The sequence below is a fragment of the Nostoc paludosum FACHB-159 genome (assembly GCF_014698835.1).
Taxonomy (GTDB): Bacteria; Cyanobacteriota; Cyanobacteriia; order Cyanobacteriales; family Nostocaceae; genus Nostoc; species Nostoc paludosum.
The window spans coordinates 519,045-576,715 of the sequence record NZ_JACJTU010000001.1 but is presented as its reverse complement, the minus strand read 5'-3'; the positions used below and the strand labels follow the sequence as shown (position 1 = coordinate 576,715).

The 57,671-nt window shown below is 41.8% G+C and carries 47 protein-coding genes, 2 pseudogenes and 2 riboswitches (2 of these 51 cut by a window edge); of the genes and pseudogenes, 23 read left to right on the top strand and 26 right to left on the bottom strand.

Translation table 11 applies throughout. The features are described 5' to 3' along the window. The 5 genes from H6H03_RS02445 to gvpN all read right to left on the bottom strand — a co-directional run. Window positions 1–1,758: the 5' portion of an AAA family ATPase gene (locus H6H03_RS02445; RefSeq protein WP_190953533.1), read on the bottom strand. It extends 66 nt beyond the left edge of the window; the window shows 1,758 of its 1,824 coding nt (coding positions 1–1,758); its start codon is at window positions 1,756–1,758; its stop codon lies off the left edge, out of view. A 274-nt stretch (window positions 1,759–2,032) separates the two neighbouring features. Next, complete coding sequence (gvpF, locus tag H6H03_RS02440; RefSeq protein WP_190953532.1) at window positions 2,033–2,803, bottom strand: gas vesicle protein GvpF; 771 nt, start codon at window positions 2,801–2,803, stop codon at window positions 2,033–2,035. A 36-nt stretch (window positions 2,804–2,839) separates the two neighbouring features. Beyond that, window positions 2,840–3,274 (bottom strand): gas vesicle protein K, encoded by a 435-nt coding sequence (locus tag H6H03_RS02435; RefSeq protein WP_190953531.1) that lies wholly within the window; start codon window positions 3,272–3,274, stop codon window positions 2,840–2,842. After that, on the bottom strand, window positions 3,261–3,608 hold the full coding sequence (locus H6H03_RS02430; RefSeq protein ID WP_190709662.1) for a gas vesicle protein: 348 nt from the start codon (window positions 3,606–3,608) through the stop codon (window positions 3,261–3,263). Before H6H03_RS02430 ends, H6H03_RS02435 begins: the two co-directional genes overlap by 14 nt. Further along, window positions 3,605–4,780, bottom strand: a complete 1,176-nt coding sequence (gene gvpN, locus H6H03_RS02425) for a gas vesicle protein GvpN (protein ID WP_190953530.1) — start codon at window positions 4,778–4,780, stop codon at window positions 3,605–3,607. Before gvpN ends, H6H03_RS02430 begins: the two co-directional genes overlap by 4 nt. Window positions 4,781–4,992: 212 nt before the next feature. Between gvpN and H6H03_RS02420 the strand changes: the two genes are divergently transcribed. The 7 genes and pseudogenes from H6H03_RS02420 to H6H03_RS39735 form a co-directional block, all read left to right on the top strand. Beyond that, window positions 4,993–5,241, top strand: a complete 249-nt coding sequence (locus H6H03_RS02420) for a gas vesicle protein GvpG (protein ID WP_190953529.1) — start codon at window positions 4,993–4,995, stop codon at window positions 5,239–5,241. A 306-nt stretch (window positions 5,242–5,547) separates the two neighbouring features. Next, on the top strand, window positions 5,548–5,838 hold the full coding sequence (locus H6H03_RS02415; RefSeq protein WP_190953528.1) for a type II toxin-antitoxin system TacA family antitoxin: 291 nt from the start codon (window positions 5,548–5,550) through the stop codon (window positions 5,836–5,838). Further along, the gene (locus H6H03_RS02410) at window positions 5,838–6,347 is read left to right on the top strand and encodes a GNAT family N-acetyltransferase (RefSeq protein WP_190953527.1); all 510 of its coding nucleotides are present in this window, start codon (window positions 5,838–5,840) and stop codon (window positions 6,345–6,347) included. The genes H6H03_RS02415 and H6H03_RS02410 overlap by 1 nt, the downstream gene beginning before the upstream one ends. 107 nt (window positions 6,348–6,454) lie before the next feature. Next, a complete protein-coding gene (locus H6H03_RS02405) occupies window positions 6,455–6,763 on the top strand; it encodes a hypothetical protein (RefSeq protein WP_190953526.1) in 309 nt (102 codons plus the stop codon). Between the two features lie 12 nt (window positions 6,764–6,775). Beyond that, a complete protein-coding gene (locus H6H03_RS02400; protein WP_190953525.1) occupies window positions 6,776–7,168 on the top strand; it encodes a hypothetical protein in 393 nt (130 codons plus the stop codon). 367 nt (window positions 7,169–7,535) lie between these two features. Beyond that, window positions 7,536–7,784, top strand: coding sequence for a hypothetical protein (locus tag H6H03_RS39740; RefSeq protein WP_199338650.1), 249 nt, complete (start codon window positions 7,536–7,538; stop codon window positions 7,782–7,784). Beyond that, window positions 7,750–8,058: pseudogene (locus H6H03_RS39735) on the top strand (DUF6745 domain-containing protein); the annotation flags it as partial. The gene H6H03_RS39740 and the pseudogene H6H03_RS39735, both read left to right, overlap by 35 nt. A 191-nt stretch (window positions 8,059–8,249) precedes the next feature. Here the strand turns inward: H6H03_RS39735 and H6H03_RS02390 are convergent. Then, entirely contained in the window at window positions 8,250–8,534 is a 285-nt protein-coding gene (locus H6H03_RS02390; protein WP_190953524.1) for a sugar ABC transporter ATP-binding protein, read from the bottom strand. A 45-nt stretch (window positions 8,535–8,579) separates the two neighbouring features. Then, window positions 8,580–10,463 (bottom strand): ArsA family ATPase, encoded by a 1,884-nt coding sequence (locus H6H03_RS02385; protein WP_242057688.1) that lies wholly within the window; start codon window positions 10,461–10,463, stop codon window positions 8,580–8,582. 345 nt (window positions 10,464–10,808) lie between these two features. Between H6H03_RS02385 and H6H03_RS02380 the strand changes: the two genes are divergently transcribed. Next, the gene (locus H6H03_RS02380) at window positions 10,809–14,045 is read left to right on the top strand and encodes a WD40 repeat domain-containing protein (RefSeq protein ID WP_190953523.1); all 3,237 of its coding nucleotides are present in this window, start codon (window positions 10,809–10,811) and stop codon (window positions 14,043–14,045) included. Between the two features lie 172 nt (window positions 14,046–14,217). After that, entirely contained in the window at window positions 14,218–15,294 is a 1,077-nt protein-coding gene (gene ada, locus H6H03_RS02375; protein ID WP_190953522.1) for a bifunctional DNA-binding transcriptional regulator/O6-methylguanine-DNA methyltransferase Ada, read from the top strand. Between the two features lie 276 nt (window positions 15,295–15,570). Here ada and H6H03_RS02370 read toward each other — a convergent pair whose 3' ends face one another. Both H6H03_RS02370 and H6H03_RS02365 read right to left on the bottom strand, forming a co-directional pair. After that, on the bottom strand, window positions 15,571–16,452 hold the full coding sequence (locus H6H03_RS02370) for a succinate--CoA ligase subunit alpha (protein ID WP_190953521.1): 882 nt from the start codon (window positions 16,450–16,452) through the stop codon (window positions 15,571–15,573). 137 nt (window positions 16,453–16,589) lie between these two features. Then, a complete protein-coding gene (locus tag H6H03_RS02365) occupies window positions 16,590–17,816 on the bottom strand; it encodes a succinate--CoA ligase subunit beta (RefSeq protein WP_190953520.1) in 1,227 nt (408 codons plus the stop codon). A gap of 621 nt (window positions 17,817–18,437) precedes the next feature. Between H6H03_RS02365 and H6H03_RS02360 the strand changes: the two genes are divergently transcribed. The 3 genes from H6H03_RS02360 (at window position 18,438) to H6H03_RS02350 (ending at window position 21,287) form a co-directional block, all read left to right on the top strand. Next, a complete protein-coding gene (locus H6H03_RS02360) occupies window positions 18,438–20,237 on the top strand; it encodes a hypothetical protein (RefSeq protein WP_190953519.1) in 1,800 nt (599 codons plus the stop codon). A gap of 406 nt (window positions 20,238–20,643) precedes the next feature. Then, window positions 20,644–20,919: a CopG family ribbon-helix-helix protein gene (locus H6H03_RS02355; protein ID WP_190953518.1), complete on the top strand. Its 276-nt coding sequence runs from the start codon at window positions 20,644–20,646 to the stop codon at window positions 20,917–20,919. Then, window positions 20,916–21,287 carry a type II toxin-antitoxin system PemK/MazF family toxin gene (locus H6H03_RS02350; RefSeq protein WP_190953517.1) on the top strand — a complete coding sequence of 124 codons (372 nt, stop codon included), beginning with the start codon at window positions 20,916–20,918 and terminating at the stop codon, window positions 21,285–21,287. The genes H6H03_RS02355 and H6H03_RS02350 overlap by 4 nt, the downstream gene beginning before the upstream one ends. A 98-nt stretch (window positions 21,288–21,385) precedes the next feature. On the opposite strand, the gene H6H03_RS02345 is transcribed toward H6H03_RS02350, so the two are convergent. Further along, on the bottom strand, window positions 21,386–22,162 hold the full coding sequence (locus H6H03_RS02345; RefSeq protein ID WP_190953516.1) for an ABC transporter permease: 777 nt from the start codon (window positions 22,160–22,162) through the stop codon (window positions 21,386–21,388). Window positions 22,163–22,586: 424 nt separating this feature from the next. Between H6H03_RS02345 and H6H03_RS02340 the strand changes: the two genes are divergently transcribed. Then, window positions 22,587–23,735, top strand: coding sequence for a DegT/DnrJ/EryC1/StrS family aminotransferase (locus H6H03_RS02340; RefSeq protein ID WP_190953515.1), 1,149 nt, complete (start codon window positions 22,587–22,589; stop codon window positions 23,733–23,735). 239 nt (window positions 23,736–23,974) lie between these two features. Here H6H03_RS02340 and H6H03_RS02335 read toward each other — a convergent pair whose 3' ends face one another. Beyond that, window positions 23,975–25,105 carry a universal stress protein gene (locus H6H03_RS02335; RefSeq protein ID WP_190953514.1) on the bottom strand — a complete coding sequence of 377 codons (1,131 nt, stop codon included), beginning with the start codon at window positions 25,103–25,105 and terminating at the stop codon, window positions 23,975–23,977. A gap of 575 nt (window positions 25,106–25,680) precedes the next feature. Between H6H03_RS02335 and H6H03_RS02330 the strand changes: the two genes are divergently transcribed. Further along, the gene (locus H6H03_RS02330) at window positions 25,681–28,245 is read left to right on the top strand and encodes a beta strand repeat-containing protein (RefSeq protein WP_190953513.1); all 2,565 of its coding nucleotides are present in this window, start codon (window positions 25,681–25,683) and stop codon (window positions 28,243–28,245) included. A 248-nt stretch (window positions 28,246–28,493) separates the two neighbouring features. On the opposite strand, the gene kdpC is transcribed toward H6H03_RS02330, so the two are convergent. From kdpC to kdpA, 4 genes are all read right to left on the bottom strand, one after another. Further along, window positions 28,494–29,096 (bottom strand): K(+)-transporting ATPase subunit C, encoded by a 603-nt coding sequence (gene kdpC, locus H6H03_RS02325; protein WP_190953512.1) that lies wholly within the window; start codon window positions 29,094–29,096, stop codon window positions 28,494–28,496. A 123-nt stretch (window positions 29,097–29,219) separates the two neighbouring features. Then, entirely contained in the window at window positions 29,220–29,384 is a 165-nt protein-coding gene (locus tag H6H03_RS02320; protein WP_190953511.1) for a hypothetical protein, read from the bottom strand. Window positions 29,385–29,564: 180 nt separating this feature from the next. Next, complete coding sequence (kdpB, locus tag H6H03_RS02315) at window positions 29,565–31,670, bottom strand: potassium-transporting ATPase subunit KdpB (RefSeq protein ID WP_190953510.1); 2,106 nt, start codon at window positions 31,668–31,670, stop codon at window positions 29,565–29,567. A gap of 149 nt (window positions 31,671–31,819) precedes the next feature. Then, complete coding sequence (gene kdpA, locus H6H03_RS02310) at window positions 31,820–33,505, bottom strand: potassium-transporting ATPase subunit KdpA (protein WP_190953509.1); 1,686 nt, start codon at window positions 33,503–33,505, stop codon at window positions 31,820–31,822. A gap of 1,000 nt (window positions 33,506–34,505) precedes the next feature. Here kdpA and H6H03_RS02305 point away from each other — a divergent pair. Both H6H03_RS02305 and H6H03_RS02300 read left to right on the top strand, forming a co-directional pair. Beyond that, the gene (locus tag H6H03_RS02305) at window positions 34,506–35,027 is read left to right on the top strand and encodes a DUF29 family protein (protein ID WP_190953508.1); all 522 of its coding nucleotides are present in this window, start codon (window positions 34,506–34,508) and stop codon (window positions 35,025–35,027) included. Window positions 35,028–35,185: 158 nt separating this feature from the next. Then, window positions 35,186–36,016: a dienelactone hydrolase family protein gene (locus H6H03_RS02300; RefSeq protein ID WP_190953566.1), complete on the top strand. Its 831-nt coding sequence runs from the start codon at window positions 35,186–35,188 to the stop codon at window positions 36,014–36,016. Between the two features lie 341 nt (window positions 36,017–36,357). On the opposite strand, the gene H6H03_RS02295 is transcribed toward H6H03_RS02300, so the two are convergent. Together H6H03_RS02295 and H6H03_RS02290 are read right to left on the bottom strand one after the other, a co-directional pair. After that, window positions 36,358–36,648 carry a hypothetical protein gene (locus H6H03_RS02295; protein ID WP_190953507.1) on the bottom strand — a complete coding sequence of 97 codons (291 nt, stop codon included), beginning with the start codon at window positions 36,646–36,648 and terminating at the stop codon, window positions 36,358–36,360. 401 nt (window positions 36,649–37,049) lie between these two features. Further along, a complete protein-coding gene (locus H6H03_RS02290) occupies window positions 37,050–40,148 on the bottom strand; it encodes an MFS transporter (protein ID WP_190953506.1) in 3,099 nt (1,032 codons plus the stop codon). 672 nt (window positions 40,149–40,820) lie between these two features. Here H6H03_RS02290 and H6H03_RS02285 point away from each other — a divergent pair. Both H6H03_RS02285 and H6H03_RS02280 read left to right on the top strand, forming a co-directional pair. Next, complete coding sequence (locus H6H03_RS02285) at window positions 40,821–41,024, top strand: chlorophyll a/b-binding protein (protein WP_190953505.1); 204 nt, start codon at window positions 40,821–40,823, stop codon at window positions 41,022–41,024. Window positions 41,025–41,065: 41 nt separating this feature from the next. Further along, window positions 41,066–41,278, top strand: coding sequence for a chlorophyll a/b-binding protein (locus H6H03_RS02280; RefSeq protein ID WP_190953504.1), 213 nt, complete (start codon window positions 41,066–41,068; stop codon window positions 41,276–41,278). A 79-nt stretch (window positions 41,279–41,357) separates the two neighbouring features. Here H6H03_RS02280 and H6H03_RS02275 read toward each other — a convergent pair whose 3' ends face one another. From H6H03_RS02275 to ntrB, 5 genes are all read right to left on the bottom strand, one after another. After that, window positions 41,358–42,695: an ArsB/NhaD family transporter gene (locus H6H03_RS02275; protein ID WP_190953503.1), complete on the bottom strand. Its 1,338-nt coding sequence runs from the start codon at window positions 42,693–42,695 to the stop codon at window positions 41,358–41,360. A 111-nt stretch (window positions 42,696–42,806) separates the two neighbouring features. Further along, window positions 42,807–43,427, bottom strand: a complete 621-nt coding sequence (locus H6H03_RS02270) for a universal stress protein (RefSeq protein ID WP_190953565.1) — start codon at window positions 43,425–43,427, stop codon at window positions 42,807–42,809. Between the two features lie 237 nt (window positions 43,428–43,664). Continuing rightward, window positions 43,665–43,912: riboswitch (cyclic di-AMP (ydaO/yuaA leader) on the bottom strand. A 16-nt stretch (window positions 43,913–43,928) separates the two neighbouring features. Beyond that, window positions 43,929–44,765: an ABC transporter ATP-binding protein gene (locus tag H6H03_RS02265; protein ID WP_190953564.1), complete on the bottom strand. Its 837-nt coding sequence runs from the start codon at window positions 44,763–44,765 to the stop codon at window positions 43,929–43,931. 193 nt (window positions 44,766–44,958) lie between these two features. Then, a complete protein-coding gene (locus H6H03_RS02260; protein ID WP_190953502.1) occupies window positions 44,959–46,401 on the bottom strand; it encodes an ABC transporter substrate-binding protein in 1,443 nt (480 codons plus the stop codon). Window positions 46,402–46,587: 186 nt separating this feature from the next. Continuing rightward, a complete protein-coding gene (ntrB, locus tag H6H03_RS02255) occupies window positions 46,588–47,439 on the bottom strand; it encodes a nitrate ABC transporter permease (RefSeq protein WP_190953501.1) in 852 nt (283 codons plus the stop codon). A gap of 97 nt (window positions 47,440–47,536) precedes the next feature. Next, a riboswitch (cyclic di-AMP (ydaO/yuaA leader) is annotated at window positions 47,537–47,805 on the bottom strand. Window positions 47,806–48,271: 466 nt separating this feature from the next. Here ntrB and H6H03_RS02250 point away from each other — a divergent pair. The 3 genes from H6H03_RS02250 (at window position 48,272) to H6H03_RS02240 (ending at window position 50,300) form a co-directional block, all read left to right on the top strand. Further along, entirely contained in the window at window positions 48,272–49,462 is a 1,191-nt protein-coding gene (locus tag H6H03_RS02250) for a sensor histidine kinase (RefSeq protein WP_190953500.1), read from the top strand. An 86-nt stretch (window positions 49,463–49,548) separates the two neighbouring features. After that, entirely contained in the window at window positions 49,549–49,929 is a 381-nt protein-coding gene (locus H6H03_RS02245) for a hypothetical protein (RefSeq protein ID WP_190953499.1), read from the top strand. A 5-nt stretch (window positions 49,930–49,934) separates the two neighbouring features. Then, window positions 49,935–50,300 carry an aspartyl protease gene (locus H6H03_RS02240; protein WP_190953498.1) on the top strand — a complete coding sequence of 122 codons (366 nt, stop codon included), beginning with the start codon at window positions 49,935–49,937 and terminating at the stop codon, window positions 50,298–50,300. 48 nt (window positions 50,301–50,348) lie between these two features. Here the strand turns inward: H6H03_RS02240 and rnc are convergent, their stop codons facing one another. From rnc to H6H03_RS02225, 4 genes and pseudogenes are all read right to left on the bottom strand, one after another. Beyond that, window positions 50,349–51,032, bottom strand: a complete 684-nt coding sequence (gene rnc / locus H6H03_RS40055) for a ribonuclease III (RefSeq protein WP_313931774.1) — start codon at window positions 51,030–51,032, stop codon at window positions 50,349–50,351. Between the two features lie 114 nt (window positions 51,033–51,146). Continuing rightward, window positions 51,147–51,509: pseudogene (locus H6H03_RS41110) on the bottom strand (Swt1 family HEPN domain-containing protein); the annotation flags it as partial. A gap of 310 nt (window positions 51,510–51,819) precedes the next feature. Further along, the gene (locus H6H03_RS02230; RefSeq protein WP_190953496.1) at window positions 51,820–54,522 is read right to left on the bottom strand and encodes an MGH1-like glycoside hydrolase domain-containing protein; all 2,703 of its coding nucleotides are present in this window, start codon (window positions 54,520–54,522) and stop codon (window positions 51,820–51,822) included. A gap of 463 nt (window positions 54,523–54,985) precedes the next feature. After that, window positions 54,986–55,702: a YdcF family protein gene (locus H6H03_RS02225; protein ID WP_190953495.1), complete on the bottom strand. Its 717-nt coding sequence runs from the start codon at window positions 55,700–55,702 to the stop codon at window positions 54,986–54,988. A gap of 310 nt (window positions 55,703–56,012) precedes the next feature. On the opposite strand from H6H03_RS02225, the gene ctpB reads away from it, so the two are divergent. Together ctpB and H6H03_RS02215 are read left to right on the top strand one after the other, a co-directional pair. Continuing rightward, a complete protein-coding gene (gene ctpB / locus H6H03_RS02220) occupies window positions 56,013–57,356 on the top strand; it encodes a carboxyl-terminal processing protease CtpB (protein ID WP_190953494.1) in 1,344 nt (447 codons plus the stop codon). 173 nt (window positions 57,357–57,529) lie between these two features. Beyond that, window positions 57,530–57,671 carry the 5' portion of a glycosyltransferase gene (locus tag H6H03_RS02215; RefSeq protein ID WP_190953493.1) on the top strand. It continues 827 nt past the right edge of the window, so only the first 142 of its 969 coding nucleotides appear in the window; its start codon is at window positions 57,530–57,532; its stop codon lies beyond the right edge, outside the window.

Here is a 57,671-nt window from a genome sequence, read left to right as displayed (position 1 = left end):
AATTAGGCTAGAGTCGCTTAATCCTTGAGCGCGATATCGACGAATTGCGCTTAAAGCAGCTTGATTGCTCAACAAAGCCAAGTCTGCCCCATTCCAACCCTCGGTAACTGTCGCCCAGGTTTCTAAATCGACATCAACCAAGGGACGATCTAGATTGTGAACTCGTAAAATCGCTAATCGGCTGGTTCGATCTGGCAGATCGATTTTGATTTGTAAGTCCAATCTTCCGGCTCTGAGCAAGGCAGGATCGAGGGTTTCTGGACGATTGGTTGCTCCTACTAACAATACTTTCGGGCATTCATGCAACCCATCTAATTCGGTGAGCAGTTGACCGACGACGCGATCGCTAACTCCAGAATCACCACTGAATCGTCCCCGTGCTGGTGCTAGGGTATCTATTTCATCTACAAACACAACGCAAGGCGCTGCTTGCCGAGCTTTGCCAAAAAGTTCTCTGACTGCTTGTTCTGCGGCTCCTACCCATCGGCTGAGTAATTCCGGGCCATTTACAGCAATAAAGTTGGCTCTCGCCTGAGAAGCGATCGCTTTTGCCAGTAATGTTTTTCCCGTTCCCGGCGGCCCCCACAACAAAATCCCACGGGGAGGCTTGGCTTTGGTTTGCTCGTATAGTTCGGGATATAGAAGTGCGCCCTCTACAGATTCTTGAAGTTTTTGTTTCACATCATCCAAACCACCAATGTCATCCCAACTGACATTTGGTGCTTCAACTGCTACAGACCTGAGAACTGAGGGTTTTATCTCCTTAATTGCTTCGAGAAAATCCTGGTGCATGACTGTCATGTTCTCAGGAATCGGACTGTTGAGTGAGGGAACTTGACGACGCAGGGCAATGTAGGCTGCTTTTTGACAAAGAGCTTTAATATCGGCACCGACAAAACCGACAGCCAAATCAGCGATCGCTCCTAAATCAACCGAAGTCTCCAAGGGCATGGCACTTGTTAAAATCGTGAGAATTTCCAATCGTCCATTGCGATCGGGAACGCGAAAATGAACTTCGCGATCGAAGCGTCCCGGACGACGCAGTGCCGGATCGAGATAATCGGGGCGATTTGTTGCCGCTAATACAAGTACGCCCTCAGTTTTGGCAAACCCATCCATTAACCCAAGCAACTGCGCCACTAGTCTTTTTTCAACTTCACCTTCTACTTGGCTGCGATCTGGGGCGAGACTGTCAATTTCATCAATAAATATCAGGCAGGGAGCAGAACGAGTTGCTTTCTCAAAAATGCTTCGCAAACGAGCTTCTGCTTCCCCGTAATACTTGCTCATCACCTCTGGGCCATTGATGGCAATGTAGTTTAGTTCTAACTCTTCTGCCAAAACGCGGGCTGTTAAAGTTTTTCCCGTACCGGGCGGCCCAACTAGCAAAACCCCACGCGGAGGCTCTAAGCCTAATTTTGCCAATAAATCAGGACGTTTAAGGGGAATTTCCACTAACTCTCTGATTTCTTTGAGAACATCAGCCAAGCCGCCGACATCTTGCCAAGAAGCTTTTGAGTTTGTCCGAGGTGATGGCGGGGTGACATCAGCATCATCCATTGGTGTAGCTGCATCGGTGGAATTGGATCGGACTCGGCTAGAACTATTTTTTCTCGGAATATTGCCTTGCCGGGGAATACTACTGAGATTATGGGAGCGAATTTGAATAGAAGTTTTTAACTCGCCTTTCTCTGCTTTTTCTTCTAAAGCTTTGGCAATTTCTAATAGCTGTTCAAATCCTTTAAAAATGTCGTCCATTGAGTTTATTTAAATAAAAGATAGAGAAAGATTTAAAAATAGGCTTCTTGTACGAATGTTGGAAACAAGAAATTTTTATCTCACGCAAAGGCGCAAAGAAGAGAAGGAAAAAAAGGACTTTTGTAAGAATTCTAAAGATTCTTAGACCTCTTGCATCAATCAGATTATGGCTACTAAACAGTTGATTTATCTGTACCTCTTTGCGCCTTTGCGCCTTTGCGTGAAAAAAATTATTTATGCAAGATGTCTTTTGATTTTCAATTTTTATTGCTGTTTAGTTGGAACTGGATAATCGAAGACGAGCAAAGTTAAATGGGGCAGTGAAATTGTTGTAGCGAATTCGCAAACGTTCTTCAAATTGACGATCAAGTGCTTCAACCTGTTCGCTAAATTGTGATTCTGCTTCCCAAGGAATTAGGTAGGCTGCGTTGTAAATCATTGTGTCCATTTGGGGACTATTTTCCACTACATCGATCGCAATGGAGTTGAGAGTGCCTTGAAATAAATTTATGATGCCTTGTTTGCGATCGCTCATTCCCTGTTCGATAAATTGTCCTATTTGGATTACCTGCTCCATATTCAGAGGTTGACCCGCTAGCTTATCCCTTTCAGTTTTGAGAGCTGGATTTTCTGCTAATAGTCCCTGAATTTCTGCCTCGGTATTCCAAAAAACTTTGACACTAACTTCTCGGCGACCCGATAACTTTGCTAGCAATTGCGTCAATTCTTCTTGATGAGGACGAATTAATTGCTCTGAAAACGTTTCCCAGCTTGCAACCAAAAGTCCAAATTGTACGGGCAGTAAATTGCGTTGGCGTAGCCCGTCGTAGACATCGCCTGCTTGCATAATGTCCTCAAGGACTTTCTCATGACTTAGCAGATTACGACGGCTTGCTAAATAACGCTCTTGCTGTGCTTCGGAGTAGATGACTGCAAAATCATCCAAAATTTTAATTTGTACCGGTTGCCGATCTAAGCCCTCTAAATTTAAATCTTGCGGAGCAGGCAAGGTCAAAATTCCATAAATGTAAAAGCCATAACTCATAAAAATGTCTTACCCAGAAGAATGTAGATAAAAAAGTTATAGGGGTTTAGAGGTGAGTACTAATCTTAACTTGGCGTGAACTAAGTTTAATTGAGCCAGTCCTAAGTCTAAGTCACCTTCAACTACCACACCCGTATTTAATAGGCGATCGAGGAGTTCTAGAATAGAGGGTTGGCTAGAGGTTTCACCGGGGTAGTATCCTCCAGATTGGGGAAGTAAAGTTCCCATTTCACCCAAGTTAATATTTAGATCGGCTGGGTCAATATCAAATACCTCGCAAAGCTTAACAACCTGTTGTTCAAGCTGTCGCAAGCTTTCGGCAGCCCGATCTAACTCAGAGTCGCTGAGGTTGCCAGCATCCATGCGCCGAATCACCTGAGCTTCCATGAGTTGGCGTATCAGTTCAACAACCGTCAATAACAACGGTGCTAAACCTGAATCGGAACCTTTTGATTTGCTAATCGCCTGCATTCTGATGATTAATAGGATTGAGTGCTTTGAGCGATCGCAGTTCTGTTTCTAGACTGGCAACACGCTCTTGAAGTTGTTGATTAGTTGTTAATAAGGAACGAGCTTGACTATTGAGGTAGGGGTCGCTCTCCCACCAGTTAATTCCAATCTCTTTGGCTTTATCAACAGAAGAAATCAACAAACGAATCCTGATGTTGAGCAGTTCTGTGGAGCCTACGGAAATAGAAATATCTCCTGCTATAACAATGCCTTTATCTAGAACCCGTTCGAGAATATCCGCCAAGGTAGAACCCTGAGTTGCTGTGATAACTCCCCGGTTAGTATGAGTACTCATTTGTTTATTAAATGGCCAGAATCAAAAGCAACTGTCTGTGATATGTTCGGTGGCTCGGCATTGCCCTGCATTTGTACTAATACTCCCTGCTCTCTGAGAGACTTGAGTGCAGCCACAATTTGACTGCGATCGATCCCTAATTCTGCTGCCAAATCAGAGAAACGCCTTCCCGGAGAATTACACAGGTAGTTGTAGACTTCATGCTCGTAAGGTACTCGTTGTTCCAATACAATCTGATTTTGACTGTCTGGTATTATCTCTTCTGCCGGCTGAGATTGAGTATTTGTACTATGATACAATTCACTCAAAACCTCTTCTAGTAGCCGAGTTGCTTCCATACGAGGTTGATTGGTGCGAGAAAGCAGGATATCAGCACAAATATCTTGGAAGTTAGGCTCTTCAAAGTTTACGGAAATTTCGTGTTCGTGGCAGATTCTAGCAATCATCAGACAGGAACGTAACCCACCCCCCTGTCCAGAGCCAGAGCGACTCCAAAACATCCGCACTAAACGCACGATTTTTTCTGCTTTCTCAGAATCTATGCCTGTTTTATGAACTACAATCTCCTGCTGAGTTAGTTCATCAGGTGGAGGCATATCGATGGTAATAACACGATCCATCAAAGCATCCTGAGTTGCATGGACTCCACAATACTCTTGAGGATTCGATGTTAAGATTGCCCGAAACTGGGGATGAACCCGGATATACTCGGCTCGATGTTGGTTTGTTGGTAATACTAATAGCCTTTCCTCAAGTACGGAGAGTAAAACGTTATTTACCTCCGGGTGCGATCGGTTGAATTCGTCGTAAACCAGCGTAAATCCTTCTTTACAAGCTAGGGTTAATCGTGCATCAACCCAATGTTGTCGCAGTTCATCCTCAACTTTAACAACGCTGTGAATGAAGTTATCAACAACCTTTTTACGGGTATAACCTAATTGATTACCAATCAAGTCTGAGGTTTTAAACTCATCATCTCCAAATAAGAGGATGATAGGCTGGTTGAGCAAATCAGCTAGATGCATTGCCAGAGTAGTTTTTCCGACTCCAGCCGCACCACGTAAATGTACTGAAAAACCTGACTGTAGATAGCGCAAAGCACGTTGAGCGACGCGTTGAATAGCTGGGGTATTGACAAATCGCTGGGGAGATGCATTTAATACTGTTGTCAAACTCTAAGTACCTCCTAAATAGTAATTTTCTAAAAAAGTAATTTTTTGCACATCGGATATATAAAATACGGATGTCAATAAGCCTTAACTGGACTCAAATCCAACACATTTTGGCATCAACACAAGACTAGTAATGTTTAATATCTATGTCATCAGCATGATTACGGTCTTGCGAGGACAGCTTTAATAAATCTACACAGGTGTAAACTAATATGGTTCTGCGCTTCTTACTATTACCGATTACCGGCCCATTAATGGGGGTAACGTGGCTTGGGGAAAAAATTTTAGAACAAGCAAGTACTGAAATTGATGATAAAGAAAATCTCAGCAAGCAGCTTCTTGCACTCCAACTTGCTTTTGATATGGGAGAAATTCCTGAAGACGAGTTTGAAATTCAGGAAGAAGCCCTTTTATTAGCGATTCTGGAAGCAGAAAAGCAGGAAACAGGGTTAGGGCAATAGGGTTTGTATAAATGCGGGATGATTTTTGTCACGCAGACGAGCCAGTGCGTTGGGCGGGCAATGCCCGACTTGAAGCAACTGGCGTAGCGCAGAGAGGATAAGGAGTTTTAAATTTCAATACGTACAATTTCATCCCTAGATTCAGCAACGCCAGGAAAAGAGTCTTTTCCCGATATTTTCACTAATACATGAGATGTGTTGACGTTGTATATACAATATTCTATATTAGATATTAAGCATTACTGAAGTAAGGTTGCAGCTTACTTTAGTAATGCTTAATATGACACATCAACATGGAAGAACCTAATGGTTACCCGTTCTAAAATGGATAATCTTGGTCGTAACCAAGTAATTAATATTAGAGTTCAAGAACAACAACGGGATTTAATTGACAATGCGGCTGCGATTCTTGGTAAAAGCCGTTCTGACTTTATGTTAGAGGTAGCCTGTAGAGAAGCTGAAAAAGTCATCTGTGACAAAGCCTTCTTTGCATTAGATGAAGAAAAATATCAAGAATTCCTTGCTATTTTGGACTCACCACCTAAAGCGAATGAAGAAATTCGTAAACTCTTAACTACTAAATCGCCTTGGGATTGATGACAAACCAAACGAAAATGATCAATGCTCCTCAGCCTGTTACTAAAGACCATGATGTATCAGAGTTTGAATCTAAATCAGAAGCCTTGAATAGCTGGCTGAAGGAGAGAGCTTTCAAAAGTGAGGGGGATACAGCCAGAACATTTGTAGTGACAGTTGAAAATAAAGTCATAGGCTATTACTGTTTAGCAACAGCTTCTGTAACTCATTTAGCAGCTGTTAGCAAAGCTAAACGGAACGCACCAGACCCTATACCGTGTATGCTTATTGGTAGGCTAGCTGTAGATACCAAATGGGAAGGAAAAGGTATAGAGTCTGGCTTATTAAAAGATGCTATTAAACGCATTTTATCAGTATCTCAAATAGCTGGTGTTAGGTGTATTTTGGTTCACGCTAAAGATGAAGAAGCTAAAAATTTTTATTTAAAACGTGGGTTTCAAGCATCACCAATAGAACCATTCACACTAATGATGACTTTAAAAGATATTCGAGCAAGCATTGTAGATTAACCTATTAACTAACGTGCGCCTCCGTTGGAGACTCACGTTAATTTTAAAAATGTTGTTAGCTATTATACTTAAATAATTTATGCTTCTACTATGCAAGTATTAATTTAATGGAAGCTTTACCCGATAATTGGGCAGATATTCAACTTGATACTGTATATCTTTCAATCAGTGGTTTGCTAGTTTCATTTGGCAGCGAACAAATAAAGCTGGGATTAAAATACGATCAGAAGGGGAAACATTTAAAAGCCATTGAGAAAGGGCTTGTACCTCCTCGCGGTAATCTTGGGTTGGTCGCTTCCCAAGAATCTGGCTACGATTTGAAATCTAAAGTCTTAGGTAAAGGTGGCGACCGCCGATTTCATGCAAAATTCATTGATGATATATTGCACTTCCCTGGTTTGGTAACAGAACATTAAATCCACATAACTATGACAAAACTCGAATTAAAAAATCATCAAGTTTGGCAAAATTTGACTGAAATATTACAAAATTTAGATGCTAATCTTCTTGTTCAAGAACATCTTGACCAGTGTGATTATCAAGTGTGTGGCTATTGGGATGAACAAGATGAATATTATGAGAAAATTACGTTACCTCGTACCCTAAAAGCCGAATTAGTTAGCAGTTCAATAGGCGTTACTCATAAAGAACGTTTTTTACAACTAAAGTTTTTGCTCATAGCTGATGCTGTTGATAATACGAAAACTGCAATTAGGAATGCTCAAAAACTTGGTGAATTGGTTCTTGTTTATGATGAAAATCTAGAATTTATTGATGAAAATTGGCTTTTAGATGTCAATTCTTCACTCCTTGTGAAGTGATCTGGCTAATTTTAGGGAATTGAGTAGAAGTAAGAAATAATTAAGCAACGAATTTCGTACCTACCGCAAAGCTGAATATATCAGGATTTGAGATAGGCTTTGTTGCCCACTCTAGGGTATCGCAACGATTGATGAAAAATTCCGTCATTTGCTGTGAAATGCTTGATAAATGGTTTTTCTATCTGCTAACTTTGAGAGCGCAATCAAGGTGCGAAACATTTGCGGCTGAAAGCTGTATATAGCAAACTTTAAAGCTAAATCATCAAAAAACATTCTTAGTTTTTCCTTGGTTTTAACTAAACAGTGGTATCAAACGTGATTCTGGGTAACTTAAGTTTAGATTTCTGTATTTAATTTGTCTCAAGTTATGCCAAGACACATCATCACTGAACTGACTGAAGAACAAGAAGCAATGATTGCCATCTATCGAGACAAATGGCGAAGGATAGCAATCTCTACAGAACCAATTAATCATGAAAAAGTTGCAGCAGTAATTAAAGCTGCTTATGCTGTAAGCAACTATCCAGAACCAGAAATTTTATTTTATAGTAATCCTATGATAGCAATTCAAAAAGTTCTCGCAGTGGTCAGCAAAATGGCTAATAGAAGAAGATAACGCTGAACTGCGGCGCGTGTTAATTCAAGGTATTGGCTATACTCGCATTTTGGAACAGTTACAAGCAGTTGAATTAAATTCCTGGCAAGAATACACGCTGTTTAAAATTAATTCTGATATAGATGTAGAACCAATTTATTTGTTGAAAATGACCTGTCCTAGCACCCAAAGAATTCATGTATTGCGCGTACCACCGGATATTCAATCAGCACAAGATGCTATTTGTTGGGTAAATTGGGGTATTGCTCCTGAAGAATTTAGTGTACAAACTTAAACATCTTTTTAGCAGAGTGGGAATGAAAGCTGACTTTAACCTAAATGCTTATACTAGCTGCCTCTATCCCAATGTCGTCTTCCCCCACATTTCCGACTATTAAAAACCGACATAGCAAGGATGTGACTAAAAGGAACAGGCTCAACCGTGCAAGGAAGTTGCGAAGAATAGACAAGCTGAAATATTAGTACTTAGTATTCCAATATTATGGTGTTAAATTTTGGTGTATTGTCCTCTAAGTCAGGATTTGCTTGCTGATGGGTGATGTCTTCTTCAGCAATGATTTGACCATTTAAAATAGCAAGACGCTGCTGAATCTGATGTCGGCGTGCTTCCAGTTTCTGTAGTTCCTGCTCTAAACGCTCTTTTTCCAACATCATTTTGTAAGCATTTAAGTAAACTCTTGCTTGTGAACGTTGAGGAGGCATGGAGCTAAGTTTGGCTTGAATTTGTCCGCGATTTGGAGTGCGATGCATAATAAATTTCTCTTTGGGTATGAAAGTATTTAGTCTAATTAGTCTTTAAAATAAACAAGCTGCTGCTGCTTGGATGCGTTCTAAAGGCTGAACTGAGCGAGGAAGCACTGGTAAGCGAACCATTGTCAAATCTGGAAAATCGCAATTAATGGTTGCTGTAGAAGTAAAGCGGTTGATAACAAGGTAATTCTGGCTTACACCTATTTCTTGCAGAGATTTGAACAAGCGATGTTGTTCGGCAAGTACGCTAGTCTGGTTAAGCGTAACCCCAATGAACTCTGCTTGTTGTGGGTCTTTTAGCACTTTTTGGGCTTTCACCACGCGCTGTCGCAAAGTTCGCAAACGCCCCATAAACTCTGTACGACCAAGGACATCTTGATATTTGATCCAGAGTTTGAAAATCCAACCTAGCCAGTCTGCTAGTGCAGTTGGCATTTCTAGAAAACGTAGAAGATGTCCTGTAGGAGCAGTGTCTAAAATAATTAAGTCTTCTTCTTGTTGCTCTAGCAATTCCATGACTGTTAACAGGGAAAGCATTTCATCAATCCCTGGTAAAGCTTGCTCGACAATTTTGCGCCAAGCAACAGGAGCATAGGCCATTTCAATAGCTTCGCTTGTTTGGGTTTCGCCACTCATCATTTCGGCCAGTTCCCACAGGTAATCGGCTCTGAATTGCTCCAGAAGGCGATCGCTATCTACTTCCTGACCTCGAAGATTAGGAGTTATTTGATATGGTTCGTGTCCTAAACTCAGACCAAAGGCATCACCCAAGGAGTGGGCTGGATCGATGGAAACCATGCGAATTTTGCGATCGGGATGTTGTTGAGCCATAGCCCAACCAATCGCAGCTGCTACTGTGGTTTTGCCTACTCCACCTTTACCGCCAATTAGTAACAGGCGACGACCTCTGGTGAGAAAATCTCCAAAGCTAGGAGGAATTGTTTCAGGCCATTGAACTGGGAGTAGATCGATAGGAAATAGCGGTTCAAGCTGAGGAACATGGATTTGGTTGATGAGATGGCTGAGGGCTACAATTCCTAAAGGCTCCTCATCTTGCTGTGGCACGATAAAAATCGGCTTTCCGTTAGCAAGATCCGTATACTGGCCGATTAGTGGTTGTTGTTCTTGGTAACGATCTGGGTCAGTCGGACTGGCAAGGACTTGGTTGACAAACAATCCTCCGCAAGGCATCTGCATGGTTTGTAAGGCTTCTAGGAATCGTTTTGACTCCAACCAACTCATTGGTTCAGCGATCGCAACTAACAAACAAGCTGTATGGGTAGGATCTTGAAGCAGACGACGACCTTGCGACAGTTCAGCTTTTAGGGTTTGCAAAAATTCGTCAGCGCGATCGGGTGTGTAACTCCCGGCAAAGGTCTTACTAATATACCGATGCTTTTCTTGAAACAGTTCGAGAGAGTGGAGGAAGGTGTCTAAAAAATCCATCAATCCAAACAAGTTGAGAGTATGACCGCTAGGAGCCATATCTACTACTACTCGATCTACCTGCTGTTCGTTGAAAAGGCGTTGGATCTCTAACAAACCCATCAACTCATCGAGTCCAGGCCAATTTAAATCCCAAACTGGCAGCAAGTCCTCTCCTTCAACAAAACTACCGCGCTCCACTAAAACTTCTAACACCTGACCGTAACGTTCTTTAAACTTTTGTAGTAAGAGCTTTGCATCCAACGCCCTTACTAGTAGATTGGGTAGTTCCGCTATGGGACGAGGAATGTCATCAACGCTAACTTGTAAGACATCTCCAAGAGAGTGAGCCGGATCGGTTGAGATTAAAAGAATTTGCTCGTTGGCAAATTGCTGCGCCCAACGACATGCAAAGGTGCAAGAGATTGTTGTTTTTCCGACTCCACCTTTGCCGCTAAACATAGCAAGGTGTAGGTTATCAAAAATTTCCATCCCGTTTGTCATTTAGGGCGTTTTAGGATAAAGTTACTACATATTTTTAAAAGTGACTTAAGTAATTTCGCTGAATAAAGATATTTAAAATCTTAATTTTTTACGATTGGACGAGGAACTATAGCAATTCCTAGTTTAGTGAGCTATAGAACCAATATTTTTAAACGCAGAGGGGAGGCAGCGCGTTGGGCGGGTTTCCCGACTTGTAGCGACTGCCGTCGCACAGAGGAAAGCGCAGAGGTACGCAAAGGTTTAGCCAAGTTTATTAGCAATGTACTAAGTACCTCAACAGATTAGGAAATGCTATATAACTGAGGGAAAGATTTAGCCAGGGGCGTCCGAAGGTAAGGAGATAAGATGGTTAACGGTTCTGAAGGCGATATAAATATTGAATATAATTTCCGAGGTATTTCTGAATACAACTTTTTTTCTGACAGTAAGTCTGAGGACATTTATTGTCGTCCACTCAAAATAGACTCTCCCTACTTAGGACTAAAAACTTTTGAAATTAAAGATAAAGATAAATTTTTTGGTCGCGAGAAGTGGATTGCTAATCTTAGCGATCGCCTAAAAAAAGATGATGCTCTCTTGCTTTTAGGAGCAGCATATACTGGCAAATCATCATTGATTCTAGCGGGTTTAATTCCTTATTTAGGATATTATAAAAATTCATTAATTAATGTAACTTTTCAACCAGATGAAAATCCTTTTCAATCTCTTTATAAGTGTCTTGGTTTTACTTATGGAAAACAATCAAAAATAGCGGATAGCGGTCGAGAAATAAGAGAAGATACACTAATTAACATTGTCACATTTCTCAAACAAGATTATGAGTGCATTCTGATTTTTATTGACCGATTTGAAGAACTGTTTACCAAAACTCAAAAGCCGGAACGTGACAAATTCGTTGCTAGTTTGTTTCAATTGCTCCAACAGCAGGATAGCTCTGTCAAAGTTGTTTTAACAATGCGATCGGATTTTTTAGATAGATTTAGTGAGTATCCGCAACTGGCGAAGCTCCACGATCGCTATAGTTGTATACTCACTAGAATGAGCGATGACGAATTAAAGTTAGCGATCGCTGAACCTGCTACTAGAAATGGCGTTACCTTTGAAGAAGGGCTAATCGAGCAAATTATTGATGATTTTCACCAACAAGATGATTCTTTACCACTTCTGGAATACACTCTAGATGTACTTTGGAAAAGTGAAAATATTCAAAACTGGGTTCTGCAAACAAAGACTTATCAAGAATTAAAAGAGCAAATATTTGGTGATTTTAGCGAACAAGCTTATCAATTTATTAATCCTAGTGTTGGATGGTGCGATCGCAATTTGAGAGAAAAGGAACAAGAGATTCAAAAGTTACACCTGGCACTGACTGAATTAAAACTACGCGAACAATCCGCCAGGGTTTTGAATTTACTCCCTGTCCAACCGCTAGAGGGTTTGGTGCTGGCAATTCAAACAATGGGTGAGAATCTAGAGAAATACCCAAATCAGCTTCTAGCTCCTGTTTTGGGAAGCTTAAAGGAAGCAACGAACACACCGATAGAGGCAAACAGCTTACGCGGACACGAGCAAGAGGTTAATTGTCTAGCCTTTAGTCCTGATGGCAAGTTTATTGCCAGTGGCAGTAGTGATTCTACGGTATGCTTGTGGAATATAGTTGGCAATCCCACTGCTCAATTTTTGCTGGGACACGAGCAAGAGGTGAATTGTCTAGCCTTTAGTCCTGATGGCAAGTTTATTGTTAGTGGCAGTATTGACGGAATTTTGTGTTTATGGGATTTACAAGGTAATCTCATGACTCAACCGTGGCAGGGACATGAGGAAGGAGTTATTGCCGTCGCCTTTAGCTCAAATAGCGATTCTATTGTCAGTGTTGGTTTTGACGGAACGGTGTGTTTGTGGGATTTACAAGGTAACGCCATTACTCAACCTTGGCGCGGACACAAGGAAGGAGTTATTTCCGTCGCCTTTAGTCCAAACGGCGATTGCATTGTCAGTGTTGGTTTTGACGGAATGGTGTGTTTGTGGGATTTACAAGGTAACGCCATTACTCAACCTTGGCACAAACATGAGGCAAAAATTATTTGCGTCGCCTTTAGCCCCGATCGCAAGTTTATTATCAGTGGTAGTAGTGATTCTACAGTGCGGTTGTGGGACATCCAAGGTAATCCCATCGGTCAACCTTGGCGCGGGCATGAAGGACGTGTAAATTCTGTGGCGTTTAGCCCTGATGGTAAGTTTATTATTAGTGGTAGCTGCGATCGCACAATACGCTTATGGGATATTGACGGCAACCCCATAACTCAACCTTGGCGGGGACATGAAGGACAGGTTAATTCCCTAGCCTTTAGTCCCGATGGCAAGCTGATTATCAGTGGTAGCGATAAAACTGTGCGTTTGTGGGAGCTAGATCAAATACTACAAGATCGGGTCATCGGGCGATCGCAGCGCAAATATGAGAATTGGGTCAATTCTGTCGCCTTTAGCCCTGATGGTAAGTTGATTGTTAGTGCCAGCAATGATTCTACAGTGCGGTTGTGGGATATTGACGGCAATCCTATCGGTCAACCTTGGCGCAGACATGAAAAAGAAGTGAATTCTGTAGCCTTTAGGCCTGATGGCAAGTTGATTGTTAGTGCTAGCAATGATTCTACAGTGCGGTTGTGGGATATTGACGGCAATCCTATCGGTCAACCTTGGTACGGACATGAAAAAGAAGTGAATTCTGTAGCGTTTAGCCCTGATGGCAAGTGGATTGTCAGTGCCAGTAATGATTCTACAGTGCGCTTGTGGGATATTGACGGCAACGCCATTGGTCAACCTTGGCACGGACATGAAAAAGAAGTGAATTCTGCCGCCTTTAGTCCTGATGGCAAACTGATTGTCAGTGCCAGTAATGATTCTACAGTGCGGTTGTGGGATATCGACGGCAACGCCATTGGTCAACCTTGGCGCGGACATGAAAAAGAAGTGAATTCTGTCGCCTTTAGTCCTGATAGCAAGTGGATTGTCAGTGCCAGCAATGATTCTACAGTGCGCTTGTGGGATATTGACGGCAACGCCATTGGTCAACCTTGGCGCGGACATGAAAAAGAAGTGAATTCAGTTGCCTTTAGTCCTGATAGCAAGTGGATTGTCAGTGCCAGCAATGATTCTACAGTGCGCTTGTGGGATATTGACGGCAATCCTATCGGTCAACCTTGGCGCGGACATGAGTATTGGGTAAATTCCGCAGTTTTTAGCCCTGATGGTCAACTGATTGCCAGTGGTAGTCTTGATGGAACAGTGCGCTTGTGGGGCTGTGGGTGGCAAGAGTGGTTGCAAGTTTGCTGTAATAGGCTAAATTATCATCCCGTCTTTCAAAATCCTGAAAATGGCACTGATGTAGAAATTGCCTACCAAACTTGTCAAAAATATGTATGGAATACCCAATGCCCTAAACAGTTGAACAAGCAAGGTGAGCTAAAAGAGAAAGCTTTTTCAGTAGCTTTGGAAGACTTTAAGCAAGCAGTTCAACTTAATTTCACATCGCACTGGAAAAATCGCCTTGCTTGGCAATCAGTACCCACAGAGAACCAATAACTAGTCTAAACTCCAGTTAACAGTAGCACCACGAATTTGAAAGCAAAAAGCGGAGTGCCGAGAACAAGAATCGCTGTTAAATTAAGGATTACAAAGAAATAAATTACTACTACTTGTATTGTGTATTGTGTGATGAGCGTCTCGCCTGCCAATAAACCAAGATTTTCGTCAAATGGTATTAGCCAAAAATGCACAGCTGGCAGCGGCAACGGAGAACGATGCCCGTTGGGCATCTGTTGTCGCCCGCGATCCGAAAGCGGATGGCAAATTCTACTACTCCGTTAAGACTACCGGTGTGTACTGCCGTCCCTCGTGTGGTGCGCGTCTGGCGCGACCGGAAAACGTGCGCTTCCATACGACCTGCGAAGATGCCCAGAAAGCTGGATTTCGCCCGTGTAAGCGCTGCAAGCCAAATCAGACTTCGGCGAACGAACAGCATACTGCGAAAATTGCGATCGCTTGCCGACTCATCGAGAAATCTCTGGAAGTGCCGAGTCTGGAACAGCTATCAAAGTATGTGGGATTGAGTACGTATCATTTCCACCGTGTTTTCAAGGTGATTACTGGACTGACACCGAAAGAATACGCCGCGGCTCATCGCCAGAACCGCGTGCGGAACACCCTGAAGAAAAGTGGTACGGTGACGGAGGCAATTTACAACGCTGGATACAACTCCAACGGACGGTTCTACGAAACATCAGATCGGGTATTAGGTATGACACCTTCAAACTATCGCGCTGGTGGTGCTGATACAGACATACACTTCGCTGTCGGCGAATGCTCTTTGGGATCGATCCTCGTTGCCAAAAGCGATCGCGGGATCTGTGCCATTCTTCTGGGCGACGAACCAGACACATTAACACGCGATTTGCAAGACCGATTTCCACAGGCCAATTTCATCGGCGGGGACGCCGAGTTTGAGCAGTTCGTCTCGAAAGTTGTGGGCTTTGTCGAAGCGCCAGCATTGGGACTGGATTTGCCTCTTGATATCCGTGGCACTGCGTTCCAGCAGCGCGTGTGGCAAGCGTTACAGAAGATTCCCCCCGGATCGACAGCTAGCTATACGGATATCGCCAAGTGCATCGGTTTGCCGAAATCGGTTCGGGCTGTCGCCCAAGCCTGCGGTGCAAACCCCTTAGCAGTGGCGATTCCTTGCCATCGCGTTGTGCGTCATGACGGTGCATTGTCGGGCTATCGATGGGGCGTCGAACGCAAACGCACTCTTCTTGAACGGGAGGCGCAGAATTGAAAATTTGGTGGTCAACAAGAGCAGAGAATAGGCAATAGGCACTAGACATCTCCGAAAAAGAATGTAGAGACGTAGCACTGCTACGTCTCTACAAGGGTTGTCGTTAACGCATATTTAATTTCACCAGATGTCTAATAGGCAATAGGTAAAGAAAGTCTGTTTGTATCGGGTTTTTACGATCAGTTTATGACCTAAACTATGCTTCAACTGCTGTAGCGCTTGCTCTACTCAGACTTTAGGCAAAATCCCTCACTTCAAGCATTGCTGAATTCTCTTTTACTTAATCCCTTTTTTCACCAATTCTGGAATTTGAGAAGGACGTTCAGCTACAGGAACTTGTACTTCTTTGAAAGCAGCTAATTTACTTTGGGCTGTGCCAAAATTGGGGTCGCGGCCGATAACTGTTGCTAAAGTCCCGGTTTGCCGCCAACTTTTTCCTGGTGGTGCTTGTCTTCCGGCAATGTAGGCAATTACTGGTTTATCAATGGCCTCAGCAATGTACCGGGCGGCGGCTTCTTCACTACCGCCACCAGGTTGACCGACTAAAACGATCGCTTCTGTAGTTTCATCTTCATCGAGAATTTGTAACCATTGCAAAAACGACGAACCAACGATCGCATCACTACCAATGCTGACACTAATGGACTGTCCCAAACCAGCTTTTGTTAATTCGTAGGCGACTTCGTAGGTAAGGGTACTGCTACGACTAACAATCCCCACTGGCCCTGGTGTATAAAATTCGCTAGGTTGAGTTCCTAAGAGAATTTTTCCTGGCACAACGATCCCCGGACTATTTGGCCCGACAACCAAAGTTTCGCAGGCTTCGGCTTTGCGGAGTAATTGCACCATATCTAAAGGTGGCACTCCAGCAGTAATAATAATAATTTGGCGAATGTGAGATGCGATCGCTTCCAATGCCGCATCCAAAACATCATAAGGACTTACACAAATGATTGTTGTGTCAATTGTGCCAAATTTTTCTACTACCTCTTCTACTAAGTCAAATACTGGTAGTTCGTGGAGTTCCTGTCCGCCGCATCCAGGATTAACACCACCTACTAAATTCGTGCCATAGGCTTTCATTTGTGCAACATGAGTGCCTGATATAAATTCACAAAAGCCTTGAATTAAGACTTTACTCTCTGGCGTTAAGTTCATAATAAATTACCGTAAGCTTGGCAAGTTACAAGCCTCTAAATTGATTTATGGGTGTCTTTAATTTTGAATTTTGAATTCAAAGCGTACCCCTACAGGGAAGCAAGCTACGTGCAGCGTCTCGTAGAGAAGCGATGTGACTATTTCTTCTTAGTAGTTGGTTTGGCAAGACGAACTGCAACCTCCACTGCCTCATCTAAATTTTCTACCACAACAAGGGCGCTACTGTGAGTTTTCAGTGTTGCTAAATAATTTTTAGCTGCATTCAACTCAGAACCAGCAAGGCGGACAACTAAGGTGGGAAGATTCAGATCTCGCGGAAGTTTACTACCGTTAGAGCGTACAATTTTTAATTTCAGTTCGTTATTGTCTTGCTGTACAAATTTAGCGATGATTTCGGCTAGTTCCTCAGGCTGAGGAATGCTACCCAGGAAGTTAATTAGTATAACTTGGATGCTTTTATCAGCAGCCAAAATTTTCAAACCTGTTTCTAGGCGATCGCCAAATGTAGTTGGCGTAGTATCTGTCAGAAAAGCATGACGTAGATTCAAACAAACACCTGGTTTACCGCCAGCATTAGCAACTAAATCCAAAGTTGCCATTACTGAACCAGTGCCGTTACCTAAAATACCTATTTTGCCGTGCATTTGCACGCCATCCCAATCGCCCAAAATACCGTTAATTTCAGTACTTGGGTGACGGCTGATGATTTTTGCTGCCATTTCCACAAGATCTGGATGACGCTTGATGGCTCGTTCATTGACCCTGACTTTACCATTAAGAGCCATCACCTCACCATCAGGATTGACAGCCAAGGGATTAATTTCGACTAAATCCAGGTCTTTTTGTACAAATAACTGGTACATCTTCTGGAGAACGCTGCTTACCGATTGCATTAGCGTTCCTTGCAAACCCATTTTCAAAGCCAGTCGCCTGGCATAAAATGGCGAGAATTCTTGTTCCACAACGACATGGTGCATTTTTTCGCCAGCGGATTCCCAATCGATGTTTGCTTCTTTGGAACCTAAAAGTACAGGTCGACAAACAGCGGTGTCTAAAACCACCGCCAGATAAAATTCTTGGTTAGCGTCGTATTGGGATTCAGCCAGCACAACCTCCGGCAACTCGCCCCATATTGGTAAAGTGAAGATATTTTGGGCAGCTGCTATCGCATCGATTGTTGTTTCGGCAAACCTAACTCCGCCTGCTTTTGCCCGTTCTGCCCCATGTACTTGAGATTTCAGGACAATTGGAAAAGCAATTTTTAAACGTTTCAAATCTGTGGGATGATCGATTCGTTGCGAAGGCAATACAGGAATGCCGATCTTCCCAAACCATTCTTTAACTTGGTACTCTAATAAATCCATTGATACACCTTGTCTTGACACTCTATAAGCTTTTGATTATTGCTGTCTAAATATTTGCCAGCAGCTTTATTACATATCGGCAGCTATAAAAACTTATTTTTCACGTATTAATTTTATCGAATTCAGCAAATGAGGCAAATTAATTGCTCTAGCCACAAGACTTAATTAATCTCCTCAGTAGACTTCCCAGCATAGAAGATAACTAGCATTCCTGTCAAAAACCTCTAACATCGCAACATTTCCTTAACCTGTGGATAATTTTGTCACAATTGCTCTGCAACTATAATCTTGTCTGAGAGTTGCTGTTGTGAATTTAATTGCCACAAAATCATGCAGTGAAAATACTCAAAAATATTATTATTCCCATTTTTTTCAGGGAAATATATACCTGTGGATAGATTATCTAACTTCGTATCTACTAAGTTGAAAATGTAGCCATACGAACAATTACTAGTATTTGAATTTTTGGTTAAAACTTGGAATTTGTGTTAGAAAGTTGTTCGATTAGATTTTCAGCCTCTGGTTGGTTAAACTGTGCGTCTTTATTCAAAAAACCCAAACAGTTCATTTGATCTCCTTGAAAATAATCAAAACAATATAAAAGTTCAGTACGAAAGCTCTATGAAAGTAGCAGTTCAGCAGGAAGATTTACAGCTTTTAGCCAAAACTTTGCAGGAACAATTGCTTGTAGAAGTCCCATTGGCTGGAGTCTTTCAAGTTAAGTGTGCCGTCAATAAAGACGAGCTAATGATTTTAACCCAACACCCATCAGATGTAACAGTTGATGCTCAGACGATCTTTGCAGTCATTGAAGATGCACTTCAGTCTTTAGCACCCTACAGAGAGCAACGAGTACAATGTTTCCTGAGAGTTTTTGGCGAACAACTCCCTTATGCCAAACGTTTTCTCGCTCTCAAGCAGAGGACGGAATTGAATGAAGGGGATCTGGGCATCTGGGCATCTGGGGGAATCAGGGAAGAGGACACAGGGACGCGGGGACGCGGGGATACGGAGAGTTCTTTTCCCACCTCTTCTTCATCGGCTCTGACTTATTTTCCATCACTAGATGAAACTGAAGATGAGGAAGTATTTGACCCATTTGCAGATACACCGAGTTTGCCACCTTCTAAGCCAACACGGCAAGTCAAACCGATTTTTGTAGGTGTAGCCTTGGTGGGAATTGTGGTTTTAGGGCTTGGCGGTTATTTATTGACTCGCCCTTGTGTGATGTCTGAGTGTAAAGAAATACAAATTGCCGAGCAATTAAAAACAGAATCCCCCCAATTGATACGTCGCGCCAAGTCGGAAAAAGATTTAATGGCAGTGCATCAGCGACTGACGACGGCTAGTGCAGCCTTGAGTGTAATTCCTAGTTGGTCACCCCGTTACCAGATGTCAGAAGAACTCAAAGCCAGTTTGTCTGGGCGGTCAGAAAAAATCAGCCAGGTAGTTAAGGCTTTGCAGACAGCATCTTTGGCGGCAGAAAAAATTAAAGCTCCCGCACGTAGTTTAGAAGAAATACAAGCTAGACAACATTTATGGCGACAGGCTATTGCACCACTAGAAGCCATAACTCCCAATAGTGAACTTTATCCACTAATACAAGCAAAATTATTTAGTTATCGGATTAGTTTGCACGCTGTGAATCAGCAGATACAAACTGAAGAAAAATGGCTGAAAAAACTAGCAGCAGCCAAAGATGTAGCTAATACAGCCGAAAGTCGCCAAGCTAGTGCTAAATCCTTGAAGGATTGGCAAAAAGTTCAGTCTAACTGGCAGGTAGTAATTAATGCCTTGAGGGTGATTCCTCAAACTAGTCCTGCATATGAAGAAGCCCAAAACTTGTTGTTAGAGTATAAACCTAAGTTAGCAACAGCACGCGATCGCGCTACTAAAGAACAATTAGCTGCCAGAACTTACCAACAAGCTGTTAGCACCGCCAACCAAGCCAAAGTTTATCAACAACAAAATCAATGGCAAGCAGCAGCGACATACTGGGAGCAGGCTTTGGAAACTGCTAAAAAAGTTTCCCAAGATAGCTTGTATTACACTCAGGCTCAGTCCTTAATCGAACCCTACTCAACAGCCCTCAAACAAGCACAAGAAAAACTACAAGTTGTCAGCGATTTGCAACAAACCCGTACTGACTTAGAAAAAACCTGTGTTAACGGAATTCAGATTTGCACCTTTAGTATGGGCAATGGAGGAATTATTGTCCGGTTAACCCGTGAGTATGACCAGCTAAGGCAAAATAGTTCGGCTAATCCTGATTCTGGGAATTCAGATACTGCTGTCGATCTTACCAATCACTTGCAAATCTTACAGGAAGCTTTGGCTGTAATTAGTGATAATGCCAATTTGTCCCTTTTCCTCTATGATTCTCAAAGTCAGGTAATTTATACGCGGACACTGGGAGGGTAAAAAAGTTTGGAGTTAGAAATTTCGAGTAAATCTACAGATATTTCCGAATATGCTGTTGTATTTGTTGCACCTTCTCAATGGACAAATCTGTTGCAGAAGCAATAATTAAGCAAGGGACTGGGGACTGGCGACTGGGTGAAAAGTCTTTTTTTTTATCTAAGTTTTATCATTTGTTGATGTCCTAACAGTCTTGTCTATTGCTATATGAATATTTGCAATAACTCTTACAAACTAAATCTTAAGTCGCAGATGCAGGATGAAGCGAGGTTTTCTATGTGGACGAAAGGTATAATAAGTGCCATTATTTGAGAATATTTTGTATAACCCACTGCAACTGAAAGAAATAAGTTATGACTAAAATGATGTTATAAAAGTCATCAAATTAAACATCATTTTATATGATTGTATGGAGCAACAAACTGTTCGTACAACGCTGACCCTCCCAAAGGATTTGTTAGAGGCAACGGATAAAGCCGTTGAGGCAGGAAAAGCTAAAAGCCGCAACGAGTTTGTAGCACGGGCATTACGGCGGGAACTCGCTGCTCAAAAACGGGCAGAAATTGATGCGGTCTTAGCAGAAATGGCAAGTGACGTAGAGTATCAAACAGAAGTTTTGCAGATGGAGGCGGAATTTGCGCCAGCTCAGTGGGAAGCTTTGAAGTTAGAGGAAATTTCAGAATGAGACGGGGTGAAGTCTACGATGCCCGTCTAGAGCCAACTGAAGGATCGGAACAGGGCGGAACCCGTCCAGTGATTATTGTCAGCCGGGATGCTATCAATACTGCTAGCCCTGTAATTCTGGCAGTTCCGTGTACAACCTATCGATCTAACAAGCGCATCTATCCCACACAAGTACTGATCCAGCCGCCTGACGGTGGTTTGACCTCTGATTCGATCGCGATGACAGATCAGATTCGCGTACTTTCAAAATCACGCTTATTACGTTTACGGGGAATACTTTCTCAAGAAGCGATCGCCCAACTCAACAAATCGCTATTAATTGCCCTCGATTTACCAGGACAAGATGATGAAATTTTTTTAGATGTGTAGCAGTCGAAGCATAGTTTACAACATAGCCCGATGCTAAAACCTGGAGGCTAAAAGACTTTTTTTTGGCTATTGCCTGTTCCCTAGTATAAATCACCGCTTCATCTGATTAATTGCGCTGCGGAATTAAAAAATTGACGACACAATCCCCTAGTTAATAACACTGTTGTCAGTAAGTTAGCAAAAGCAACCATAAATGTAATTAAAATTTCGTAGGATACTGCATCCAAGGGTTTGACAGCAGCTAGTAACTGTCCGGTGGTAATTCCTGGTATTGCCACCATACCTATAAGTATCATTTGATTGAGAGTTGGAATCAGTGCTGCCCTGATGGCGTCTTTGCGGTATTGGGTGAGTGCTTGCTCTGGAGTTGCGCCTAAGCTCAAATGAGTTTCTATTTCTAGATGGCTGGAATTAATGGTGCTGACAAGGCGTTCTCCGGCGATCGCCGCTGCGTTCATGGCATTACCTATGACTATTCCTGCTAAGGGAATTACGTACTGTGGTTCGTACCATCTGTTTGGTTGAAGAATTAAGAAGTTACTGTAAAGCACTGTCACAGCGGTACTAATGAAAATTGCACCCCACACTAAAGGCAATACATAAGGTATCTTTTGGCTGATGCGATTTCGTGCGACAATCGCCGTAATTGTCAGCATAATTGCTAATATTGCCAAAACTGCCCAACCATTGTCCAAAGCAAAGATGAAATCTAAAATGTATCCCAATACAAGTAGTTGTAAGATGGTTCTTCCAGTAGCAAGGGCTAAATTCAACTCTAGTCCTAATTTTTCCCAAATAGATACGCCAATGGCGATCGCCATTAATCCTAAAGCAATGCCTAAATCCACAAAATCCAGTTCTATCAGATCCTGCACAGGTTTTCTCTCTTTTGATATTTTCTTCTCCAAGCAGCACCCACACGTGGAACTTTGATTCAATGTGTTGGCTCTTGGTTGATATATATCACTTTCATCAATTAAAAATTCAAAATGGTACAAATTTAACATGGCAAACACTTAGTAAGCTGCCGAGAGCATTTAACGCAGCACATCTTTTCGCGTTGACAGTTGACAGTTATCAAAAGTATAAATAACTGGGCAATTTAAAAGCGTAATCGCTTAACACTACTATCTGTAAAATTAGACGTGCAGTAGTTGACTACACCACAATTTAAGTAAAAACCCTAATAGATGCCTAATTTGGGCGATAGTCTTTTAACAGCTGTTTGATTAACAATTCAATCAGCAAGAATTGACTCTCGAAGTGCATCCTTTGTATCTTCCGATAAAATAAAAACTCATGATCCAAAGCGTAAATCCCGTCCCTGCTTTTGACATCAAGCAACAATACACCAGCATCGAAGGAGAAGTAAGTGCAGCCGTCTTAGAAGTTTTGGCTTCTGGTCGTTATATAGGTGGCCCTTTAGTTGAAGGCTTCGAGCAACAGTTTGCCGCCTATCATGGTGTTAGTCAATGTGTAGCTTGTAATTCTGGTACTGATGCGCTCTATTTAGCTCTTAGAGTCTTGGGAATTGGTGCAGGCGATGAAGTAATTACAACGCCTTTCACTTTTATCGCTACTGCTGAAGTGATTAGCGCCGTGGGTGCAAAACCTGTTTTTGTTGATATTGATGCGACTACGTTTAACTTAGATGTAGAGCAAATAGCAGCGGCGATTACACCAAAAACCAAAGCGATTATCCCGGTTCATCTATTTGGGCAACCAGTGGATATGACATCATTGATGGCGATCGCTCTTTCTCACAACTTGTCAGTAATTGAAGATTGCGCTCAATCTACAGGCGCAATGTGGGCCGAGCAGAAAGTCGGAAGCATTGGACATATTGGTTGCTTTAGTTTTTACCCTACCAAAAATCTTGGTGGTTGCGGTGATGGCGGAGCAATAACGACTAACGATCCAGCGATCGCTGCAAAACTGAGAATCCTACGAGATCATGGAAGTAAAATTCGATATTTACACGAGGAAATAGGTGTAAATAGCCGCTTGGATGCTCTACAAGCGGCTATTTTGCAAATTAAACTGCGTTATTTAGATATTTGGAATGAACGGCGGCGAGAAATTGCCAATTATTATTATCAATTCCTGAGTCAAATTCCGGCGATCGTCCCACCCCAAGAATTACCAGGGGGTATCGGTGTATGGAACCAATACACAATTCGCATATCAGGCCAAGGACGAAATGGTGCCAGCGCCAAATATCGAGATTGGGTGCGTACTCAATTGCAAGAGCAAGGCGTTAGTTCAATGGTTTACTACCCCTACCCTTTACACTTGCAGCCAGTTTATCAAAATCTAGGCTATGAAATTGGCGACTTCCCAGTGGCAGAGCAAGCCTGTCATGAAGTCATATCTTTGCCTATGTTTCCAGAACTGACACAACAACAGCAAGATCAGGTGATTTATGCCCTAAAAGATTGCTTGAATTAAACTCATCCCATCCAAAGCGTTGACTGTTGACTGTTAACTGTTAACCGTCAACAGTTATATAGCAGGAGGCAGGAGGCAGGGGGCAGGAGGCAGGGGGCAGGGGGCAGGGGGCAGTGTTTCGACTACGCTCAACAACCAGGCAGGAGGCAGGAGGCAGGAGGTAAAAGTCTTACTATGCCTAGCATTCAAGTTTTTAAAATGTCCTAACTTATGTGACTACCGCTAACGGCCTAAAAACCCTATTTAGGTGAAACCATTTTTTCGCTAGCAATGATGTGTATATCAATGTTTTTGAGCAAGCGCACCAATTTTTGCGTTAAAGAGCCTTTCAAGAGTATTTGCCAGCGCGATCGCTGACTTTCTCCAATTACAATTTGGGTAATTCGATATTTTTCTGCTGTTTCGGCGATCGCATTCGCTACGTTATTACTAGTTACTCGAATAAAAGTCCCTTCAAATTCTTTACACAATTTTTCACAAGTATGAATGTGTAAACTTTCCTCTTTAGTCAGGAAACGTTCTGGATCGGCAACAAACAAAGTATACAGCGGTGCATTCATGTAGTTAGCGATTCTTCCACCACGGCGTAATAGTTGCACAGAATTAGGATAAGTAGATATACATACCAAAACTCGTTCATGAATGTTACAAAATTGTCCATTGGGTGTAGTGGCGATCGCGTTTTCTTCTACGTTGTCTGCGACTTCCCGCAAAGCCAACTCGCGCAAGGCAATTAGGTTACGACGTTGAAAAAAGTTATCAAGGGATTGTTGGATTTTTTGCGGTGCGTAAATTTTGCCTTCTAATAATCGTTCTTGTAGGGTTTCTGGCGTAACATCCACTACCACTACTTCATCTGCTTCATCTAAAATCCTGTCAGGAACCCGTTCGCGTACCACCACTCCAGTAATTCTGGCTACTAAGTCATTGAGACTTTCTAGATGTTGGACATTCATTGTCGAGTAAACATCAATACCTGCTGCCAAGACTACTTCTACATCTTCGTAACGTTTTTCGCGTGGTGAACCAGGGACATTGGTATGGGCAAGTTCATCGATTAAGACTAATTGGGGCGATCGCTTTAAAATAGCATCTGTATCCATATCGGTTAGGGTCAACTCACCGCGAGGATATTGTTTGCGGGGCAAAATCTCCAGCCCTTGTGCCTTTTCTGCTGTGTCCTTGCGTCCGTGGGTTTCCAAAAGCCCAACAATGACATCAATTCCTTCTTGCTTGAGTGCGTGTCCCTCTTCCAGCATCCGGTAAGTTTTACCTACCCCAGGAGCCATACCAATAAAGATTTTATGCTTACCCCGCCGTGGTGAATAAAGGGAGTAATTTGCAGATATAGAAGGTGTATTGCTAACCAAACCAGTATTCGTATAATTTAATATTTAAGTTTTACTAATTATATTAAGTTTGGTTGAGTAGGTGGAGCTAAATGAAGCGATCGCTTATCAGGTTTTTGGAGAAAAATATTAGAACATTAAGTGTTTTTTAGCACTAAGTATAACTGATAAAATCCTGAGAAGAAACTAAGTTGTCTCGGCTGATAAATTGGGGTTGCTGAATTCGGGAATGAATCCAGATGTAGAGACGTTGCAATTGCAACGTCTCCACAAGGATTTTGATATCATGCACAATCGTTTTGATACATCAAATCAGCAACGCCCATAAATTTATGAAAACTATAGATTAGTTTCAAATTCGCTTCAACAATACCGATGCAAGGCTGCAAGGTTGTTTGACATCTGTGGTGGTGTTTTAACCTAACATCTCTTCACACAATCTTTACATAATCTTCATATTAATCCAAAAACTTTATATTCAATGTGTTTTGGAAAACATTCATTCTAAACAATTTAATGATTTATTTATATTTGTCTAAAGCCTTTTGTCCAGAGTCAAATCCAGGCAGATATTCAACGCAAGGAAATCAAAATACATGGCTACATCTCTTCAATTGGTGGCAGATCAAGATCAGGCCGTTGTAGATACCAATATTGGGGATGTTGCTCCCTCCCCTCTATTCAACCTTGATACATTGAATGAGGAATTAATTTCGGGCAAGGTAGCTCCTGCTGATTTTGCCAAGTCGTTCAGCGATCCAACTTTTGTGGAAGCAGCCAGTTTGGCTTACCCACCTGCTGAAATTATTACAACCACTAACGATGCAGCCGCTGAGTTTGTTGTCAAGTTAGCTCCTGATGTAGCAAATGACCCAGTTGCCTATGAGGCATTCTTGACCGCTTATAATCAAACGTCCTCCAATGACGTACTTTTAAGCTCCTCCGAGAATAATTCCAACCTAGCAGCTGTTCCCATCCGTCCCAAGCTGGTTCACATTATTATTGGAACCGCTGCTAATGACATTTTGATCGGTAAAGCCACCCATGATTACATTTTTGGACTGGATGGTAAAGATCTGCTATTCGGGGAAGGCGGGAATGACTTCCTTTTTGGAGGTAATGACGATGATATCCTGCTTGGTGGAATCGGTAACGATAATCTGTTTGGCGAAAACGGAAATGACATTCTGTTTAATGACGCAGGCAGTGATGTCCTCGTAGGTGGTGCTGGTAATGATTACCTTTACGTGTTAGATGCCAGTGGTAGCAGCTTGCTTAATGGTGAAACTGGAATTGACACGGCTGACTACAGTGCTTTAACTCAGGCAATTACCCTGAAGACGACTGGAACCGTGACAAAAGGAATTGGGTTTGGTACAGACCAACTGGTTCAAGTCGAGAGAATTTTTGCAACTTCATCACTCAACGACTGGATTGATGCATCTGACGCAACCAGTCCAACCTCAGTAACCGTTAATTTATCGACCAATTCTCTGATTGCTAATAATGTTCCTGGTCTGGGAACGCTGAGCTTCACAGTTAGCGGTTTTGAGAACGTCAGAGGTACAGCTCAAAACGATAGCATTACTGGTGACAATGCTAACAATATTCTCAGTGGTGGTGCTGGCAACGATGTGTTCGGTGGTAGCCGGGGCAATGATACCATCAACGGTGATGCAGGCATTGACACAGCAAACTACAGTGCCCTCGGACAAACAATCGTTCTTGGTACTACAGGTACGGTCATTAAAGCAGGTGGATTTGGTACTGACCAGTTGATTGGCATTGAAACCATCACCGCTTCTACCTTGCTGGGCGATACGATTAATGCCTCCACTGCAACCGGTAGTGCGACCATTACAGCAAATCTGGGTACCAATAGCTTGACCGTGAACAATGTGGCTATCGGTGGCGTTACCACCAACCTCAACTTCACCGTCAACAACTTTGAGAATGTCACAGGTACCGCTGGTAATGACGTGATTACTGGCAATGCTGGCAACAACATTCTCAGTGGTGGTGCTGGCAACGATGTATTCGGTGGTAGCCAGGGTAACGATACCATCAACGGTGATGCAGGCATTGACACAGCAAACTACAGTGCCCTCGGACAAACCATCGTTCTTGGTACTACAGGTACGGTCACTAAAGCAGGTGGATTTGGTACTGACCAGTTGATTGGCATTGAAACCATCACTGCTTCTACCTTGCTGGGCGATACGATTAATGCCTCCACTGCAACCGGTAGTGCGACCATTACAGCAAATCTGAGTACCAATAGCTTGACTGTGAACAATGTGGCTATCGGTGGCGTTACCACCAACCTCAACTTCACCGTCAACAACTTTGAGAATGTCACAGGTACCGCTGGTAATGACGTGATTACTGGCAATGCCGGCAACAACATTCTCAGTGGTGGTGCTGGCAACGATGTGTTCGGTGGTAGCCAGGGCAATGATACCATCAACGGTGATGCAGGCATTGACACAGCAAACTACAGTGCCCTCGGACAAACAATCGTTCTTGGTACTACAGGTACGGTCACTAAAGCAGGTAGATTTGGTACTGACCAGTTGATTGGCATTGAAACCATCACTGCTTCTACCTTGCTGGGCGATACGATTAATGCCTCCACTGCAACCGGTAGTGCGACCATTACAGCAAATCTGAGTACCAATAGCTTGACTGTGAACAATGTGGCTATCGGTGGCGTTACCACCAACCTCAACTTCACCGTCAATAACTTTGAGAATGTCACAGGTACTGCTGGTAATGACGTGATTACTGGCAATGCTGGCAACAACACTCTCATAGGTGGCGGTGGTGCTGATGTCTTAGTCGGTGGTGCTGGTAACGATCGCTTCACCTTCTTAAATCCTGCGGAAGGTGTAGATATCATCACTGATTTTGCCTCTGCTCCTGATACGATCGCGGTTTCTGCCTCTGGTTTTGGTGGTGGTCTAACGACAGGTGTCCTTTCAGGTCTTCAGTTCTTTTTGGGTACGTCTGCAACAACCGCCGCTCATCGGTTTATCTATAACACTTTGACGGGTGGATTGTTCTTTGATGTTGATGGTACTGGTGCTGCTGCACAACAGCAGATTGCTAGCCTAACCTTTGCTCCAACCCTCACATCGAGTGACATCGAGGTGATTGCTTAACGACTACTTGTCCTAAAAGGGGTTGAAAAGTTAGCTGCCTAACAGACTTCCATAGGACTTAGGCAGCAATACGAAAAATAAAGGGTTTGGACAAAGGGTGTAGGGGTAAGGGGTGTGAGGGTGTAAAACCCTTACACCCTCACACCCCTTACTCCCAGTCTCAACAAACAAGCTTTGTAGCTATGAATGGTTTGTGGGGCTATAGATAGTAAGTTACCAAATTCAGAATTCTGAATTTGGACTCCTTGTTATTGATTTTGCTGACGATTAATATCTTGTAGGTCAAGAGCATAATTTAATCGGAGGACGTTGACGCCAGGCTCACCAAAAATCCATAAAAATCTGCCATCAGTATACTTATTAATTAGACGTAAAATTTCGTCTTCTGGGACTCCACGGGCACGGGCTACTCGCTCTAATTGCTGACGGGCTGCTTTGAAGGAAATATGGGGATCTAAACCCGAACCAGAGGTGTAAATAATATCAGCGATCGCTTCAAGATTTTCATCTCGCAATTGATTTGACTGCTCTATAATCCGATTGAGTAACTCTGGATTGCTAGGAGCAAGATTGCTAGCTCCAGATATGCCAGTTGGCCTTGCTTTTCTTCCTTGGCTATATCTCACAGTACTGGGACGAGAATGGAAATATCCTTCAGATGTGAAAGTTTGACCAATTAAAGCTGAGCCAATTGGTTGATTATTTAAATTCAGCACGATGCTCCCGTTAGCTTGGTAGGGCAAAAAAACTTGACCCACTACAAGAATTAGGAGAGGATAAACGATCGCAGTCAACAACCAAAGCATTAGAGTTATGAAAATTGCTCTGATTGTTTCTCGAATAATAGCCATAATAAATTTTCTACTTGCTCCTAAAATTAATTTTTAATTTTTAATTTTTAATTCTTTTGCCAAATTAGGATGCTGACAACAGCATGAATCATTCGGAGAACTACCACATTCAACCACAGCAAGCTAAAAATAGCGAGTAGTTGATGTTAGGGAACTCCCAGAAATAAAAACAACTGCTTCAAGTTGCTGACTGATGAGTGATGACTGCGAACGGTGGGATATTTCTTGATTTGCAAGTGTCTTATCAAACAAAGGATATCGCCCCAGCAGTGCTTCTGTATGAGTCATCGAACTGCCAATCTCTAGGTTATTTCTCAGTGTTGAGTAACAACTATACTATATTTATTCATATTCCTTTTGTTTCCCCTCTCAACAGCTAAGAGTAAAAATAAAACTGGCAAAAATTTTCATGATCTTACCAAGGTAAGAGGCAGTAATTTTTTTGCAGCATCTCTACTTTTGCTGTTGTTAAGCTAAGCCTACAGCTGTAATCAGCATATCTATTAACTTAATAGCGATAAATGGCGCAATTACTCCACCTAAACCATAAATCAATATATTACGTTGCAATAGTTGATTAGCTGTTAGGGGTCTAAACCGCACGCCCTTCAATGCTAAGGGAATCAAAGCCGGAATAATCAAAGCGTTATAAATCAGTGCTGATAATACAGCAGAATTAGGGCTGGTCAAATTCATAATATTCAGACTTTGCAAGTTAGCCGCGACAAAGATGACTGGAATAATCGCAAAGTATTTCGCAATATCATTAGCGATGGAAAATGTAGTCAATGCGCCGCGAGTAATCAGCAATTGTTTGCCAATGCTCACAATGTCGATTAATTTTGTGGGATCGGAGTCCAAATCTACCATGTTGGCGGCTTCTTTTGCGGCTTGGGTTCCTGTATTCATCGCGACGCCGACGTTAGCTTGGGCTAATGCGGGAGCATCGTTAGTTCCGTCCCCTGTCATCGCGACTAGTTTGCCTGCTGCTTGTTCTTGTTGAATGACGCTGATTTTGTCTTCTGGTGTGGCTTCGGCGATGAAGTCGTCCACCCCAGCTTCTTTGGCAATGACTGAAGCTGTAATTCTGTTATCTCCTGTTAGCATGACGGTACGCACTCCCATACGTCGCAGTGCAAGAAAGCGATCGCGGATACCAGGTTTTACAATATCTTTAAGATAAATAACTCCGTATATTTCGTTATCTAGGCTGACTGCTAGGGGTGTACCTCCCAACAATGAAACTCGTTCGTAGGCTGCGTCTAATTCTGGGGTATCGCGTCCGTTACGAGAACGAACAAATCCTTTAATCGCTCCCACTGCTCCCTTCCTGGCTTCGTGTCCACCGGGTAAGTTGGTACCGCTCATACGTGTTTTGGCAGAAAAATCCACTCCTTCGGCCTGACTGGAATCAAAATCAAATCTTGCGCCTAACTTTTCTGCTAGCCGCACAATAGATTTACCTTCTGGTGTATCATCAAATACACTAGCAGCCCAGGCAACACTGGCAATTTCCGCCATTGTATGATCGTTGATCGGGATAAATTCTTCTGCCAAACGGTTGCCAAGGGTAATTGTACCGGTCTTATCGAGAACTAAAGTGTTAATATCACCACAGGCTTCTACGGCTCGTCCTGAGGTGGCAATGACGTTAAATTGGGCGACTCGATCCATACCGGCAATGCCGATGGTACTCAATAATCCGCCGATGGTGGTGGGGATCAATGCCACTAATAGGGCAATCAAAATTGGGACGCTAACAGGACTATTGACATAGTAGGCAAGTGCGGGCAAAGTCGCCACAACAAACAAAAATATCAGGCTCAGAACTGCTAACAACACCGTTAAGGCAATTTCATTGGGTGTTTTGCTGCGTTCTGCCCCTTCCACCAAGGCAATCATCCGGTCAATAAAGCCTTTACCTGGGTCAGATGTGATGCGGATAATCAATTCATCGGAAATAATCCGCGTCCCACCGGTGACGGAACTGGCAACATCGGAACCTGATTCTTTTAATACTGGTGCGGATTCCCCAGTAATTGCCGATTCGTCCACAGAGGCCACACCCATGATTACTTCCCCATCGGCGGGTATAATATCACCAGCTACTACGTAGATATTATCGCCTTGTTTGAGGCTGGTGGATGAAACTTCACTCACTGTGCCATCGGCAGCGAGTTTTTTAGCGATGGTCTCTGATTTTGTAGACCGCAAGGCATCAGCTTGGGCTTTTCCTCGCCCTTCAGCTACGGCTTCCGCAAAATTGGCAAACCAAACTGTAAAGAATAAAATCCCTGATAACAAGCCGTTAAACAGTTGCGGGTTCTTTTGGTTGGTTGGCCCAAATAAGTTGGGATCGATGGTTACCAATATAGTAACGATCGCCCCCACCCAAACCAAAAACATCACCGGATTTTTGATTGCATACTTAGGGTTGAGCTTGATAAAAGCATCTCGAACTGCCCTTAAGTACAACCACTTAGTATTTATTCTAGCTTTTTTACGTGCTTGGCGGCGATCGCCAGGACGAGAACTTGGGCGTCTAGCTTTGGAGGTAGTTGCCGCTTTATTCATAAAGTTAGGAATGAGGAGTTAAAAGTTAGGAGTTAGGGGTGAGGAGTGAGGAGTGAGGAGTTAGAAGTGAGGAGTTAAAAGTTAGAAGTTAGAAGTTAGAAGTTATTAATTCATAACTCATAACTCATAATTGATAACTCACAACTTTTCTAGCTACCAGAGGCTAGTTGTAAACCTTCGGCTATGGGGCCTAAAGCTAGAACCGGAAAGAAAGTCAATACTCCCAAAACGAGGGTTACTCCAGCAGCGATGCCAATAAATACCAAAGAATCAGTTCTCAGGGTGCCAGGAGTTTCGGGAACTGGTTGTTTGCCAGACATGCCGTCAGCTAACAGGAGGATGGCAAACATGGGAATGTAGCGTCCTACTATTAAGCTAACTAAAGTACTCAAGTTCCACCAGAGGCTATTATCTTTCAATCCTTCCAAGCCAGAACCATTATTTGCCCCGGCTGAGGCAAATTCATAAACTACCTGGGAAATGCCGTGATAGCCAGGATTGCTAATTCCAGATAGGGAAATGGGATAAGCTAAGGCGATCGCGCTGGGAATTAAAACTACAATTGGGTGAATTAATAGGACTACGCTGGCAAGGACGATTTCTCGTTTTTCAATTTTGCGTCCTAAAAATTCTGGGGTTCGTCCCACCATTAACCCAGTCAGAAAAACGGTGAGAATTAAGTAAATGAATAAGTAAGCTGTTCCAGTTCCTTGACCGCCCCAGATAATTTGGATAAATAAGTTGAAGAGAGTCGAAAATATTCCCTGTGGCATTAGGGAATCGTGCATCCCGTTCACAGCACCACACATGGTAGCGGTGGTCATAACTGCCCACAATGCCGTTTGCGCCCAACCAAATCGGACTTCTTTACCCTCTAAAGAAGGCTGTTCTAATCCAATGGTTCTGTTTACCAGGGGATTACCTTGCAGTTCTCCCACGGCTGTGACTCCAACCAGAACTACAAAAACCGCAAACACCATCCAGAAAAGCAGCCACGCTTGTTTGATGTTGTTGGCAAACACGCCATAAGTGTAAATCAAGGCTGCTGGTATGGCAATCATGGCGATGGTTTCGATTAAATTAGAAGCGCCACTGGGATTTTCAAAGGGATGGGCAGAATTAGCACCAAAAAAGCCGCCGCCATTTTCGCCCAACATTTTTATCGCTTCAAAGGATGCTACCGGCCCTCTGGCAATGTACTGGGTTCCACCTTCTAAGGTTGTCACATCCATAGTCTTAGCTAATGTTTGCGGTACACCAACTAAAACTAAGGCGATCGCACCAACAATTGATATTGGTAGTAATATTCGCGTAATGGCACGGGTAAGATCTATGTAAAAGTTACCTAGTCTTCTACCCGTCAACCCCCGAATAAAAGCAATTCCCACCGCTAAGCCGGTGGCTGCGGAGGTGAACATCAAAAAGCCTAAAGCTGATACCTGACTAAAATAACTTAAGGTTGTCTCACCAGCATAGTGTTGCTGGTCGGTATTCGTTAAAAAGGAAATAGTTGTGTGCAGCAATACATCCCAATTAGGCCTACCCAAACCATTAGGATTCCAAGGTAAGAATTTCTGAAAATATACCAGCAAATACACTGAGATTCCCATAATCAGATTAGTGCATATTACAGCCCGGATATATTGCCAGGCTGTCATATCATCTTTTCTGCGGACACCCGCTAGTACGTACATACTTCGCTCTATTGGGTTCATTATGAAATCAAGCAGCGTTCTTTCTCCCAAGAAAACACGCGCCATGTATCTGCCAAAGATTGGAGTAATTGCTACAACGATACACAGCGTTAAGCCGATTTGTAAAAATCCTTGTCCCATGTATTTTTCGCTCTATATAAATTTAAGTGCTGACAAGTTAATCCCTAAAAATAACAGATTAACTGTTGGTGTCTCTAATTTGGCGTGACTTGGCGATATTTTATAGCAGTATGCTTTGATTTTTGAAGTTATTTGTTTAAATAGGCAGGAGGCAGGAGGCAGGAAGCAGGAGGCAGTGTTTCGACTACGCGGTAATCGAGCGAAGTCGAGATTCAACAACCAGGCAGGAGGCAGGAAGCAGGAGGCAGGAGGGAATAGGCAATAGTCAAGAAGTCTTTTCAAGTTGCAACTTAAGTTTGCAAAAATCAAATAAGATTACTACATACTCAGCCAAATGGTTCTGAGTAATAAGTACTGAGTTCAAATATTGCACTGTCTTAAGTCGTTAAGCAATTAGTATTTTTTAGAGACCTGTTAAAATTTCTGTTAAGAATATTTAAATTTTACTGTTATTCATTTATCCTGCTAGTTAGTATGACTAGTTTATACAATAGATTTTTTATATTTGCTACTTTCAAAAATATCAGGGGTTTCTAGAAAATACATTAACCTCTTATCAAAAATAATAATCACGCTCAAGAGGGAAGAAGTACCAGGATAAAGCTGTCCTTTCTCTAGTTTTAGAGTAATTTAAATTACCATAATTCCTTTTTTACGTATTTGTCATACTACACTTCATAGCTGCCAAACAAGATTTATTGCTAACTTGGAATCATTGATAAGTTTTGTTTAAGTATTGGTGGCGATCGCATAAGCGTTTGCCTTAATATTCTGATATTGGTTACCCCAAGCCAGTTATTTGCAAGTGCATAGGCGTAACCCATCGTTCGCGTAGCGTCTCGCACAGAAGATATCGCTTGCTTGAGTTATTGCAGATATTCCCTATTACCTATTGCCCATTGCCCATTGCCTGCTCCCACCAAATCAGTGCCGCAAATAAAATTGCTATAAGCCATTGTTATATTGAAATTACCATGATGAATTTTTGAGGTTAATCAAAATGACACAAGAATTAATAGACCTCAGAACTTGTCTTTTAGAAGGACGTTATGCAGATGCGTTGGCAATTATTGATGAATTAGAGGGAATGAGTAAACAAGCTATTCTGCGTAATATCGAAGCTTATCTAAACATCCTCTTGATTCATTTAATTAAAAACCAAGTAGAACAAAGATTAACTGCTTCCTGGGTCACTTCTATTCGGAATTCTATTCGGCAAATTAAAAAGCTGAATATTAAAGAAAATAAAACATCTTACTATATCAATTTAGATGAATGGGAGAATTTGATAGAAGAAGAAGTTATGGAAGATGCGATCGCAGATGCTAGTGAGGAAGTGATGAATGGTAAATTCACTCGCTCTCAATTATCAGCGATGGTAGATAAAAATCACATTATAGCTACAGCAATAAATCTCCTGGCTTTAACATATACTTATTCGCCGAAGGAATTACCAGCAATTATGGATGATTATTTGAGCCAGTTAGCTGGGGGAGAAAATTGGATAAATCGAGAAAAATAAGGCGATCACTCTTTATTTTAAAGTAGAAGTTACGAAAAACACTGAAGTAGCAAATATAGTCAATATTCCGGTATGCTGATTGCGAAAATGTAACATTTATTTTATAGTACTGTACGGATAAGAAACAAAGAAGCTTTCGCCAATTCAACGTAGAGATGATGAAAGAAATAACTCGCCGCAAATTTATCGCCACAGCCACCTTGGCGACGGGTTTTGCTTTGGCAGTGCAACCGATTTCTGCTGGAGTCATCACCACTGATACCAAAGGTTTGATAGCTGGTGCAGTGAAAATTCCTGTTAAAGATGGCGAAATTCCTGCCTATAGAGCATTACCCGCCACTGGTGAGAATTTCCCCATTGTTCTGGTACTCTCGGAAATCTTTGGCGTACACGAGCATATTCAGGATATCACTCGCCGCTTTGCTAAGTTAGGATATTTAGCGATCGCTCCGGAATTGTTTGTCCGTCAAGGTGATGTCTCAAAATTAAGCAGTATCGACGAAATTCGCCCAATTATTGCCAAAGTACCAGATGCCCAAGTGTTATCCGATCTTGACGCCACGGTAGACTGGGCTGTGAAATCAGCTAAGGGTAATGCTAATAAATTAGCGATTACAGGCTTTTGTTGGGGCGGCCGCATTACCTGGCTATACGCAGCGCACAATCCTAACGTGAAAGCTGGTGTAGCATGGTACGGGCGACTCGTAGGTGATGCTACTCAACTTCAACCCAAGTACCCGGTTGATATTGCCTCAAAACTCAAAGTCCCCGTTCTCGGACTTTATGGTGGTCAGGATACGGGTATTCCCCTAGATACAGTAGAGCAAATGCGCGATCGCCTCAAGTCAAGCAGCAGCAAATCTGAAATCATCGTCTACCCCGATGCACCCCACGCTTTTTTTGCCGATTATCGTCCCTCCTACCGCGAAACAGAAGCTAAGGAAGGCTGGCAGCGCCTTTTGGCGTGGTTTAAGCAATATGGCGTTTGAGAAGGCAGAAGGCAGGAGGCAGAAGGCAGAGGGCAGAGGGCAGTCCCGATGAAACAAGTTTCACAGCCAAGCATGAAAATGTGGTGTGGCACTGAGCTATATAGATACTCATCTAAATAGCATTTTCAAGTCAGAATTTCCTTGTGCCTGGTCGGTGAGCTTGTCGAACTGCTGCCTCCTGCCCTCTGCCTTTCTTCGGTAATTATAAATAGTAGAGACGTAGCATTGCTACGTCTCTACAAGGGTTTAGGATAACGCATATTTAATTTCAGGACAGAAACTGATAGTCAAAATCCCACATTAAGACGCTTTCTTTGTCTGTTGCCTGTTCCCTGCTCTAACTACAGAATTTTTGACCCGATAATTACAATAAATACTGCAAGACCTAGCCCTCTGCGAAAATAATTAACGCCATCAAATAATTCCAGCCACGCCCAAGTAAACAACGCGCCATCTGCTAGTACATCTAACACAGTATTGATTTTGCCAGTAGTCAAAACCAGAGATAGTAAACTAGCTACTGCCCAAAGAATAAGTGGTGGGTTTGGCGGCTGAGCTATAACAATGTTGCCATTGCTGTCACGGAAGATTTTATCAAATAATGTATTTTCTGTATTCTCTGTGTTTTGCATTATTTTCAATTGCTACTTCGCTAAAGATTACTAACTTTTACCGGATACTCTTTCGGCGCTAAACCGACATTTTGTTGCTAATCCTTTAATCAAATTTAAACATTCAATAAATCTCAAACAACTATCTAATTGCGGAGATTGCAGCGGCAAAAACAAACAATATAGCAGTTGAAGCATAACTTAGGACATAAACCGTAAAACCCTCAAATCAAGAGTCTTTTAACCCAATACGGTTCAGTTAAGGACTAATTATAGAAATTATGGGTTTTCGAGATGCGATAAATTGCCGTCTCTACAAGTGTTTTTTAACCCTATTGCCTATTGCCTTTCTCAATACCATACAAATAGAAAAACCTCCCTTATCGGGAGGCTGAAAATTTAGCGGAGACAACTTGCTTTCCTTAAAGAAGAATTACAGCGATCGCTCCTCCGAATGCTGAGAAAATGGCGGAGACTACTGCTGTGGCAAACAACCACCAAGCTGCTGTAGCTGCGGCTTTGCGCGTTTCTTCTGCCTGGCGCTGTGCTTGATGTTTGACTTCTTCGAGGCGGCGTTGGGCTTCGTGCTGTAGACGTTCTGCACGTTGCAATACTGTGTTGCGTGCCCGTTCAATTTGGTCAACGATCCGGTTGGCATCTTCCTGGGAAATGTCTTCACGAGAACTCAGGATTGCTACTAGGGTATCACGGTCAAAGGAGGACAGGCGATCGCGCAGAGCATCAAACCCGGCTTGGGGATCTTCAAAAAATGTGCGAACATCGCGCTTGATACTATCATAATTCAGTTCTGGGCGATCTAGGGAGTTAAGATAGTTGCGGATGCGGGCAAAAACTCCCTCAATTGCATCTTGGATGCCTCGTTGGATGCTCCGTACTTGTTCAACAAATTGATCTCTGACGGAAACAATGTTATCGGCAATCCGCGCTGCTTCTTCATCGGTGATATCTTCACGAATTTTCAGCAGGGCAATGATGGTAGAACGGTCAAAATGAGCTAGGCGATCGCTAAAACTTTCTACCCCCACTCGCGGATCGTGCAACAGTAGTTGTAAGTCGCGTTTGATACCTTCTGGGTTGAGTTCTTCTTTACCAGTTTGTCGCAGATATTCTTCCAGATAAGCTTTGAATGTATCCACTCTTTGCTGTGTTCTGGTAGCTAAACGACGAGGCGCACGTACAATGTTGCGAATCGAGGTTTGTACAGAATCAATGATTTCATTGACTTGCTGTTCGCTCAAGTCTTGACGTTGACTGAGCAATTTCACCAATGTATCCCGGTCTACTTGCGACAATCGACGGCGTAGCGCTATGGCACCATCTTGGGGATTTTCAAACAATCTATTCAAATCCCGTTGAATACCTTCTGGATTCAATTCCTGTTTGCCAGTTTTCCGCAGGTAATCGGCGATGGTGTTGGTAACTGATTCGTATTGCTCTTTTGCTTTGTGTGCTAAAGCTTGGGGTGCGTGGCGGATACCATGCCACGACTCTTCCACGGCGTTGATGATTTGATTAACTTGATCTTGGGTCAAATCTTCCCGTTGACTCAACAACTGTACTAAAGTATCGCGGTCAAAGCGAGACAATCGCGCCCGAATGGCAGAAATTCCAGCTTGGGGATCTTCTAGTAACGTTTTGAGGTCGGCGCGGATGGCATCAGGATTCAGTTCTGTTTTGCCAGTGTTACGCAGATATGATTCGACATTCAACCACAAAGTTTCAGCTTGATATTGTGCTTGTTCTGCCAGACCTTTGGATTCAATTAAAGCGCGATCGCGTTGTTTTTCCAACTCGTCCAAAATGCTGTCTACTTCATATAGCTGAATATCACTACGTTCCAGCAATATCTGTCGCATTTCGTCACGTTGAATGTGTGCCAGTCGCAACACCAGAGTTTCATAATCTGCTTCTGGATCTTGCAACAGTGCTTTAAAATCGCGCTCAATGCCTTCGGGTGTTAACTCTGCTTTGGCAGTAACCAGCAGATAACTTTCAACTCGGCGTTGTAAGTCTTGTACAATCTCTCTCTCTTCTTGGGCTGTGACTGTCACCAGCACTTCTTTGCGAACAATTTCTAACCGGTCTGCAATGCGCTGAATTTGGGTTTGGGTAAGTAGTCCCCGCTGTTGCAAAATATTGACGAAATCGTTGCGGGATAGTCGTTCTAGTTCTCTGCGGATTGTCCCAGGATCGGCAGCTGGGTCATAGATGACATCGGCGAATTCTTGAGCAATTCTTTCTTGGCTGAGTTGCCAAGCATAGGTGTTGGACAGGTAGTTTTCCACATCAGCCCGAATTGGACTATAGGGTTGGGATGGTGTGGGCAAACCTAGCTTATCTGCTTGTTGGGTAACTTTGTCTTTGGCGGTGGTCAGACTACGCAGGATTTTTTCCACATCCAAATCGGATAAATCAGCGCGTCCCAACACTATGCCAGTTAAAGCAGAGATTCCTTGTTGCAGTGTGCTTTGGATTGGGCCAGGTGCAGCTTTTTGCTCAGCTTCCTTGGAACCACGCATTTCTGTCACTAACCGATCCAGCTTGGCATTGAGTTCATCTGTCTTGGTTTGTCCGGGTGGCAGTGATTTGAGATAGTCAATTAATTCACCCAAACGGTCTTGGCTGGGCGCTTGCTGACTGACTACCTGTTGCCAAACTTTATACAAAGTATCAGCAATGCGGCTAACATCTTTTTTGGAAAGGTCAGTACGGCTGCTGACTAAATCGATAAACTTTTGGCGATCGATGTTGCGGATGTCTGGACTATTAGCGATCGCTTTTAGTTGGGGGTCGTTGAGTAAATTTTCAAAATCACTGCGAATCCTTGATAAATCTAACTCTGGCGGACGCAGCTTATCTAAATAATCTTCAATGTTTTCTCGGATACTTACTGGGTCGATGGCGCTTCCTAGTTCCCGACGCACAGCGGCGGCGGCGGCTTCAGCTGTGGCTACAACTTGGTTATTGACAGCTTTTGCCCCCAATGCAGCGGTAGCTGTCCCCATAATCGCCTGAAACCCAGAGGTGGCCGTGTTCACAACCGAGCCAATTAACGAACCCACGGTGGTGGAACTTACCCAAACCAGCAGCAAAAAGTAAGCACCCCAAATCACCAAACCGAGAATTGCTCCTAACCTTGGGTCTAAAATCACAAGGCTCAACTTCACAGCCAGGAAAGTGGCAATTAATAAAGCGATGGTTACAGTAACTAATGTCCAAAGTCCTACTGCTGTGCCAACTTTGCGAATAGTGCCGCCCAAACTTCCGACTTCGCCACCATCTGAATCTGAGTCGGATGGACGCCCCAGGTAGGAAATACCGGCTGCAACGGAGAGATTAGTAAGGACTAATTGAAAAGCAAAGGCTAAAATCACGCCGGAGATTAAAGCCACAAAAAAGCGCGGCCCGGAAGGCGTGACAACTGAAGGATCTACCGGAACCTGTGCAAACCACAATAGTGGTTTGTAGAGTCCCAGCATGATTTCCGTACTTTCAAACATTGTATTTCCTTGTCTTAGTGATTTAATTTTTGGGCGGATTAAGAATTTCGTGAGAAATAACTCTTAGTATTTATCTGTGTACCTATGGCAATACCTAACTCTTAAGATCAGAATCGTGGAATTTAGGTGTTTAAAGCATCTCTCCAAAGATTGAAAACCCTATCCAGCGGAAGATATAAATTTTATTATCTATTGGTGTAAATCTTAATCAAATTGGTACTTGCCACTAATATATTTAGCGTTATTTTTTAAATTTTTAATTTATTTTATCTCGTTTATTTTTAATAAATTTAGAGTTTCCTGACAAATCCAAAGAATTTGTTCAAATACCTATTTTTATCACCCTCTCAAGGTTGATTTATTTACAAAAATACATAATTAATCATCGGTCATAAGAAGTGCTTGTAGTTTGTGCCCACAGGCAGAAAGCAAATTAAATTTAAATAGCTACATTAAAGTTAACAAATAAATAATTGAGGACAAAAAAATGGCAACTAACTATTGCAAAAATTCGCTAATAATTGGAACCGGATAAAACGCAATTGTCAGTTGTAGTTTATTTGTTGCAAATAACAAATTACTAATGACCAATGACAGTCTTCACCAAAGAATGTGCAACCTTGGATGCACATAAAACACTTAAAAAGTAGTTGAATTTGAAAGGAAAAAACAATGGAAACTCGTCCGTCTACCAATTTACCACCAGTTGCTACAGCTTACAACGGCCGCGATCGCAATGAATTTCTCTTTGGCTGGACTCCCCAAGCTGAAATCTGGAATGGTCGTTTTGCAATGATTGGTTTTCTTGCCTATTTACTTTGGGATTTAGCTGGTTTTAGCGTCCTGCGTGACATATTGCGGATAGTTGGCTACTAAATCTTAAATGTCTAAAAAACACTAAACTTTGGAGAAAAAAAATGGTTAACAAAGAAACTCGTCCATCTACTGATTTACCAGCAGTTGCACCAGAATATAACGGCGTAGACCGCAATGCCTTTTTGTTTGGCTGGACTCCCCAAGCAGAAATTTGGAATGGTCGCCTAGCAATGATTGGCTTTGTTTTCTATTTACTTTGGGATTTAGCCGGTTATAGTTTTCTGCGCGACGTATTGCACATCATCAGATATTAACAAATGATTAGTAGAGACGTTGCAATGCAACGTCTCTACATTCGTTGTAATAAAACTGAATTCTGACTTCTGAATTTTGCTACAGCAAAAAGCGAAATAACACATAAAAAGCCGAAGTTACTAATTGCAATAACATCACTGGAATACCGTAGTGCAAAAAAGTTTTAAACGATATTCGCTTTCCATGTTGCTCAGAAATCCCGGCAGCTACGATATTAGATGATGCTCCCACTAATGTGCCATTACCTCCCAAAGTTGCACCAAACATCATTGCATAAAACAGTGGTAAAACTTCTGGGGGAAACTGTCCTTGAAAATCTTGCGCTAGAACTTCTGGCGGTGCTAAACCAACAGTGACAAGATACTGTTTGAGTAAAGGCACCATCGCCACCACTAAAGGAATATTGGGCACTAAGCTAGATAATATACCTACAACAAATAACAAAACTAGCGAACCTAAAATAATATTTTTCCCTAAAATAGCGGCTAATACTCCTGATAAACCATTGATTACACCTGTTTTTTCCAGCCCTCCTATTAGCACAAAAATACTCATAAAAAATATTAATGTACTCCAATCTACATCACGTAAGATATTATTAACTGAATCAATTTTGCTATGATGAGATAACAGCAAAGCTAAAGCTCCTCCTAACAAAGCCACAGCAGCGGGAGAGATGGGAACTGGAAGAGATTCCCCAATCACAAAAAATACCAGCACAAAAATGACAATAATTGCACCCACAGTTAAAGCTCGTGGATGATTAATTTGCGGATGTGGCAATTCTTCGAGATTATCTAGTTTGGTATTCCAAATTTTACGAAATAAAAATGGTAGTGTTGCAATTACTGTGGCAACAGCAATTACTCCTCCTAAACTCAACTTTAATAAATAGTCAGTAAAACTAATATTCACTGCATCCCCAACAATAAAGGTAGCGGGGTCGCCAACTAAAGTCAGCAGTCCGGCACTATTAGCAATAAATACCATTAAAATTAATAAAGGTACGAAATTTATCCCAACTTCCTGCGCCATTGGTGGAATTAAAGGTGCTAACAACATGACTGTTGTGGCATTCGGCAAAACAGCACAAATTGGTGTGACAATAGCCACTATACCAAGTAATAAACGCTTGCCTTCTCCTTTGGCAAGGAGGACTATTTGAGTAGCTAAATATTCAAATATTTTGGTAGGCTCAAAAGCCCGTACTAACACCATAACTCCAAAGAATAAACCGAGTGTTCCATGACTGTTGCCGATGTAACCAACAGCTTGTTCTAAGGTCATAATGTTGCTAAAAACTAATAATAATGCTCCTAATAATGCAGCAATGGTGAGATGTACCCATTCTGTCATCACTAAAATGATGACACCAATAAATGTAACCACACTGAGGATGGCTTGCCAGTTTTCCACACCTTAACTCCCGCAGTTTAATTGATTGGATAGTAGCGAAAAAGCCACCTAAATCTAGGTGACTTATCTAAGATTACAATTTGATATAGTTATTGAAATTCTGAATAGCGATTATTCCTCAATACAGCTAGGAATGCCTAAAACAGCGCAGGGAAAATCAGAATCTAGTGCTTCAATCATGGGATGATTGACAGATTTACAACCAACAAACAGGATATCGGCTGTTTCTAATTCCACAACTTTTTTAAGTTCTGTGGAAATGGAACCAAACCGCAAATGAGATTTGAAACAACCTTGCCATTCTTCAGCCAAACTTCGTGCTTGCCAAAGAATTCTATCGGCTTCTTGCAAGGGAGTGACGGCTGTGTGCAATTTTGGTTGAGTTAAAACAAGTGTGGGGGATTTTGATATTTCACTAATCTGGCATTCCAATGAAGGTTGCTGTATGGGAAAATTCAAAATATTTGGATAGTGGCTGCTTTCACGATCTTCTAACACATAAACAGCTTGGACTGTAACTTCTGTATTGGTTGCTAGACGTGTTTGATGGGCAATCCAAAAGGCAAGATCCAACGCCGTATGACTATTCGGAGAAGCATCATAGGCAACAATTAAGTTAACAGAATTTGCTGTGGCACATTGTTGAGAAAATGGATTTTTGGGTTCTGGCAACAATACCATTTGTTCAATTAAGTCATCTCGACCTATGGCACTTTGCAGACGTGCTAACATTGGCTTAATTTTCACAGCTTTACTTCTCCAAATTAAATAAACTAGCAATGAGAAGCAGGGCGACCAATTTTGGATTTTGGATTTTGGACTTCGGCTTACCTCGACTTCGCTCGGTACAAGTCGCTCAGTCGAACGATTTTAGATTGTTCTGCAAAAATCGCAATCTAAAATCGAAAATCTAAAATTTACAATCGGTAGAGGAAACCCCAATAACAACTGTATTACAGCCAAAGTGTTGGGGGTTCCTTCCATTGCCTACGGAGTTAGCTGACGGGCTAAGACTGGAAGGTGTCTCTCTCTTGGTAGTACTGAGTGTTGAGTGCTGATTGCTGAGTTAATATTAATAATTCTTAACTCTTAACTCCTAACTCTTAACTCTTAACTCTTGACTCTTAACTCCTCAGTTTGTATGAGATTAGCCCCATGATATGGTTCCTCCGCTTCAAATCCAGCTTTCATGAATTTGAATTAGGCTACCCGCTAAAAAAATGATAATCTACTTTACTCGTCTTGCGTGAAATATCGATCTAGGAAATTGAGGGCGTGGTTGCGGAGTTCAAAATATTCTTTTGAGTTTCGCATGGCAGCGCGATCGCGTGGGTGTTCAAAAGGAACTTCTAATATCTCACCGATATTAGCTGCTGGCCCGTTGGTCATTAATACGATGCGATCGGACATGTAAATTGCTTCGTCTACATCGTGGGTAATCATCATCACTGCTTGTCGATGACTCTCCCAAATATCCAATACTTGCCGCTGCAATTTACCACGAGTAAGCGCATCTAGCGCCCCAAAAGGTTCATCCATTAATAACATTTTAGGACGAATTGCTAAAGCTCTGGCAATACCTACGCGTTGTTTCATACCTCCAGAAAGTTCATCAGGATACTTATCAGCCGCCGCCGTTAAGTTTACCATTGACAAGTGTTCGTTTACAATGCTAATTTTTTCAGATCTATTAGCATTTTTTAACACTTCATCCACGGCTAAACGGATATTTTCTCGCACTGTTAACCAAGGTAACAATGCGTAATTTTGAAACACCATCATCCTCTCTGCTCCAGGCTTGCGGATTTCTTTTCCATCCAAGCGTACTGAGCCAGAAGTTGCTTTTTCTAAACCACCGATAATCTTCAGTAGCGTCGATTTTCCACAACCAGAGTGACCAATTACAGAAATATATTCATCTTCACCAATTGTTAGATTAACTCCATCTAAAACAACAAAATTATCTTTATCTGGTGTCGGATAAGACTTGACTAAATTTTCAATTTCTAAAAATCCAGAACGGGACATAACTTGGGTTTGGGTATCAATAGGTAATGAGGTAGATTCCATCATCAAATGCTCCAGCAATAATTTAGTCAGTCAATTTTGGATTTTGAATTTTGGATTTTGGATTGATTATGAGCAAAGGGGTACTGGGTTGGTGAAGATTTTATATTTCTTCTGGTCACAAGGGGCGCGGTTTGCACCTAAAATCTAAAATCCAAAATCTAAAATTCCTGCGGTCAATATTTGAACTTGGTATTTAAGACATGAAAAAACTAGTGGGAGCATTAGCCCTGATAGCAAAACTATTCAGATAGCCCACTGGATCGCTGGGATCAAAGCCTTTCTTATCTATAAATACTTCTGGCGGTTCGACTTTGTAATCATCCTTAGGACATTTTATGCCCATTTCGGTTGCTATCTCGCGATATAAATCCGTTCTCCAACCTCTTTCGGCTAGTTTGTCGGCATCTTTAGGAAATGCTTTGATTTGTCCCCACCTTGCTGCTTGAGTCATCAACCAAATACTTCTAGATCTCCATAAAAATGTCGAGTGTTCTGCTGGCTGTTTGGGAAGATTGTCTGGAATATCGTAGAAAATTGTGGTGTCAGCGGCTTGAATAGTGCGGTCTTTGCCATCAAAGCCACCATAGTTGTAGTTACCAACAATTGCCGGACTGGTAAACTTGGCAATTGGGGCATTTTTATTTTTCGGTCTTGCACCTGTAAAGGAACGGTCTGTCAGCAGTTCGGCAACTTCTTGGCGATTTTCGGCTTTGCTGCAATACTGGCAAGCTTCAATCATTGCTTTGACGAGGGAACGATAGGTTTTAGGATATTTCTCGATGAAAGATTCCATTACCCCCAAAAGTCGGTCTGGGTGTCCAAGCCAGACTTCTTTGCCTTGGGCGAAGGTAAAGCCGATGTTTTCGTTTCCTGTAATTGCTCTGGTGTTCCAGGGTTCTGCAACCATATAAGCTTGCATGGCGCCAATTCGCACGTTGGTCACCATTTGGGGTGGCGGAACGATGATGACGCGAAATTCTTTGAGAGGATCGACACCGGCAGCGGCGGATATGTAACGAACAAAGTATTCGTAAATGGCGGAACTCAGAACAACTGCCCAAACTTTGCGTTCTGGTGGTTGGCTATCAAAGTAGCCTCGAAAATCTTTGCCAAAGGCTTCTAGGGCACCATCGCCATATTTTTGTTGATACTCGTACCAGGGACGCAGCCCAAAATCCCACATGGCTTTGTTCATGGTCATGGCGTTACCGTGGCGGTGAATGGTCATGGCCGCACACAAGGGGGCGTGGCGTGCGCCTTCGGCACCAATTCTGGCGTTGGTAACGGCGCCGGATACTACAGGTGAAGCATCCAAGCGGCCAAAAATGATGCCGTCGCGGGAGGTGGCCCAACTGGCTTCGCGGTTGAGGGTGACGTTTAAACCATATTTGCGGAAGAAGCCTTTTTTCCAGGCGATCGCAAATGGCGCACAATCATTAACGGGAACGTATCCAACGGTAAGATCGGGTTTTTCTAAATCGCTAGATTTAACTATCGGTTGCACCGATAAGGCTTCTTCTGTTAATCCTTTGGCGGATCTATCTCCAGAAATTCCACAGGAAGAGAGGGCAATTCCGGCTGTGGTTGCTCCTATTCCTTTGATAAAGTCTCGTCGAGTGTAGTTATAGTCACTCATTTTTGTGGCTCCGTTGGTGACTCAATTTTGGATTTTAGATTTGTTCTATGTAGCTTGTTTTTCCCGCAGTGAGTAGAAATTCATCAGCAACTCTACTAGACGCTGCACGAGCAAACATGATTAAATTTTGGATTTGGAATTATTCAATCCAAAATCTAAAATTTAAAATCTAAAATTCGGTTTAACTTAGTTGGAAGGTGTGGGGCGGCGAGTTACTATTTCTTGAATTTTACCGACGCCGTAATCAAGAATTAATCCGGTTACGCCAATTACTAATACGGCTAGAAAAACTGAACTCAGGTTTAAGCGACTCCATTCGTCCCAGACGAAAAAGCCGATACCAATACCACCTGTGAGCATTTCTACGGCAACGATTACTAGCCAAGCTATACCTAAACTAATTCGCAAACCTGTAAAAATATAGGGCAAACTTGCAGGCCAAATGATTTTTATAATCTGCCGCCAACGTGGCATTTCTAATACTCGTGCCACATTTAAGTAATCTTTGGGAACGCTAGAAACTCCTAAGGCGGTGTTAATAATTGTCGGCCACAAGGAAGTAATAAAGATGACAAAAATCGCTGAAGGATCTGCTAAGTTGAAGATAGCTAAAGCGATGGGTAACCAAGCTAAAGGCGATACGGGTTTAAAAATTTGAATGATGGGATTGAGGGCTAGCATTGCCGGTCTAGACATGCCAATGAGAAACCCTAGAGGTATGGCTACTATCGCACCTAGTAAAAAGCCTAGTATTACTCTTCGCAGACTTGCTATTAATAACCAACCAATTCCTAAGTTGCCTGGGCCCCGTTGGTAGAAGGGATTTAAGATGTAGTCCAAATTAGCTGATAGTGCTTCTGGTGGGGTGGGCATTAATTCATGATTGGCAAGTGCAACAATCCACCACAGCACAATTATTCCCAAAAAACCCAAAACAGGTAAAAAGAAGACATCTTTACTGATGACGGGTTTTGTCTTTTTCCAAGCAGTTTGTCCAGCGATCGCCGCGATCGCTGCTAAATTTAATTGAAAGATCATTATGGAACCTCAACAGGGTTAAGTGCAGGTACAAGAAATCGAGCAGTACCAGCCTCGGACACTGATGAGATCGGAACATTATGAAAATGCCGTCTCTTCAGTCTCTTCTCAATGCCTACGAAGTTAGCTGACGGGCTAGGGCTGAGAGATGCCCCTCTGAAGAAAGTTGTTAGTTGGGAGTGAGGAGTAAAAAGTGAGGAGTTGGGAGTGAGGAGTGAGGAGTTAATTAAAAACTCATAACTCATAACTCATAACTCATAACTCATAACTCATAACTCATAACTTTCTCCAAGATACGCCCCACAATTTGGTTCCTCCGCTCCAGCGTTAAGCACTTTGATGCGCTGGATTAGGCTGACTTACTCTAATAGGTACGAAATTATGCACAATACAACATCAACGTGAAGAGTATAACATTAACGCTCAGTAAAAATCATCTCTCTTATGAAAAATATTGTTTATTTTAATACTTAAATTAAGTTGTTGTCCTTGTTTTTACTCAATCAATAAATATGATATTTTTTGATGAATTTAGTTATTTTAGAATTAAAATCACTGTATAGTCCGTAAAACAGCAGTAATCTAGTCAAGTTCAACTTTGTTAACTGCTAGATTTTTATTAATGAAGATAATATATATTATACATAAAATTTTATATACTGAAGTTTTTCGACCGATACGTCAAGTTTTTGCTAGCCGACGCGACGATAGATGAAATTTATTACTTTTGATAGGTGAATTTTGGAAGTTTTTTTGGTAAAACACCGCTCTAGTGGATAAACTATTTGCATGTGGAAATTTACTCATCTCTCTCGTCGCTGAATTTAACATAATGGATTTTAGTCAATTCCTGGCTGAAAAAACTGATACCATCCTAGATAAGTGGGTAAGAGCAGTTCGCAAAGATCAGCGGATTGAAAGTGCTGATGATTTATCTTATACAGCCATCAAAAATCATATTCCGAATGTTTTGAAAGCAATGGTAACGGTACTTTCAAAATCTGAGGATAATGATATTCAGTCGATAATTGTTGCCAGTTTTGAACATGGGGCAATTCGAGCCGAACAAGGTTTTGATGCAACAGAAATTGCCAGAGAATATCATTTATTAAGAACAGTAATATTTGACACTATTCACGCAGACTTATTGAAAGGAACACCCGCAGAGATAATTCGTTCTATGCGTTTGATTGACGCTATTGTAGATGAAGCGATCGCTCGGTGTTTTAAGAGTTATCTTGAAGAACGTTTGCGAGAGTTAAGGCAGTTACAAACATCATTAACGCTGCACAATCAGGAATTGACACGGTTAATTAGCGCCAATCAAGAGTATATTTCCCAACTAGCTCACGAATTAAAACATCCTCTAACTTCAATTATTGGTTACTCGGATTTATTTTTACGCCAACAACGAAGAAAGTCCAAGGTAAAAGACAACTATACTAATTTAGAACATATTGAGCGGGTACTACGCAATGGTAGGCAATTACTCCACTTAATTAATGATGTACTGGAACTTTCGCGGTATGATGCCGGACAGATAAAACTCCAACTAGCACCCACCAACGTGCCGGAACTCATTAATAATGTGTATGAAATGTTGGAACCTTTAGCTGTGGAGAAAAACTTACAAATTGTAGTAGATTGCGATCGCGCTCCTCAAGAATTAATTACAGACTCATTTCAATTACAACAGATTGTTACAAATCTTATTAGTAATGCGATTCGTTATACAGAGTCTGGGACTATTATTGTAATGTGTCAAGTGTTGGAAAAACAGAGATGGGCGATCGCAGTTTCTGACACTGGAATTGGCATTGCACCAGAAGACCAAGGCCAGATATTTGAACCCTATTTTCGCGTCAGTGCTGGCGATCGTCCTTACCTTCCTGATAGTACAGGATTAGGATTGGCAATAGTTTGGCGGTTAGTAAAACTATTACAAGGTGAAATTAACTTAGTTTCTGAAGTGGGGGTTGGTTCAACTTTCACCGTAATTTTGCCATTGGAATTGGAAATATGAGAGATTTTCTGGAACAGCATAGCCATCCTAATGTTGCTACACACTATATAATCAAATAGCGATAAGCTCTGAAAACAAGATTAACTATGAGCAATCTTTCCAACCAAAATTTACCAGCAGAAAATAAAAATTCATCACTTCCAAAAGAATCTTTTGCTGTTAAAAATCAACACTACCCTAGAGAAAATTACCAACTTGTTCGTCCTTTCGTTGGAATTAGGCAATATACAAATCAATTATCACCAAAATTAGCTAACCCAGGATATGTGAAAAGAGCGCGTCAAATATACGAGCGCTTGTGTACTGAATTAGGTAACAATTATTCTAGTTGGTATATTGCGATCGAATCGGATAGCGGCGATTATTTTATCAACGCTAATAAAGCTTTAGCCCAGCAGCAAGCGAAACAAAAACATCCTTCTAGGCTAATTTGTACCTTTCAATTAATTTCACAGGAGCATCGTTAAAAAACTTGATTGAAGGAAAATTTAGCGGCCAAGGCGAGTTGATTTTTGAAATTGATTTCGTAGCATCTGACGGGTTAATTATCACAGTCGATGCATTATTCGATACTGGTTTTACCGACTGGTTAGCAATTAATACCCAAGATGCTCTCTCTTTGGGATGGGAGCTTGTGGAGAGTGAAGAAACACGTTTAACTGCACAAGGAGAAACCCATTTTGATATCTACACTGGTACAGTTAGTTTAGATACTCAAGAATTTAATATTCCTGTAATTGCAGGAGATGAAATTGCTGAAGTACTTCTTGGTTTACCTTGGCTTTTTACCAGAAGATTAGTAGTTGATTTTCCTCAAGATGTACTAACTTTAGGATAATTAGTTAGAAATTAGGGACTTGCGCCCTGAGATTTTAGGCCAAAACATCTACATCAACCCTTGTTTTTTCAACTTAGCTAGCGCATCTTCAGCAGCAGCTTTTTCAGCATCTTTTTTATTACGTCCCTTACCTTCGCCGTAGATTTTTTCACCTACAAGTACTTTGGCTACAAATTCTGGTGCGTGAGATAAACCTCCAGTTTGGACTGTGAGATATTTAGGAGGAGTTTGGGTAACATTGCGTTGTACCCATTCTTGAAAGCGATTTTTTGAGTCTACATTCGAGCGAGAAATAACAATTTCTTCGGGTACAGAATCAAACAGTGGTTCTATAATTGCGCGAACTGCTTCAATATCTGAATTATTATCTAGATAATAAGCACCAAGAACAGCTTCAAATGTGCTGCTAAGTAAATTAGGATTATAGTATCCTCCGTCTTGAATAGCACCTTTTCCTAAGCGCATTTTAAAGTTTAAATCTACCTCTTGTGCGAACTTTGCCAGTTGCTTTTCATCTACCAATGCAGAACGCCGCCGCGTTAATTCATCTTCTCCCTTTTCTGGGTGACGACGATAGAGATATTCACCACTTAAGAAATTTAGCAAAGCATCACCGAGAAATTCTAGGCGTTCGTTATGTTCGCCTTCTCCTGGGTTTTCATGAACATAAGAACGGTGAGTCAGCGCACGGCGTAGAAGTTTTTCATCACGAAATGTTAGAAGTTTGTGTATCTCGGCTAGTTTCTCTTTAATACGAGCTTCTTCAGCTTTCTCTGGAGAAAGCATTCCTAAAACCTCTTGCTTTTGTTTTTCTACAACATCTGCCTCTGATGCTGAAATAACCTTGAGGAGTCGAGCAATACTATCAAGAGCGCGGTATGTGTCATCTGTAGAAAAACGAGATTGGTGTGCCCATTTGTTACGTACTTCAAGGAGTTCACTAATAAGAGCGCGTTCAGAAACACTTAATCTTCTTCTGAAAACTTGATCCCACTGCTTGATCATTATTTTTAATAAGGCAGAGATATCCTCACGTAGAATATCTTCTAAATTACGCCTTGAACTTTGGTCATCTGATAAACAAGATTTAGCTATTGTCTGCCAGCGTTCATTGTGCGCTGAGCGCATTTCTTGTTCTAAATAAGGGTGTAACCCTTGACGTAGAAGAATTAAAGCTCTGTTGACTCTTTCGTGATTGCTAATAGCCATCTAGGTATTTTAAATTAGCTTATTATTGATACTTATTTTAAATCACTTATTTCAAATGTATCAAAATAATTACAAACTTAACTACTTCGTTTTTTTCAATATAACTGGCGAATAGAAATCGCGCTTATACAAAGCAAGTCTGCCTGCGCGAATTCAAAGAATTTAAAAGTCAAAGTAGGCTAACTTTGTTTATATAGCGGTTCCCAATCAAATGAGGTACAAAAATTTGTAGGGGCGCAAAGCTTTGTGCCCCTAACCTTTACCTATAACGGGGAATGCTATATAACCGCGAATTCCATTTGCCAAGGCTTTATGCTAAAGCGATCGCTTTTTTATCCTCATCATTTTTTGGCTTATAATATTGTGTTTTATGCTCCCCACATTCCTGAATTAATTTAGCAACTAAACCTGTCCATCCTGTTTGGTGACTAGCTCCAATTCCGGCTCCGTTATCACCATGAAAATACTCATAGAATAAAATCAAATCCTGCCAATGGCTGTCATTTTGAAACTTTTGCGTTGCACCATAAACAGGTCGTTTCCCAGACGAATCTTTTAAGAAAATTCTCGTTAGCCTTTGAGATAATTCTGATGCAATTTCGCCAAGTGTCATTATATTACCAGAACCTGTAGGACATTCCAATTTAAAATCATCTCCTAAGTAAGAATGAAACTTTTGTAGAGATTCAATTAGTAAAAAATTTACCGGAAACCAAATAGGGCCGCGCCAGTTAGAATTACCACCAAATAAACCACTACTAGATTCAGCAGGTTCATAATCTACACGAAATTGGCAACCATTAACATCAAAAATATAGGGATGTTCAGCGTGAAATCTGGAAAGTGCGCGAATACCGTAGGGACTAAAAAACTCGCTTTCATCGAGCATTTTTTGGAGAATACTTCTGAGTTTATCTCTAGAAACGATCGCCAGCAATCTCCTAGCACCAATTCCCTTTGTTTCCATGCAAGCTACATTTTGTCGTAAGTCAGGACGGTTGCGGATAAACCATTCCAAACGCTTTTTAAAACCCGGAAGCATTTTTAAGGTTTCTGGTTCAATTGTTTCAATGGCGAATAATGGAATTAATCCTACTATTGACCGGACTTTTAAGGTAATCTGCTGGTCATTTAAATGCAGTACATCGTAGTAAAAACCGTCTGATTCGTTCCATAAACTAGCTTCCATTTCGCCAATTTTATTCATGGCATCAGCGATATATAGAAAATGCTCAAAAAACTTGGTGGCGATGTCTTCATAAACAGGATTAGTCTTGGCTAATTCTAACGCGATCGCCAACATATTTAAACAATACATTCCCATCCAACTTGTACCATCAGATTGGTCGATGTGTCCACCTGTGGGAAGTTCTGCACTACGGTCAAATACGCCAATATTATCTAATCCTAAAAATCCACCTTGAAAAACATTGTTACCTTTAGTATCTTTCCGATTCACCCACCAGGTAAAATTGAGCATCAGCTTTTGAAAGACTCGTTCTAAAAACTGTCGGTCTGTTCGTCCATAAATTTTTTGTTCAATCTGATAAATCCGCAAAGTTGCCCAAGCATGAACTGGCGGATTAACATCACTAAATTTCCACTCATAAGCAGGAATTTGCCCATTAGGATGCATATACCATTCCCGCGTTAAAACATCCAATTGATACTTAGCAAATTCCGGGTCAATCATTGCCAAAGGAATGGTATGAAATGCTAAATCCCAAGCAGCATACCAAGGATATTCCCACTTATCAGGCATAGAAAGAATATCTTCATTATATAGATGAAACCATTCTTGATTTCTGCCATTTTGGCGTTCTGGTGGTGGCGGTGGTGCGTTGCGATCGCCCTTCAACCAATCCTCTACAATGTAATGATAAAATTGCTTGCTCCACAACATCCCGGCAAATGCTTGTCGCTGCACATTCCGCATATCTTCACTCAGAGAATGTGGTGCAATTCGTTGATAAAATTCGTCTGCTTCGTGTTGCCGCTTACCAAATATGACATCAAAATCTTTGCCTAATGGCTCAACTAAATTTGGTGTATCACTGAGTCGCAATTTCACAATTTTAGTTTCGCCTGCTCCAATTTTTAATATATAATTTGCAGCTGCTTTAGTACCTATTTTTTCTGGATTTACAGCTTCTTTTAATCCTTCTACAATATAATCATTAATACCATCTTTTACATAGGCAGATGCATTGCTATAACCAAATAACTTTTGGTAATTTGTTTCATTTTCTGTAAACAAAATCTCCGTTGCTTCTTGACAATACAGCCACCTCATTCCTAAGGTGGGATGAGATGCCTCAATTGTATTGCAAGTATCATTTAATTTGACTTCTTTTAAAATAGGTTTGTTATCATCCCCATTCCAAGACCAAGTATTGCGAAACCAAAGAGTAGGTAAAAGATTGAGTGTCTTTGCTTCTACTCCCCGATTAACTACTTTAACTTGGATGAGAATATCTTCTGCGGAATGTTTGGCATATTCTACAAAAACATCAAAGTAGCGGTCATCATCAAATACGCCTGTATCTAGTAATTCAAACTCTAGTTCTTGGCGACTGCGGCGTTGATTTTCTGTAACTAATTGCGAGTAGGGAAATGCTGTTTGTGGATATTTATACAGCATTTTCATATAGGAATGGGTGGGGGTATTATCTAAATAAAAGTAATATTCCTTGACATCTTCGCCGTGATTCCCTTCATTACCTGTTAGACCAAAAATTCTTTCTTTGAGAATAGAATCTTCACCATTCCAAAGTGCGATCGCAAAACAAAGTCGTTGATGATTATCCGAAATCCCAGCAATTCCATCTTCTCCCCAACGATAGGCGCGAGAACGGGCTTGCTCATGAGTAAAATAATCCCACGCAGTACCATTATGACTATAATCTTCGCGTACTGTCCCCCATTGGCGATCGCTCAAATATGGCCCCCATCTCCGCCAATGAACTGTGCGATCCAAAGCTTCTGCTAATCTAATTTCTTCCTGAGTTGTCATAATACCATCCCGTGCATATCTGCACTTTAATTAATTTACTATGTGGAGTATCACCTTTTTAGCAAAAACAGGGCTGAAGTTTTGATTAAAAGTTGCTAGGAAAATTTCTAAATAAATGTAGGATACACTCAGTAAAAAAATATATTAATTTTTATAAATTTATGCGTAGATATAAAAATAAATTAAGCAGGAGATTACTGCTTACACATAAACGTTAACAACTTTTAAGTCTAAAAAGATTTGATTAGGCAATTGCAAAATTTTTTCACGCAAATTTACAACCTTATTTGGCGCGTTAGTCAAAAATTCCAAATTTTCCAACTTCAACAACCAATTCCGAAACTTACCTAATGATACGAACAATCAAGAATTTGAATACACAGACCTATGGATGTAAGCGTATAAAATCATAAGTATGTAAAATAAAATTAACAACTTAGAAATCTAGGCATCTGCCCATCTCCTATTCTCCTCTACCCCTTGACCTCCCCACTCCCCCTTGATGTTCGCAACTAAAACCTCGACTCTGCCAAGCTTGTATATCCACATCAGCAAGCCTGGTAACATTCGAGCATTGTGGTTGAATAATTTGACTTAAAATTGCCCAAAATAAGCTGCGGGTTAAATCTAGCCCAGTTTTGAGCCAAGATTCCTGATTACCAGGAACACCTGACTCTTGAACGATTTCTGGCTCTACCCAAATCCCATGAGCGCCCAAGAGAATCTGCGCCATCCATTTAGCCCTTGGTAAATGGGTTGGGGACGTAATCAGTTTTACCTTATGTACGCGCCATTTTCGCAGTAAAGGAATACTATAATAAAAATTTTCAAAGGTAGAATTTGCACACTTTTCTAACCAAACATTTTCTAAACTTGCAAATTCCCGCTGAAAAATTAACCATATACAAGGATCTGGGGAGCCATGAGAAATTAAAATCGGAATTTGCGGATATTGTTTTGCTTGTTGTACAACATAAGTTTCTCGACGAATACTGCCACCAAGGACAAAAAAGGTGTCTACTGGCTGCGAAGAAGCATAAAGTAAGGTTATAGTAGTAAAAATCAACCAAGCACCCAAAACCAAGTACAATCCAACAGTTAGTTTTTGTAACAATTGCCACAGATTAAGCAAACTCTTTTTAATGTAAATTAATGATTTGATAATAGATTTGTGTTTCATGAGTGATATCAAAAAAGCCGATTTCATGAGTGTCCAATACACCGCAAATGAGCGATGGAAGTGCTATCTTATAAAAGTAATCTAAAGTACAAACATGACGGTGGTCAAAGTGTCACATCGTCAGTATAGCCTTCCGGAGAAGGCAAACAAACTCAGAAATCGTTATTGATAACTAATGCATTATTTTTGGCATAATTACAATGTCAAAGAATCTAGAAAGCATAGCTGAGTTTGGGGTATAAAAACTTAAAAATTTTCAGAAAGCCTGATTGCTAAACTGTCAACAACACAATTATTCCAGCTAATATACATGAACCAATCTGCGAAAAGTTACTCGCCGCTCCAAGTAGCCTTGATTGGTGGAGCGATCGCTACGACTGCTACCATGTCTGTGTTCGGTTCCGCTTGGACTCGCGGTGTACGCGCAGCCCTAAGTTTACAGGACAGCCCGAAAGCGATAGTTGACCAAGTTTGGCAACTGGTGAATCATGAATATGTTGATGGCAAATTTAATCAACAAGATTGGCAAGCAACTAGACAAAGCTTGTTGAGTAAAGACTATTCCTCTCGTGAAGAAGCTTATGCTGCCATCCGTGAAGCTTTACAAACCTTGGGAGATCCTTACACTCGGTTCATGGACCCCAAACAGTTTGAAGCCCTAACTAGCCAAACCTCCGGCGAAGTGTCTGGTATCGGCATTCGCATGGAAGTTAACGAAAAAACTCAGCGTCTGACTGTTGTCGAAGCCATAGATAATTCTCCAGCCCTGAAAGCTGGGATCAAAGCAGGCGACGAAATTTTGGCCATTGATGGCAAAGCCACTCTCAAAATGAAAGTGGATGACGCCTCCAAACTAATTCGTGGCAAAGCTGGTACTCCCATCAGCCTCAGGCTCAAACGCACAGGACAAAATCCCTTTGAACTGAAGCTGACTAGGGCAAATATAGAAGTACCAACAGTACGTTATACCCTCAGGCAAGAAGGAAATCGCCGCGTTGGCTATATCCGTTTGCGGGAATTTAGCGCCCACGCCGCAGAGCAAATGCAAAGAGCCATCCGCGATTTAAACAATCAGAAAGTTGATTCTTATGTGTTAGATTTGCGGGGAAATCCTGGCGGTTTATTACAAGCCAGCATTGAAATTGCTCGGATGTGGTTGGATAATGGCGGTATTGTCAAGACAGTAGACCGTGTGGGAAGCAGCGAGGAAACTAAAGCCAATCGCACTGCCTTAACAAATCGTCCCTTGGCAGTATTAGTAGACGGCAATTCAGCCAGTGCTAGCGAAATCCTCACAGGCGCACTCAAGGATAATAAGCGAGCTGTAGTTGTTGGCGGTCAAACCTTTGGTAAAGCCTTAGTACAATCAGTTCACGAACTGGCGGATGGTTCCGGCTTAGCAGTCACCATTGCTCACTACTACACACCTTTAGGAACAGACATCAACCATAAAGGAATTACGCCAGATATCAAGCTAGACTTGACAGAGGCACAAGAGCGTCAGTTGGCTTCTAATCCAGATTTAATCGGAACTAAGAGCGATCCTCAATATGCCAGAGCGATCGCAATTTTATCAGGTAGCAACTTCGCCCAACCACCAAGCAATCAACTTAATCAACCCATGAGCGTTCGCGCTGGGGATTTGAAATTTTAGAATTCAGAAGTTAGAAGCCAGAATTCAGAATTCAGAATGAATAAAAGCGTTTAGTTTTGACGCCTTGGCAAAGCTTTTCTGGTTTTGCTCCTGAATTCTGACACCTGGATTCTGAGTTCTGATTTAGATTGGGAATACTAGTTAGTAGTTCCATTTCTAAAATTTTTAATTTTATGAATTATCAGCCAGTTGATGCAACCACCGCCACCAGCTTTTTACCAATGGTATCGGTGGTTATTCCTATTTATAACGGTGAAGCAGATTTACCAGATTTGCTCAATTGTCTGTTATCTCAAACTTACCCAAAAGACCGAG

Coding starts and splice junctions, on each gene's coding strand:
- gvpF (WP_190953532.1), bottom strand. CDS start 2,803: ATGAGTTATGGCTTTTACATTTATGGAATTTTGACCTTGCCTGCTCCG.
- H6H03_RS02435 (WP_190953531.1), bottom strand. CDS start 3,274: ATGCAGGCGATTAGCAAATCAAAAGGTTCCGATTCAGGTTTAGCACCG.
- H6H03_RS02430 (WP_190709662.1), bottom strand. CDS start 3,608: ATGAGTACTCATACTAACCGGGGAGTTATCACAGCAACTCAGGGTTCT.
- H6H03_RS02420 (WP_190953529.1), top strand. CDS start 4,993: ATGGTTCTGCGCTTCTTACTATTACCGATTACCGGCCCATTAATGGGG.
- H6H03_RS02415 (WP_190953528.1), top strand. CDS start 5,548: ATGGTTACCCGTTCTAAAATGGATAATCTTGGTCGTAACCAAGTAATT.
- H6H03_RS02410 (WP_190953527.1), top strand. CDS start 5,838: ATGACAAACCAAACGAAAATGATCAATGCTCCTCAGCCTGTTACTAAA.
- H6H03_RS02405 (WP_190953526.1), top strand. CDS start 6,455: ATGGAAGCTTTACCCGATAATTGGGCAGATATTCAACTTGATACTGTA.
- H6H03_RS02400 (WP_190953525.1), top strand. CDS start 6,776: ATGACAAAACTCGAATTAAAAAATCATCAAGTTTGGCAAAATTTGACT.
- H6H03_RS39740 (WP_199338650.1), top strand. CDS start 7,536: ATGCCAAGACACATCATCACTGAACTGACTGAAGAACAAGAAGCAATG.
- H6H03_RS02390 (WP_190953524.1), bottom strand. CDS start 8,534: ATGCATCGCACTCCAAATCGCGGACAAATTCAAGCCAAACTTAGCTCC.
- H6H03_RS02385 (WP_242057688.1), bottom strand. CDS start 10,463: ATGACAAACGGGATGGAAATTTTTGATAACCTACACCTTGCTATGTTT.
- H6H03_RS02380 (WP_190953523.1), top strand. CDS start 10,809: ATGGTTAACGGTTCTGAAGGCGATATAAATATTGAATATAATTTCCGA.
- ada (WP_190953522.1), top strand. CDS start 14,218: ATGGTATTAGCCAAAAATGCACAGCTGGCAGCGGCAACGGAGAACGAT.
- H6H03_RS02370 (WP_190953521.1), bottom strand. CDS start 16,452: ATGAACTTAACGCCAGAGAGTAAAGTCTTAATTCAAGGCTTTTGTGAA.
- H6H03_RS02365 (WP_190953520.1), bottom strand. CDS start 17,816: ATGGATTTATTAGAGTACCAAGTTAAAGAATGGTTTGGGAAGATCGGC.
- H6H03_RS02360 (WP_190953519.1), top strand. CDS start 18,438: ATGAAAGTAGCAGTTCAGCAGGAAGATTTACAGCTTTTAGCCAAAACT.
- H6H03_RS02355 (WP_190953518.1), top strand. CDS start 20,644: ATGGAGCAACAAACTGTTCGTACAACGCTGACCCTCCCAAAGGATTTG.
- H6H03_RS02350 (WP_190953517.1), top strand. CDS start 20,916: ATGAGACGGGGTGAAGTCTACGATGCCCGTCTAGAGCCAACTGAAGGA.
- H6H03_RS02340 (WP_190953515.1), top strand. CDS start 22,587: ATGATCCAAAGCGTAAATCCCGTCCCTGCTTTTGACATCAAGCAACAA.
- H6H03_RS02330 (WP_190953513.1), top strand. CDS start 25,681: ATGGCTACATCTCTTCAATTGGTGGCAGATCAAGATCAGGCCGTTGTA.
- kdpC (WP_190953512.1), bottom strand. CDS start 29,096: ATGGCTATTATTCGAGAAACAATCAGAGCAATTTTCATAACTCTAATG.
- H6H03_RS02320 (WP_190953511.1), bottom strand. CDS start 29,384: ATGACTCATACAGAAGCACTGCTGGGGCGATATCCTTTGTTTGATAAG.
- kdpB (WP_190953510.1), bottom strand. CDS start 31,670: ATGAATAAAGCGGCAACTACCTCCAAAGCTAGACGCCCAAGTTCTCGT.
- kdpA (WP_190953509.1), bottom strand. CDS start 33,505: ATGGGACAAGGATTTTTACAAATCGGCTTAACGCTGTGTATCGTTGTA.
- H6H03_RS02305 (WP_190953508.1), top strand. CDS start 34,506: ATGACACAAGAATTAATAGACCTCAGAACTTGTCTTTTAGAAGGACGT.
- H6H03_RS02300 (WP_190953566.1), top strand. CDS start 35,186: ATGAAAGAAATAACTCGCCGCAAATTTATCGCCACAGCCACCTTGGCG.
- H6H03_RS02295 (WP_190953507.1), bottom strand. CDS start 36,648: ATGCAAAACACAGAGAATACAGAAAATACATTATTTGATAAAATCTTC.
- H6H03_RS02290 (WP_190953506.1), bottom strand. CDS start 40,148: ATGTTTGAAAGTACGGAAATCATGCTGGGACTCTACAAACCACTATTG.
- H6H03_RS02285 (WP_190953505.1), top strand. CDS start 40,821: ATGGAAACTCGTCCGTCTACCAATTTACCACCAGTTGCTACAGCTTAC.
- H6H03_RS02280 (WP_190953504.1), top strand. CDS start 41,066: ATGGTTAACAAAGAAACTCGTCCATCTACTGATTTACCAGCAGTTGCA.
- H6H03_RS02270 (WP_190953565.1), bottom strand. CDS start 43,427: ATGTTAGCACGTCTGCAAAGTGCCATAGGTCGAGATGACTTAATTGAA.
- H6H03_RS02265 (WP_190953564.1), bottom strand. CDS start 44,765: ATGGAATCTACCTCATTACCTATTGATACCCAAACCCAAGTTATGTCC.
- H6H03_RS02260 (WP_190953502.1), bottom strand. CDS start 46,401: ATGAGTGACTATAACTACACTCGACGAGACTTTATCAAAGGAATAGGA.
- ntrB (WP_190953501.1), bottom strand. CDS start 47,439: ATGATCTTTCAATTAAATTTAGCAGCGATCGCGGCGATCGCTGGACAA.
- H6H03_RS02250 (WP_190953500.1), top strand. CDS start 48,272: ATGGATTTTAGTCAATTCCTGGCTGAAAAAACTGATACCATCCTAGAT.
- H6H03_RS02245 (WP_190953499.1), top strand. CDS start 49,549: ATGAGCAATCTTTCCAACCAAAATTTACCAGCAGAAAATAAAAATTCA.
- H6H03_RS02230 (WP_190953496.1), bottom strand. CDS start 54,522: ATGACAACTCAGGAAGAAATTAGATTAGCAGAAGCTTTGGATCGCACA.
- H6H03_RS02225 (WP_190953495.1), bottom strand. CDS start 55,702: ATGAAACACAAATCTATTATCAAATCATTAATTTACATTAAAAAGAGT.
- ctpB (WP_190953494.1), top strand. CDS start 56,013: ATGAACCAATCTGCGAAAAGTTACTCGCCGCTCCAAGTAGCCTTGATT.